We start from the raw sequence: 51,594 nt of genomic DNA on the forward strand, positions 1-51,594 counted from the left end.
CGACTGGTGCGCCCGCCACGGCGTGCGCCGGCTCGACTTCCAGGGCACCGAGCCCTTCCTCAGCAAGGGCACCTACCAGTGGAAGCGGCGCTTCGGCACCAGCGTGGTCCTGCCGCCGAACCACTTCGGCCACAAGCGGCTGTGGTTCCAGGTCCGCAGCGACACCCCCGAGGTGCGGGACTACCTGGTCGCCAACCCGCTGCTCGCCGAGGCCCCGGACGGCTCCCTGGAGGCGGTCTACTTCCACGACGCGCAGCGCGCCCCGCGGCTCGACTACTCCGCCAAGTCCCCCGGGGTGGCGGGGGTGCGCGAGGTGGACCTCGACCGTTTCCTCGCCCCGGTGGCGGGCCGGCGCACCGGAAGGGTCGGCTCGTGACCGCCCGGTGGTACGGCAGCGAGCCGCTGCCGCTCGGCAATCGGGCCGAACCGGCCGCCGTGCAAGCGGAGTTGGCCCGGCTGGCAGACGGCGAGTACGCCCACGTGGTGCCCTCCACGGCATCGCTGCGGCCGGTCCTGCTGCCGCGGTCCTCCTACGACGAACTGTTCACCGCCACCGCGGCGCTGCTGGGCCTGCTGCGGCGGACCCTGCTGGAACGCGCACCCACGGCGGCCGGGCGGATCGCCGCCCTCGGCGCCGACGAGCGGATGTACCCCCTGTTCACGGCCGGCCCGGTGGAGGAGGACTACGCCACCTGCATCGCCCGGCCCGACGTGATGGTGGGCGCGGACGGCCCCAAGTTCGTGGAGTTCAACATCGGGTCCGGCATCGGCGGGGTGGTGGACACCGCCCTGCACACCGCCGCCTGGGTGGCGGCGTTCGGCGGCCCCGGGCGGATGCCCTTCGACGCCGTCGACCCGCTCGCGGTGCGCGACGACCTCTTCGTCCGCGCCGTCCGGGACCTCGGCGTCCCGCCCGCGGTGGCGATCGTCGGCACGCTCCGCGACTTCGGGGGGAACGGCCGCTACTTCGAGGTCCAGGCGGAGTCGCTGCGCCGGCGCGGCCTGGCGGCCGAGGTGTTCGAGCCCGAGGACCTGCTGGAAGGGCTCGGTCTGCCCGGCGAACCCCGCTTCCGGCTCGGCCTGCGCCACTTCACCATCCTCGAATGGCGCGAGCACGGCATCGACCTGGCGCCCGTGCGGACCGCGCTGGACGCCGGCGTCCACCTGATCGCGAGCCAGACGGCCTACCTGATCGCCAACAAGAAGGTGCTCGGCTGGGTCTCCGAGGGGCGGCCGTGGATGACGGACCGGGACCGGGAGGTCGTCGCCCGCTACCTGCCGTGGACCCGGGTGGTCGGGGACCGTCCGGTCGAACGGCACGGCCGTACCGTGCCGCTGCCGGAGCTGCTGCTGGACCGGCAGGAGGACTTCGTGCTGAAGCCCGCCATCGGGATGAGCGGCGCCCAGGTCGTGGTGGGCCGCTCGTGCCCGCCGCGGACCTGGCGGGCCGTGGTCGCCGCGGCCGTCGCGGCGGAGGACCACATCGCGCAGGAGCTGGTGGAACCGGTGCCGTACCGCATGGAGTTCGCCGGGCCGGACGGATCCGGCGGCCACGAGGCCGACGTGGTCCCCGTGTTCAGCCCGTTCCTGTTCGACCGGCGGGACGCCGGCTGCATGGTGCGCTACCTGCCGCCGGACCGGGACGGCGTGGTCAGCATCCACGGTCACGGCGCCCTGTCGAACGTGGCGCTCGCCCTCCGGTGACCGGCACCCGAACCCTTCCCAGGAGGATGGCATGACGACCTACGCGCAGGCCCGGTACGGACCGCTCTCGGTGTCCTACACGGCCGAACTCGACGGTGGCGGCAACGCCTTCGGGCGGGCCTACGAGCCGTTCGTGCGGTCCCGGTTCGGCCGGGTCGGCTCGGTCTTCGAGTGGTGTGCCGGCCCCGGATTCATCGGCTTCTCCCTGCTGGCGGCCGGTCTCTGCGACCGCCTCGACCTGGGCGACGTGAACCCCGACGCCGGGGCGGCGGTCGCGCGGACCGTCGAGGCGAACGACCTCGACGGGAAGGTGCGGTTCCACCTGTCGGACGGCTTCGACGACGTGCCCGGCGACCTTCGCTGGGACCTGATGATCGGCAACCCGCCGCACGTCAACGCGGTCGCGGCCGGCTCGGAGTACCAGCACAGCCACTCCCCGCTGATCTGGAAGGACACCGACTGGGCCATCCACCGGGAGTTCTACGACGCGGCGGCGGAGCGGCTGCGGCCCGGCGGGTCCGTCGTCGTCCAGGAGAACCACCGGTTCTCCGCCCCGGAGGACTTCACCGGGATGGCCGAGAAGGCGGGCCTGGAGGTCGTCGGCGCCTTCGAGTGCGGCGACGGCTACGAGGACTACTACTTCGTCTGGTCCCGGCTGCCCGAACAGGCCTAGGGCCCGTGTTCAAACCCCCGTCGCCCCGCAGGCGGGGGCTTGAAGACGGGCCCTGGCAGTTCACCCCCAAGACACCACGCAAGGAGACCGCATCATGTTGCGTTCCATGATGAAGTCCAAGATCCACCGCGCGACCGTGACCCAGGCGGACCTCCACTACGTCGGCTCGGTCACCGTGAGCGCCGACCTCATGGAGGCCGCCGACCTGCTCCCGGGCGAACAGGTCGACATCGTGGACATCGACAACGGGGCCCGGCTCACCACGTACGTCATCGAGGGCCCCCGCGACTCCGGGGTCATCGGCATCAACGGTGCCGCCGCCCGCCTGATCAGCCCCGGGGACCTGGTCATCCTCATCGCGTACGGAACGGTCACCGACGACGAGGCCCGGGACCTCAAGCCCCGGGTGGTCTTCGTGGACGGCGACAACCGGATCGTGAGCCAGGACAGCGACCCGGCGCAGGTCCCGGCCGGCTTCGGCCTGACGCCCGGCAACCGGGTGTCCCGGTAGCGGTGGCCCACTCACCAGCGAGAGAAGGACTCACGCGTATGAACCCGGTGATCTCATGGATCTACCAGTCCGAGGACTCCGATCCGGCGGAGGTGGAGGCGTTCGAGGAGAGCATCACCCGGCGCTACTCGGTGCTGTCGCAGCCCCGCGGCTTCGACTTCCGGGTGATCAGGGCGACGGAGCTGGTGCCGTCCTGCGTGGGCCGACCCGTCCTGCGCCACGGTGGTGAGGACCTGCTGGAGCAGCGGCAGTGCTTCATCGTGGAGGACATGGCCACCGACCCGCAGGGCCTGCAGGCGCTGCGCGCCGTCTACCGCACCATCGAGGCCAGTGGATCGGTGCTGCTCAACCGCTCGTTCGACGGCCCCGACTACCTGGAGCGCGACAAGCTCGCCCAGCTCCAGCACGCCGCCGGCCTGGGCATACCGACCGCGCCGACCGTCACCGTGCCCCCCGGCAGGTACGCCCGCCGGGCGATCGAGGAGGTGCGGCGGGAGCTCGGCGACGGACCGTACGTCGTCAAGCCGCGTGAGATGACCGGTGGTTTCGGTGTCCTGCGGGTCGACTCCGACCAGCAGCTCGCGGCGACGATCGACATCGCCGCCCAGGCCGGTTCCGGGTACATCGTGCAGCCCCTGATCGAACACCTCGGCGACATGCGGGTCTTCGTGGCCGACGGCAAGGTCGTCTCCTCCCTGACCCGCCGTCCCCGGCCCGGCGGTTACCTGGCCAGCGTCAGCCAGGGCGGGAGCATCGAGGTGAACGAGGACCACTTCGAGGTCGCCGAGTTCTGCGGCCGGATGGCGCAGGACCTGCGGGCCGAATGGATGTGCATCGACTGGCTGATGACCGAATCCGGCCCGGTGCTCAACGAGTGGAGCACCGCGCACGGCGGCTTCACCATGATGCCCGAGCCGGAGCTCGGCAAGGTCGCGGACGCCTTCTTCGGCTGGATCCGCCGCCGGTTCGAGGCACAGCCCGGCCGGTGAGCCGGTTCCGGCCATGATGACGAGGCCGCGCCGCCCTCCTGGGCGGCGCGGCCTCCGTCTGCTTACTGCGCCGGGCTCAGCCGACGGCGCAGCTGCACCACCCACACGACCACGGCGGCGAGGGTGATCGAGACGACCGCGGTGGCCATCCCGGCCCGGATGCCGACGGACAGGGTGATGGTGCTCGCCACCAGCGCGCCGAGCGGGACGCCCAGGCCCGAGGACAGCATCCGGCGGGTGGTGTTGACCCGGCCCTGGAGCTCGGACGGCGTGACCTCCTGGGAGTAGGTCATGGTGTTCACCAGGACGACGAGGTAGGCCGTGCCCCACACCGCGAGCGCCACCAGGGCGATCCGCCAGTCGGTGGTGAGGACGACGACGAGGCCGAGCAGCGCCCCGACCGGCAGCACCCACAGCAGCAGCGGGAAGGCGTCGAAGCGGCGCCGCAGCCGGGGCAGCAGCATGGACCCGCCGATGCCGCCGGCGCTCCACGCCATGTAGAGCAGGCCGATGCGCCCGTCCGAGCCGTGGATGCCCAGCACCCGGTCGGCGAAGACCACCAGCTGGCCGACGATGGCACCGCCGGAGAACGACTGGAGGGTGCCGACCACCGTCATGACCCGCAGCGTGGGGTGGCCGGCGAGGAAGCGCAGGCCCTCGCTGATCGACTCCTTGAAGCCCGGCCGCGCGCCCGCGGGTGCGATCCGGGCCGCGACATTGGTGACGGCCCGGATGAAGAGCGCCGAGACGGCGAAGCTCAGGGCGTCCAGGGCGAGCGTGCCGGCCGGGCGGAACAGCGCGATGAGCCCGCCCGCCACCGCGTTGCCGGCGATGCGGACGACCGTCTCCGCGCCGTAGATCGCGCTGTTGGCCTGGGTCAGGCTCTCCTTCCCGACGATGTCGGGCACGAAGCCGTACACCCCCGCGTCGAAGAACAGGGCGAGGCTCGACGACAGGAAGGCCACCGCGACGACGTGGCCCGCCGTCAGCCAGCCCATCGCCCAGGCCAGCGGGACGGAGCCGATGCAGAGGGCGTTGAGGACGTCGGTGACGATCATCAGGGTGCGGCGGTCCACCCGGTCCGAGACCGCCCCGGCGATCAGGCCGAAGGCCAGGTAGGGCAGGGTCGCGGAGGCCGCGACCAGCGAGACCAGCAGGGGCGAGCCGCTTTCCTGGAAGACCAGGACGGGCAGCGCGACGGTGGTGATGGCGGATCCGAGGCCGGACACCGCGCGGGAGAGCCAGAAGTTCCGGAACCCCGCGACGTGGCGGAGCGGGACGGTCAGCGTGGTCGACATGTCGTTGGTGGATTCCTTATCCGGGCGGGCGTACGGGGGCAGGGGGACCGATGGCAGGGGGACGGATGGCAGGGGGACGGAGGGGGGCGGGGGAGGGTGCGGGCGCCGGCGGACCGGTCAGGAGGGCTGCCGGTCGCGGAGGTCCAGGACGGCCGGCAGCGGGCCGGGGTGCAGCACGTGCAGGCTCCGGCCGGCCCTGGTCAGCGCCACGTAGAGGTCGCTGAGTCCGCGCGGGGAGCCGTCCAGCATCCCCTGGGGATCGGCCACCACGACCGAGTCGAACTCCAGCCCCTTGGCCTGCCGGACGCTCAGGACGGCGACGTCCTTCTGCAGGTCGGGGTCCGTGCCCCAGGAGGCGCCGGGGACCGCCGCGGCGACGGCCGTGGCGAGCCGTTCCAGCTCGCCCGTGGGCACGATCACGGCGACCCGCGCACCCGCGCTGCCGCGGGCCGCCCCGGCCGCCACCTCGGCCAGCCGGGCCGGGAACTCCTCGGGGGTGGTGCGCTCGTACCGGGGCGGCTCGGCGCCGTCGCGGACCGCGTGCGCCGGGGTGAGGTCCGGGGCGATCGCCGCCAGCACCCGGTGCGAGGCCGCCATGATCTCGACGGGGGTGCGGTAGTTGACGGTCAGTTCGGTCATCCGCCAGCGGGTGCCGAAGACCGGTTCGAGGACTTGCTGCCAGGAGACCGAGTCGGCGGCCTCGCTGCGCTGCGCCACGTCCCCGACGATGGTGAACGAGCGGGTGGGGCAGCGGCGCACCAGCAGGCGCCAGGTCATCGGCGACACGTCCTGCGCCTCGTCGACGATGACGTGGCCGAAGACCCAGGAGCGGTCGGCCGCCGCCCGTTCCGCGATGGTGCGCGAATCGGCCTCCGTGTGCCAGGCGGCCAGCTGTTCGGCGCTGAGCAGGTCGGAGACGTGCAGCCGCTCGGAGTCCTCCGCCGAGCCGTCCCGGTCGCGGGAGCCGCGCGCGATGTCCAGGACGCCCTGGGCGTAGTCGTTCTGCTCCTCCCGCCGGGCGGCCTCCCGCGCGGTCTCGGCCCGGTCGTCGTGGCCGAGCAGTTCGGCCGCCTCGTCGAGGAGCGGGATGTCGGCGGGGGTCCAGGGGGCCGACGGAGCGCGCCGCAGCAGGGCCCGTTCGGCGTCGCCGAGCCGGGGCGCCGCCTCGGCGAGGAGGCCGGGGTCGGCGAACAGCTCGGTGAGCAGCTGCTCCGGGGTGAGCAGCGGCCAGAGCGAGTCCAGCAGCTTGCGGGCCACCGGGTCGCGGGGCAGCGCGTCCAGCCAGTGGGCCTTCCGCTCGGCGAACTCGACCGGCTCCTGCGCCTTGAGGTCGTACGCGGCGACGCCCTCGCCGAAGACGCTCGCGAGGTCCTCCTGGATGGACCGGTCGAGTTCCGAGACGTCGAGCTGACCGGCCAGGACGTCCTCGAAACCGGCCTCGATCTCGCCGATCACCCGGGCCAGCCGGTCGGCCAGTTCGTCGAACAGGGCCTCGCGGAACGCGGGCCTGGCGAGGTTGTGCTGGACGCCGTCCCCGATCGCACCGGCTGCGGCCTCGGCCAGGAACTCGGGGGTCAGCCGGATGAACTCGCCGCCGACCACCACCTCGACCGGCTCGGTGACGGCCGCCTGACGGGCCCGTACGGCCGCCGCCAGGACGTCGGCCATGGCCAGCCGCCCCTTGACCTCGGCGGCACCCGGCGGTTCCTCGCCGACGGCCGAGAGCCCCGGGTACAGCCCGCCGACGGAGGACAGCAGCACGCTGGTCTCGCCGAGGCCGGGCAGGACCTGGCCGACGTAGTCGAGGAAGACCGGGTTCGGACCGACCACCAGGACTCCGGTGCGCTCCAGGCGCTGGTGGGTGTAGAGCAGGTAGGCGGCGCGGTGCAGGGCGACGACGGTCTTCCCGGTGCCCGGGCTGCCCTGGACGACCAGGACGCCCGCGTGCGGCGCGCGGATGATGCGGTCCTGCTCGGCCTGGAGGGTCGCGACGGCGTCCTTCATCCGGCCCGTCTTGCTCTGCCGCAGGGCGGCCAGCAGTGCGGCCTCGCCGGAGAGTTGCAGGGTGTCGTCGGGAACGGTGGCGAGGTCGTCGAACGCCTCGTCGTCCACCCGCAGGACCCGGCGGTTGCGGGTCAGCAGGTGGCGGCGCAGCCGGACCCCCTGGGGGGCGGCGGCGGTGGCGGTGTAGAACGGCCGGGCGGCGGGGGCGCGCCAGTCGATGAGCAGCGGGTCGTCGTCCGGACCGGTGCCCGGGACGCCGATCCGGCCGATGTAGAGGCGGTCACCGGCAGCCCGGTCGAGCCGGCCGAAGCACAGGCCGTGCTCGGCGGCCTCCAGGGCGGCCAGCCGCCGGCCGAGCCGCGCCGCCGTGGCCCCGCGCTCCACCCGCGCCTGTGCGGTGCCGGTGGACTCGTGCAGTACGTCGCGCAGTTCCCGGCCGGTCTCCTCGCGCAGGACGTCCATCTGACGGTAGAGCAGGTCGAGCTGGTTCTGCTCACGGTGGAGCTCGACCGGCTCGGCCGGGTGCTCCGGTGGGGAAGACGTCATAGCGGCTCCATGGCGAAGGCCGGCGTGCCCGGTGGCGCGCCGGTGACGGGGGCGGAAAACGACGAACACCCTCCCGGCCGGTGGCCTGGAGGGTGTCGGGGTCGACGATCGTGGGTCCCGGAGGCCGGGAATCGAGTCGTCGGGCTGCTGTGCTGTGTCCTGCGGTCCGCCGCGTTGCACCCGTCGAGCCGGGGAGCGAGCGGGAGAGGCGGGGTGGCGGAGCCACCGTGCAGCGCCTCGGGAAACCGGTTCGGAGATCACGAACCTGCGGGCAGTATAGCAGACTTGTTCGGAGTGGCTTCCCCGGGCCGGACGCGGGAAGCCGGCCAGGCCGACCTCCCGCGCGCCGCCGACGGGCGTCAGTCGTGCAGGAAGCCCTCCAGCGACGCCGCCAGGGCCACCGGGGTCTCGTACATCGGGTAGTGGCCGCTGCCGCCGAGCTCCTCCAGCTCCGCGTTGGGGTAGTGGGTGAGCCAGGTCGCGCGCATGACGTCGGCGGTCAGGGCGAGGTCGTGCGCGCCGACGATCACCTTGACCGGCACCGGGTTGCCGCTGATCCGGCGCTCCAGGTCGGCGGTGGTCCAGTCGCGGACGTAGCCGCCGAAGGCCTCGGGCGTGGACAGGTGCAGGGACTGGTCGACCATCCGGTCCAGCCAGACCCGGCCGGCCCGCTGCCCGGTGACCAGGTCGAGGATCGCGAGGCGCTTCTCCCGGTCCCCGGCGGCGCCGTGGAACAGCGCCTCGCCGGCCTCGTCCAGCGGGTAGGCCCCGGCGGGCACCGGGGCCAGGCCGACCAGCTTGCGCACCCGCAGCGGCGCCTCGGCGAGCACCTGCTGCGCCGCCTTGCCGCCCATCGAGTGGCCGACCACCGAGAAGCGGTCCCAGCCGAGCTGGTCGGCCAGGGCGAGCGCGTCGGAGGCGATCTCGGCGAGGGTGTAGTCGCCGGTCACGTCCTTGCGCTCGCCGTAGCCGCGGTAGTCGAGGAAGGCGTAGCCGAAGGCGCCGCCGTCGAGGTAGTCGAGGAACGGGCCCCAGCCCGCGCTGGTGCCGAACCAGTCGTGCAGGACCAGGACGTGGTGGTCGCCGGTGCCGGTCGTGCGGTGAGGGATCGTCATGCCATGGGTCGTTCCCCTCGGCCCGCCCGCCCGAACGGCCGGTTCGCGGGGCGTCCGGTCCGTCCGCCCGCTACTCGGAGAGGTGGGCCTTGTACTGGGCGGCCGTGAGCAGCTCGGCCGGCGCTGCGGACCCGTCCAGGGTGAGTTCCATGATCCAACCGTCACCGTACGGGTCGGTGTTGATCAGCTCGGGCTCCTCGTTCAGCTCCTCGTTGGCCGTGGCGACCGTCCCGGGGAGCGGTGCGAACAGGTCGCTCACCGATTTGACCGACTCGACCGTGCCGAACGATTCGCCCGTCTCGAACTTCTGCCCTGCCTTGGGGAGTTCGACGAAGACGATGTCGCCGAGCTGCTTCTGCGCGTAGTCGGTGATGCCGATGCGGGCCTTGCCCTTCGTCGAGAGGTCCACCCACTCGTGATCCTCGGTGTACTTGAGGTTGTTCGGGATTGCGGACATCGCGGCCTCCGTGGGATCGGCGTTCTACTGACGAGGCGTCAGTTCCGGTGTTTCAGCCTGCTACAGCCCGACGCCCGCCGCCGTGACGGTCACCCGAAAGAGTGAGAATCGGGCGTTGCGCCGCGCCGACCCGGCCGGACATCCGTTCTGCCTGATCGGGCCTCCCCGTACGGTGAAGTGAGTCGGCGTCAGTCCAGGACCAGGCGGTCGCCGACCCGGAGCCGGCCCGGGGCGGCGACCTCGGCGAGGGCGTCGAGGCGGCCGTCGTGGGCGTGCACGACGGCCTTGAGGATCTCGGGCGCGTGCGGCAGCCCCGGCTGCGGGGCGCCGGTCATCGCGCAGCGCTCGCTGGAGGTGACGAAGGCGAGCCGGGCGCTGCCCGGGGCCTCGGCGCGGGCCCGGCGGCCGAACCAGGCGTCCTCGACGAACGGCGGGGTGCCGGGCGGGGTGCGCAGCACGATGTTGGGCCGGAAGCGGCGCTCGTCGACGACCGCGAAGGGGACGGCCTCGCGGACCCAGTCCAGGGTGGCGGTGGTGAGCAGGCTGACCGGCAGCCGGTCGAAGTGCGGGACGGCGTCCTCGCGGGCGAGTTCGACGTCCGCGCGCTGGAGGTAGGCCCGCAGGAAGGCGGTCGGCCGGTCGACCGGGCGGCCGAGCGGGTCGAAGAGCTCGGGGCCGTCGATCCGGTGGCCGAGGCGGGCGGAGAGGCGCAGCAGGCCGTCCATCCGGCGGAAGCGGCGGGTGTTCTTGCCGGAGCCGAGCTTCCCGGTCGCGTCGCGGACGGCGTAGAGGCGGTCGCCGGCCAGGCCGCGCCGGTCCACCTCGACGGAGTCGAGCCGCTCGCCGCCGGTGGATTTCACGGGGTAGCGCCAGAGTCGCTCGATCACTCCGATGATCTCAGCCATGGGCGGACAGCGTACTGCCGCCACCGGGGATGGTCTAGACCAAGTGGCGTACGGGCGGCGGCGATCGGCGCGGTTCAGCCCAGCCGGGCCACCGCCCGTACCGGGGCGCCGTCGGCCGCGACCAGCCGCAGCGGGAACAGCGAGACGGTCACCGGGCGGCCGGCCTCCTGCGCCTCCAGCAGCGCCCGCAGGTCGGTCAGGTTCTCGGCGATCACTCCGCCGCCGGGCGCCCCCAGCAGCACCCGGTGCGCGGCGAGCGACGGTTCGTCGGCGGCATCCGGGTCGTGCTCGTCGGTGAGGTCGGCCAGCAGCGCGGCCACCGCGGGGTCACCCGGCCCCGGGTCGGGCGTCGGGTCCACGCTGAGCGCGTCCACCCCGACCGTGCGCACCCCGGCGGCCACGATGGCCTCCGCGGCGGCCGGCGTCAGGCTCGGGTGGGCGAGGTAGGCGTCGGTGCCCCAGTGCCGGGCCCAGCCGGTGGCCAGCAGCAGGACGGTGCCCTCGCCGGAGTCCGCGGCCCGTTCCAGCGCGGGGGCGAGCAACTCGGGGGTGACGGCCGCCCGGGGCTCCAGCCCGCGCAGGTCGGCGAGCACGGCCGGGCCGGTGAACCGCTCCAGCGGCAGCCCGTCCAGGGTCGGCCAGGTGACGTCCACGTGGTACGGCGCGTCCACGTGCGTCCCGGACTGCGAGCCGAGGTGCAGGGCCAGCACGTTCACCCCGGCGGTGGCGGTGGTGAGCGCGGGCGTCAGCACGACGGCCGGGTCGCCGGGGTAGACCGGCATCGCGGTGGTCACCTGATGGGTGAGGTCGACGAGGGTCGCTGCCATGGCCCCCATCCTTCCAGGGGCGACCGCGGATGCGGCCGGACCGGGGGAAGCCGGATAGAAATGCCCCATGGGAAATGCGAAGCGTCAACCGTGGGTGGTAGGGGTCTCGGGCGCGTCGGGGACGCCGTACGCGGCCTCGGTGATCCGGGGGCTGCTGGCCGCGGGGGAGGCGGTGGACCTGATCGTCAGCCGGGCCGCCCGGCTGACCATCCTGGACGAGACCGGCATCTCCTTCCGGGACGCCCACTGGCGCGCCGACCTGGCCGCCTGGCTGGGCGTCGAGGGCCCCGAGGACGGCCTGGGCGACGTCCGCTACTGGCCCGCCGGGGACTTCGCGGCCGGCCCGTCCAGCGGCTCGTACCCCGCCAAGGGCATGCTGGTGGTGCCCGCGACCACCGGTGCGGTGGCCGGGATCGCGCTGGGGCTGAGCAAGGACCTGCTGCAGCGGGTCGCCAGCGTCACCCTCAAGGAGCGCCGGCCGCTCGTCGTGTGCGTCCGCGAGACGCCACTCAACGGGGTGACGTTGAAGCACTTGGTGGAACTCGACGCGCAGGGCGCGGTCGTCCTGCCCGCTTCGCCCGGTTTCTACGCCGGCGGCTCCACCGTGCGCGAACTCGTGGATTTTGTCGCCGGACGGGTGCTCGACGCCGTCGGCGTACCGCATTCCCTGTACCTGCGCTGGGAAGGGGAGTTGGGGGCGGCGGCCCGCCGGACCGGCGGCGGGGACGGCGCTCCGGCTGAGGGGGAGTAAGGAGACCGAGGGCGGGAGAGTATGTTCTCTGCGATATCCGGGTCGGTCGGCGCACAGTGCCTTTGAATCCGGATAATGATCTGTGGGTCTGGAGAGGTTCGGAAGGACGCGGACGGTATATGGACACGGTGGACAGACAGCTCATCCAGGCGCTCCGGGAGAACGGCCGTGCGTCCTACGCCGAGCTGGGCCGGCTGGTCGGACTCTCCGGCCCGAGCGTCACGGACCGCATCAACCGCTTGGAGCAGGCCGGGGTCATCACCGGCTACCGGGCGACGGTCAACCCGGCATCGCTCGGCTTCGGCGTCACGGCCCTGATCGGCCTGCAGCTCACGGACGCCGCGGACCACGAGGACGTGGCGTTCCGGCTGAAGGACCTCAACGAGGTCGAGGACTGCTGGTTCATCGCCGGTGACGACTCCTACATGCTCAAGGTCCGGGTGGCCGACGTGGCGGGCCTGGAGTCGGTGGTGAAGCGGATCTCGGGCACAAAAGGCGTGGCCCGGACCCGCACCACGGTCGTACTCTCCACGAAGTGGGAGAACCGGGTGAGTGAACTTCCTCCTGTAGGAGAGTGACGCATGGCACTGGTCGGACTGGAGGAGCTGCGCGCGGCTCGGCAGCGGATCGCGGGGGTCGCCGTGCGCACCCCGCTGGTTCCCGCCCCCTGGGCGGCCGAGGGGGAGCGGCAGCTCTGGCTGAAGCCCGAGAACCTCCAGCCGACCGGTGCGTTCAAGACCCGCGGCGCCTACAACCGGCTGGCCGCGCTCACCGCGGACGAGCGGGCCCGCGGCGTGGTCGCCCAGTCCAGCGGCAACCACGCGCAGGCGGTGGCGTACGCGGCCGGGCTGCTCGGCATCAAGGCCGTGATCGTGATGCCGGACACCTCGCCCGCGGTGAAGGTGGACGCCACCCGGGCCTTCGGCGCCGAGGTGGTCCTGGTGTCGCCCGAGGACCGGGACACCCTGCCCGGCGAGCTCGCCGAGAAGCACGGCTACGTCTGGGTGCCCCCGTACGACGACCCGTTCATCATCGCGGGCCAGGGCACCGTCGGCCTGGAGATCGCCGAGGACGCCCCGGCCGGGCTGGACACCGTCCTGGTGCCGGTCAGCGGCGGCGGCCTGATCGGCGGCACGGCGGCCGCGCTCAAGCTCACCCGCCCGGGCATCCGGGTGATCGGGGTGGAGCCCGAGCTGGCGGCGGACGCCCGGGCCAGCCTGCGGGCCGGCCGACGGCTCTCCTGGCCGGTCGCCGACACCTACCGCACCATCGCGGACGGCCTGCGCACGCCGTCCGTCGGCGTGCTGCCGTACGAGCACATCACCGCCTACGTGGACGACATCGTCACCGTCACCGAGGACGAGATCCGCGCCACCGTCGCCCTGCTGGCCCGGCGCGGCCGGCTGGTCGCCGAGCCCTCCGGGGCGGTCGCCCCGGCCGCGTACTTCCACTGCGCCGCCGAGACCGGCGGCCAGTCGGTGGCGGCCGTGGTCAGCGGCGGGAACATCGAACCCGCACTGCTCGCGGAGCTGCTCTCGGCATAGGCGTAACCTCGTTCCGGCAAGGAATCGAAGTCGGAGGAGGCGGGGCACCGCATGGACGCAGGGCTCAAGCGCGAGCTGGAGGCGAAGGTCTACGCGGGTGAGCGGCTGACCCGCGAGGACGGGATCGCGCTCTACGAGAGCGACGACCTGGCCTGGCTGGGTGGGCTGGCCCACCACGTGCGGACGCGGAAGAACGGCGACGTCGTCCACTTCAACGTCAACCGCCACCTCAACATGACCAACGTGTGCAGCGCGTCCTGCGCGTACTGCTCGTTCCAGCGCAAGCCGGGCGAGAAGGACGCCTACACGATGCGCATCGAGGAGGCCGTCCGCCTCGCCAAGGCGATGGAGGTCGACTCCCTCACCGAGCTGCACATCGTCAACGGCCTCCACCCGACCCTGCCGTGGCGCTACTACCCGCGCTCGCTGCGGGAGCTGAAGGCCGCCCTGCCGAACGTCTCGCTGAAGGCCTTCACCGCCACCGAGATCCACTGGTTCGAGAAGATCAGCGGCCTGTCCGCCGACGAGATCCTGGACGAGCTGATCGACGCCGGCCTGGAGTCGCTGACCGGCGGCGGCGCGGAGATCTTCGACTGGGAGGTCCGGCAGCACATCGTCGACCACGACACCCACTGGGAGGACTGGTCGCGGATCCACCGCCTCGCGCACGCCAAGGGCCTCAAGACGCCGGCCACCATGCTGTACGGCCACATCGAGGAGCCCCGCCACCGGGTCGACCACGTGCTGCGGCTACGCGAGCTGCAGGACGAGACCGGCGGCTTCCAGGTCTTCATCCCGCTGCGCTACCAGCACGACTTCCACGACTCCAAGGACGGCGTCGTGCGCAACAGGTTGATGGCCCGCACCGAGATGGCCACCGGCGCCGAGGCGCTGAAGACCTTCGCCGTCTCCCGGCTGCTCTTCGACAACGTCCCGCACGTCAAGGTCTTCTGGGTGATGCACGGCGTCACCACCGCACAGCTGGCGCTCAGCCACGGCGCGGACGACATGGACGGCTCGGTGGTCGAGTACAAGATCACCCACGACGCGGACAACTTCGGCACCCCGAACAAGCTCGGCCGTGACGACCTGCTGGGCCTGATCCGCGACGCCGGCTTCCGCCCGGTCGAGCGCAACACCCGCTACGAGATCATCCGCGAGTACGAGGGCCCGGACCCGATGCGCCGTGAGTCGCCGCAGGCGATGCGTCTCTGACGCACCCTCCGGCCTGCGCACTTCCCCGCCGCCCGGGCCGCACTCCGGCCCGGGCGGCGGTGCCTTCACGGCCTCCGCACGCGACCCGGGTTTACCAACCGGTATGCCGTTTGGCAGGATCGACGACATGTCCGGTTCTCATCGCGCCACCGAGTACCCGCCGTACGAGCCGATGCAGGAACCGGTGTACGGGGTGCCGCAGCAGTCGCAGGAGGCGCCGTACGGCACCTACGAGCCGTACCCGCAGCCGGTCGGGCAGGCGTACCCGGAGCCCGCCGGGCAGGACTACGGCCAGGGCGTGTACCAGCCGTACGAGACGTCCTACGAGCAGTCGTACGAGCAGCCTTACCAGCAGTCCTACGAGCCCGGGTACGAGCAGTCCGGCGAGCACGTCCACGAGCAGCCGTACGACTCGTCCTACGAGCAGGCCGCTGACGGGTACTCCGAGGCGTACGCGCAGCCGTTCGGGCCGTACGAGCCGGTGCGGGAGCCGGCCGTCCAGGAGTCGGCCGCCGTGCCCCTGGCGCCCCTGGCGCCCGTGGTGCCCGCTGCCACGCCCGTCGCGGGCGGTCGGGCGGCGGCCCGGGGCCGACGGCGCAAGGCGAAGCAGAAGAAACGTCACGGCAAGGCCGTGATGGCCGGCACCGCCCTGCTGGTGGCGGCCGCCGCCGGCTGGTACACCGTCGGCCAGGAGGGCGCCAAGCCCGGCCTCGCCGCGGCCGACGGCCCCGGCCCCGACGGCGTCAGCAAGCCCGACCAGCCCGCCCCGGCCCCCGCGGCCGTCCAGGCCGCCTCCGACCGGCAGGCAGCACCCCAGGCCGCCGCCCGCGGCGAGGCCCGCCCGGACGCCTCGGTGGCCGCGATACCCGGCCTCGGTGCCAGTTTCACCGCGAAGATCCCCGCCGAGACCAACCAGGTCGTGGTCGCCTCCGGCGCGGACAAGAACACCGACAAGAACACCGTCGTCCTGTGGACCCGCACCCCCGAGGGGCGCTGGCTGGCCGGCGAGACCTGGCAGGGCCACAACGGCAAGAACGGCTGGACCACCGACCACAACGAGGGCGACCTGCGCAGCCCGATCGGCGTCTTCGGCCTCAGCGACGCGGGCGGCCGCCTGGCCGACCCGGGCAGCAAGCTCCCGTACGACAAGGACCCGAGCTTCGTGGTCTCCGGCACGGGCTTCTTCGGCGACCAGCTGGCCGGATCCTTCGACTACGTGGTCGCGATCAACTACAACCGGGTCGCCGGAAACTCCCCGCTCGACGCGCGCCGCCCGATGGGCGCCAAGAAGGGCGGCGGCATCTGGCTCCACGTGGACCACGACGGCCCCACCCACGGCTGCGTGTCGATCCCCGAGGACAAGATGGCCCAGCTGATCCGTACCCTGGACCCGGCCGCCCACCCGGTCATCGTGATGGGCGACACCGCCACCCTGGCCACCTGACCCCCGCCGTCCGCGCCCGGACGCGGGGACCGGACCCGGTCCCCCCAACGGTCCTTGTCGATCCCCTACAGATCATGAGCGCGGATCCTGTCGCCGGTCGTGCCCCGCTGACCAGCGGGTAACCCGGTTCCATGGCAGCATGAGCGGTTCGCGCATTGTGGCACTCGGGCACTACCAGCCCCCCAAGGTCCTCACCAACGACGACCTGAGGGCGCTGGTCGACACCGACGACGAGTGGATCCGCAGCCGGGTGGGCATCCGCACCCGGCACATCGCCGAAGGCGAGAGCCTGGTCGACCTCGCCACCGAGGCCGCACAGAAGGCGCTCGCCAACAGCGGTCGGACGGCGGCGGAGATCGACCTCGTGGTGGTCGCCACCTGCACCGCGATCGAGCGCAGCCCCCACACCGCGGCCGCGGTGGCCGCCCGGCTCGGGGTGCGCTCGCCCGCCGCGTACGACATCAACACGGTCTGCTCCGGCTTCTCGTACGCCCTGGCCACCGCCGACCACGCGATCCGGGCCGGCGCGGCCCGCCGCGCGCTGGTGATCGGCGCCGAGCGGATGAGCGACACGCTCGACTGGACCGACCGCTCCACCTGCGTGATCTTCGGCGACGGCGCGGGCGCCGCGGTGGTCGAGGCCCAGGAGGAGGGCGCCGAGCCCGGTATCGGGCCGGTGGTCTGGGGCACCGAGCCGGAGAAGGGCGACGCCGTGGTGATCACCGGCTGGGACCCGGTGATCAGCCAGCAGGGCCAGTCGGTGTTCCGCTGGGCCACCACCCAGCTCGCCCCGCTCGCCCGGCAGGCCTGCGAGCGCGCCGGGATCGACCCGGCCGAGCTGAAGGGCTTCGTCCCGCACCAGGCCAACCTGCGGATCATCGACGCCATCGCCGGCAAGCTGGGCCTCGCCGACGCGGTGGTGGCCCGGGACGTGGTCGACTCCGGGAACACCTCGGCGGCCTCCATCCCGCTGGCCTTCTCCAAGCTGGTCGAGCGCGGCGAGCTCTCGCCCGGCGACCCGGTCCTGCTCTTCGGCTTCGGCGGCGGCCTGGCGTACGCCGGACAGGTCGTGCGCTGCCCCTGAGACCCCTCTCAAGCCTCCGCAGGCCCGGGCCCCGAAGACGGGCCCCGGCCGCGGCCGGAAGGCTCCGCGAACGACGAATGCCGGTGGGCGGGCACCCTCGTACGGGTGCCCGCCCACCGGCATGTCTGGCGCGCGGTGCGGTACGTCGGCGGACCTCCCCCGAGGACACGGCCGCCGTCCGTCGTTCCCCGGACAGGAGGCCGGGGCTGCGCGCGGAGCGGATGGTGGGTGTGGGGATCGGTCTACTTGGGCGGCTTCTTGCCGGTGACGCCCAGGTACACCAGGGGAGCGAGGTTGGGCTTGAGGTCCTTGACCTTGACGCCCCAGGAAGTGAAGGCCTTCTGGTGCTCGGCCGCCGAAGCGAGCAGCGAGACCAGGGCCCCGGCCACGGCGTTCGGGTCGAGCGACTTGTCGGCCTGACCCTTCGCCTGGAGTTCCTTGACGGCTTCCGCGAGCGGCTTGGCGACCGCGTTGAGGACCGTCATGCGGATCTTGAAGAACCGCTTGTCCCCTTCGGCGGCACCGAGCGTGACCACTCGGAGAATGGCGTCGTTCTTGCGCCAGAAGGCGAGGAATCCGTCGACCAGTTCTTCCGAAGTGGTCGGTCCGGACTTCCCTGCCCAGGACTTTCCGGCCACCAGCTCTTTGAGGGTGTCGGCGTCCTTGGCCATTTCCTCGGCGATTTCGAGGACTGCGCCCTCGACATCCGGGAAGTACTGGTAGAAGGTCGCGGGGGAGGTACCCGCCATACGGGCGACGTCGATGACCTTGACGTCCCGATAGGGCGACGTGCTGAGCATCTCGCGGAGGCAGTCGAGCAGCTTCTGCCGCGTCTCCTGTCCGCGTCGCCCGGCGACGCGACCGTCGACGGTGCGAACTTGTCCTGTCATGCCGTCAGCTTACCGTGGCACGATCTTGGCGCGATTCGGTGATGCGACTATTACTCCGCACGGGGGTTGCTATAGCGGCATGAACCACTTCGGACGGATATTCACCGGGCTCCGAAGCCCCTGTTGAAGCCCCCCCGTGTGCCTTTGATCTCACAGCGTGACGGCGAGTCCGCTGAGGGGTGGTCGGGTGACGGAGCGTGACGACTCGGGGTGGGTCCTGAATCGTTCCGAAGTGGACGGTCCGGGGCGCCGAGCGCAAGCCGCAGCCGGAGCGGGCGTCAGAATCCGGCCGTTCCGTTCCCGTCGGCCCGGGGGCGCTCGACGGTGCTCTCCGGGCGGGGGAGGTTGGAGATGCGCCGGGCGGCGTTGGAGAATCGGGTCCGGCACCACGCGGCGGGTGCGGAAACGGGGAGGTGGCAGCGGAGTGGACCAGCTGACGGCGCACGATCCGAGGCGGATCGGGCCCTTCGAGGTGCTGGGGCGGCTCGGCGCGGGTGGGATGGGGCTGGTCTACCTGGCGCGGTCCGCGTCCGGGCGACGGGTGGCCATCAAGACCGTCCGGGGGGAGCTGGCCGAGGACGAGCTGTTCCGGGTCCGCTTCGCGCGCGAGATCGCGGCCGCCAAGACGGTCGGCGGCTTCTACACGGCGGCCGTGGTGGACGCCGACGCGGACGCCCGGGTGCCCTGGCTGGCCACCGCGTACATCCCGGCGCCCTCGTTGGAGGACCTGGTCGAGGAGTGCGGCCCGCTGCCGGTGGAGGCCACCCGATGGCTGGTCGCCGGGATCGCGGAGGCCCTGCAGTCCATCCACGCGGCCGGGCTGATCCACCGCGACCTCAAGCCCTCCAACGTCCTGGTGGTCGAGGACGGCCCGAAGGTGATCGACTTCGGCATCGCGGCCGGGGTCTCCAGCACCCGGCTCACCATGACCAACGTCGCCGTCGGCACCCCCGCCTACATGTCCCCCGAGCAGGCCCGGGACAGCCGGACCGTCCGGGGTGCCAGCGACGTCTTCTCGCTTGGCTCGCTGATGGTCTTCTGCGCCACCGGGCACCCGCCGTACCGCGGCTCCAACCCGGTCGAGACGGTGTTCCAGCTGCTGCGCGAGGAGCCGGACCTGACCGGCATGCCGCCCGAGCTGATGGACCTGGTGCGCGCCTGCATGCAGCAGGCGGCCGAGCACCGGCCCACCCCGGCACAGATCCAGGCCGAGCTGGCCCCGCACCTCTTCTCCCGGGACGACGCCTCCGGAGAGGCCGGGGACTGGCTGCCGGCCAACGCGCTGGAGCTGATCGAGCGCAAGCGCGGCCGCCGCCCGGCCCCGCCGGCCCGCGCGCCCCAGGGCCCGGCGGAGGCGCCCCAGCCGCCCCCGCCCCCGCCGCACCCCCAGGTCCCGCCGCAGCCCCACGGGCCGGCCGACCCGCGCACCAACCCGGGCCGGCACGCCCAGCCGCCGGCCGGGCCGGTGCACGCCTCCCCGCGGCCGGGCCAGGCCTCCGACGCCGAGATCCCGACCGCGAAGATCGCCTCCCCGAACAGGCACCGCGCGCCGGCCGGCGGCGCCGTCGAGGTGCAGCTCTCCGGCGCCTCGGTGCGGATAGGCCCGGGGCCGCGGGCCGAGCACGAGCAGCCCGGCCCGAACACCGCCCCGGCCGCGACCGACTGGGTCCGCCGGGCGGCCCCCACCCCGCCGCCCCCGCCGGCTCCGGCCGCCCGCTGGCGCCCCTGGCGGTTCCGGATGTCCAACGACGTCTGGGGCACCCCGGTGGTCGCCGACGGCACGCTCTTCGTCTCCAGCTTCGAGGTGCACGCGCTGGACATCGGCTCCGGCGAGCGCCGCTACAAGACCCGGGACGTCGCCTGGGCGCTCGCCGTGGACGCCGGCCGGGTGCACGCCGCGGACGGCCCGCACCTGTACACCGTGGACGCCGCGGACGGCACCGAGCGCTGGCGCACCTCGCTGGACGGCTGGGTCTACTCGCTCTCGGCCGCCGACGGCGTGCTCTGCTGCGGCATCAGGGGCGGCGGCGTCCAGCTGCGCTCGGCGGCCAACGGCGCCGAGCTGTGGCGCGCCGACGACGCCCAGCAGGACTACGAGAACCCGCAGTCCGGCCCGGTCCTGGTGGGCGGCGCCGCCTACTACTACGGAGCCGGGCGGCTGCGCTGCATCGACCCGCGCGGTGCCGGCCTGCGCTGGTCCTTCCCGGTCGGCGAGGACGTGCCCTCGCACCCGGTCGAGCGCGGGGGCGTGCTGTACGTCACCGCCGGCACCCGGGTGTACGCGCTGGACGCGGCGAGCGGGGCCGAGCGCTGGCGCTTCGAGGCGCCGGTGGTGCTGTTCACCCCGCCCGCGCTGGACGCCGACGCCGTCTACGTCGCCGACTACCTGGGCACGGTCTACGCGCTGGACGCGGCCACCGGCCTGGACCGCTGGCGCGGGGTCACCGGCAGCCGTCAGGGCGGCGAGCCCGTGGTGGTCGGGGACGGCATGGTGCTGGTCGGCAGCGGCGAGGTGCTGTACGCCTTCGAGGCGGCGACCGGGCGGGAGCGCTGGCGCTACACCGCGCGCGGCGAGATCGTCGGCTCCCCGGCGGTGGCCGACGGCCTGGTGCACCTGGGCAGCCGGGACCACTCGCTGCACACCCTGGACCTGGCGAGCGGTCAGCTGCGCTGGGAGCTCGGCACCAAGGGCGAGCTCACCGGTTCGCCGGTGGCCGTCGGCGGGCGGGTCTTCGTCGGCTCCAAGGACCGCTGCGTGTACGCGCTGGACGCCTTCTACGGCACGGCGGTGCCCGCCCGCTGAGGCGGGGCACACGTGCCGGTGGCGGCGGAGCACCTGCCCCGCCGCCACCGGCACGCCTGTTCGGGGCAGCTCGGCCCCGGGCCCGTCAGGCCCTGCGGGCCTCCGGGTGGCGGCTGCACCAGCCGTCCCACGCGGAGGCGACCATCTCCTCCACGCCGTGGCGCGCGCTCCAGCCCAGCTCGCGGTGGATCAGGTCGGCGGAAGCCACCACCCGGGCGGGGTCGCCGGGGCGGCGCGGGGTCACCTCGGGGGTGGTGTCGTAGCCGGTGACCTTGCCGATCACCGCCAGCATCTCCTGGACGCTGACGCCCTCGCCGCGGCCGATGTTGAGCACCAGCGCGGTGGCCCCGGCCGGGTCCGCGGCCAGCCGCTTCGCGGCCGCCACGTGGGCCGAGGCGATGTCGGCGACGTGGATGAAGTCGCGCACGCAGGTGCCGTCCGGCGTCGGGTAGTCGGCGCCGAAGACCCGCGGGGCCTCGCCGGCGGTGAGCCGCTCGAAGACCATCGGGATCAGGTTGAACACCCCGGCGTCGGAGAGCTCGGGGGAGGCGGCGCCGGCCACGTTGAAGTAGCGCAGGGCCACGGTGGACATGCCGTGGGCCTTCCCGGCCGCGGCGACCAGCCACTCGCCGGCGAGCTTGGTCTCGCCGTACGGGCTCATCGGGGCGCAGGGGGTGGACTCGGTGACCAGGTCGACGTCGGGCATGCCGTAGACCGCGGCGGAGGAGGAGAACAGGAAGCGCTCGACCCCGCCCCCGGCGGCGGCCTCCAGGACGGTCTGCAGGCCGATCATGTTCTCGCGGTAGTACAGGAACGGCTGCTCGACCGACTCGCCGACCTGCTTCTTGGCGGCGAAGTGCAGGACGCCCCGGACGCCGTGCTCGCGGATCGCGGCGTCCAGGACGGTGCGGTCCAGGGTGGAGCCCTGGACCAGCGGGACACCGGCCGGGAGGCGGGACGCGTCGCCGGTGCTCAGGTCGTCCAGGACGACGACGTGCTCACCGGCATCGAGCAGCTGGCGGACGACGTGCCCGCCGATGTATCCGGCACCGCCGGTGATCAACCAAGTCATGCGGCGAATCCTAGGGCCCGCCTTCAAGCCCCCACCTGCGGGGCGACGCCGGGGCACGCACCTCGCCGCGTTGTCGTCAGTCGCCGATGGCCCCCAGCCTTCGGCCGGGAGGTGCCCCCACCGCATGGACTCTCCCCCAGCCTCCGGCCGGGAGGTGCCCCCATCCTCCGCCTTGCGATGCACGCACCCCAACGCCGCCCCGCCCGCCCTTCGGGCGGACGACGGGGGCTTGAAGGCGGGCCCTGGGCGCCCGGTTCGGGTGGGCCTTCCGGGCGAGTCCGGCCAGCGAACCGGACAAACCGGTGAAATGCTGACAACGATTTCCGTGCTCCCACACCCGCGCTCCCGGCGTGGTGACGAATCGGAGGCAGCCAGGTGAGCCGCAAGAAGGAACACACCCGACCCCTCCCCGCCGGGCCGCGGCCGACCGGCCCCAAGGCCGCGCACACCCGGCTGCCGGCGACGGGAGCGGTCGCGGTGGCCGCCGCGCTGGCCCTGACCGGGTGCAGCAGCGGCTCGTCCTCCTCCGCCCCGTCCTCGCCCGCGGCCGGCGCCTCCTCCGCCTCCAAGCAGGCCTCCCCGGCCCCCGCGCAGAGCGGGAACCAGCTGCAGGACGCGTACCAGAAGGTGATCGCCGACGTGCTGCCCTCGGTGGTGCAGATCGTCACCGGCGACAGCCTCGGCTCCGGGATCGTCTACGACGACAAGGGCGACATCGTCACCAACGCGCACGTGGTCGGCTCCGCGACCACCTTCACCGTCACCCTCGCCAACAGCACCAAGGCGCTGGACGCCGGCCTGGTCGGCAGCTACCCCGACTCCGACCTCGCGGTGATCCGGCTGAACAGCCCGCCGAGCGCCGTCAAGCCCGCGGTCTTCGGCGATTCGAGCAAGGTCCAACTCGGCCAGATCACCCTCGCCATGGGCAGCCCGCTCGGGCTCGCCGGCAGCGTCACCCAGGGCATCGTCTCGGCCACCGGGCGGACCGTCGCCGAGCCCCAGGGCGGCGGCTCGCCGGGCGCCACCATCGGCAACATGGTGCAGACCTCGGCCGCGATCAACCCGGGCAACAGCGGCGGCGCACTGGTCAACCTGGACAGCCAGGTGATCGGCATCAACACGCTCGCCGCCACCGAACCCGAGACCAACGGCGCGGCCGCCCCCGGCATCGGCTTCGCCATCCCGGCGTCCACCATCACCAACATCGCCGACCAGCTGATCAAGCAGGGCAAGGTCACCAACTCCGGCCGGGCCGCGCTCGGCATCACCGCCCGGACCACCTTCAACCAGCAGTTCCAGCCGGCCGGCGCGGTGATCGTGGCGGTCAGCCCGGGCGGCGCGGCCGCCTCGGCGGGACTGCAGCCCGGCGACGTCATCACCAAGATCGGCGACACCCCGGTCGACTCACTGAACGCGCTGACCACCGCGCTGGCCTCGCTCACCCCGGGCACCAAGACCACCGTCACCTACACCCGGGACGGCAACACCCAGACCGCCGACGTCACCCTCGGCACGCTGCAGTCCCCGTAGCCCCGGTACGGCGCGCCGGGCCGCACGCCGCGCAAGGGTTCCGCGGGCCGCCTCCGTACCGGACCGGCGCCGGGCCCCCGTCACTGCCTCGACGGGGGCCCGGCGCCTTGCCGTGTCCGCGGGTCGGCGGCGGGCCGGGCAGATCGGCGGCAGGGTGCGAGGTCAGCGGCGGGCGGTGCGGGTGTGCCAGGGCAGCTCGATGGTGACGGTGGTCGGGCCGCCGTCCGGGCTGTCCACCAGGAAGACCCCGTCCACCGCGCGGACCCGCTCGGCCAGCCCGGCCAGGCCGCTGCCCGGGTAGGGGGCCGCGCCGCCCTTGCCGTCGTCCTGGACCAGCACCATCAGCTGGTGGTCGGAGCGCCAGACGTCGACCGAGGCGGTACGGGCGCCGGCGTGCTTGGAGACATTGGTCAGCAACTCGCTGACGGTGAAGTAGGCGATGCCCTCGACCGCCGAGTCCGGACGCTCGGGCTCGCCGTCCCGGCCGGTCAGGTCGACGTTCACCTTGACCCCGCCGGGGACGGTGCAGCGGGCCGCGACCGCCGACAGCGCGGCGTCCAGGCCGCGGTCGGTGAGCACGGCCGGGTGGATGCCGCGGGCCAGGTCGCGCAGCTCCTGCAGGGCCAGCTTCACCTCGCCGTGGGCGTTGTCGACCATCTTCGCGGCGGCCGCCACGTCCTGCTCGGTCTCCACCTCGCGCAGCCGCTCCTTGGCCATGCCGAGGTCCATCGCCAGCGCGACCAGCCTGGCCTGGGCGCCGTCGTGCAGGTCGCGCTCGATCCGGCGCAGGTCGGCGGCGGCGGTGTCGACCACCGCGCCGCGGTCGTCCTCCAGCTCGCGCACCCGCTCGGCCAGCGCCCCGGGGAAGAGCAGCGACTCGATCAGGATCCGGTCGGTCGCGGCCATGCCGCGGATCACCCAGGGCAGTACCGGCCACAGCACCACGACCGAGACCAGGGTCAGGGTGAAGCTGAGGATGCCCCACGGCAGCATCAGCACGTTGTAGAGCGCGGTGCGCCAGTTCAGCAGGTCGGTCAGGTGCGCGATGGTGTAGCCGACCACACCCGGGCGGCGCGGGCGCACCGGCCCCGGCTCGTCGATCCCGGAGCCGTACGCCGCCCGCGCCCGGCGGCGGCCCAGCGCGCCCAGGGAACGCTGGGCGGCCAGCCCCACCGCCAGCAGCGGCAGGCCGACCACGGTGACGGACAGCCCCAGGCCGACCGAGAGCGTGGTGACGGCGAGGACGAACCCGGCGATGCCGAGCGGCAGGTTGAGCAGCAGGTGCCCGGCCCGGTGCCACATCCGCGCGCCGTACAGCGGCGGGCGCTCCATCCGAGCGTCCTGCTCCTTGACGGCGCCCACGGCGCGGCGGTGCAGCGGCTTCATCCGGATCTACCGTCCCTCTCGGTTCGTGTGACGGGAGCAAGCTTCCCGAACCGGGGGCGGTGGATGCCATGGGGGTGATACATCTTCCCGGTCGGGGGTTATCCCCACCCCCCGTACCGGGCGCCGGGTGTTCACCGGGGTGTCCACGGGACGTCTTGCGGAGCGGGCAGGGTTCGGGCGGAGCGGAGCCGTCCCCTTAGACTCACGCATTGGCCATGGTTGTGACCGTGGTTGTGACCGTGGTTATGACCGCGCGAGGAAACGTCGTAGAACTGCCTTGAGGGGCTGGTTCACGGCCGAGGTGGAGGCGAAGGGCATGGAGGGGCAGCAGGCGGCTGCCGTCGTGGCCGACCCGGCGGTCGGCAGCGGCTACTTCGACGCGTACGCCGCGATGGGCCTGCTGGCCGTCGTCGGGGTGCTCTTCGTGACCGTGGCGTTCACCGCCAACCGCCTGCTGCGGCCGGTGGTCCACTCACCGGAGAAGCTCCTCGCGTACGAGTGCGGCGTGGACCCGGTGGGCGAGGACTGGGCGCACACCCAGATCCGCTACTACGTGTACGCCTTCCTGTACGTGATCTTCGCGGTCGACGCGATCTACCTGTTCCCGTGGGCGACCGTCTTCGCCGCCGCCGGGTACGGCACCGGAACGCTGATCGAGATGTTCCTCTTCATCGGCTTCCTCGCGGTCGGGCTGCTCTACGCCTGGAAGAAGGGCGTTCTGGAATGGACGTGACGCACTCCCACTCGCACGGCGCCCAGGGCGGTCCCGTCCCGCTCGGGCTGCCGGACCCCGCACGCCCCGGCGCCGTCGAGCGCCGCGGCCTCGGACCGCTGGCCCGGCTCGCGCCGGACCCGGTCAAGGTGGTGCTCAACTGGGGCCGCCGCTACAGCCTCTGGTGCTTCAACTTCGGCCTGGCCTGCTGCGCGATCGAGTTCATCGCCGCGTCCATGGCCAAGCACGACTTCATCCGGATGGGCGTCATCCCGTTCGCGCCCGGCCCCCGTCAGGCGGACCTGATGATCGTCTCGGGGACGGTCACCGACAAGATGGCGCCGGCCGTCAAGCGGCTCTACGAGCAGATGCCCGAGCCGAAGTACGTCATCTCCTTCGGCGCCTGCTCCAACTCCGGCGGGCCCTACTGGGACTCGTACTCGGTCACCAAGGGCGTGGACCAGATCATCCCGGTCGACGTCTACGTGCCCGGCTGCCCGCCCCGGCCCGAGGCGCTGCTCCAGGGCATCCTCAAGCTGCAGGAGAAGATCGCCGAGGAGTCCCTGCCCGGCCGCTACGCCGCGCCCGCGGCGGCGCTGCGCCGTCCGCTGGTGGCGGGGCCGTCGGCGGATTCCGCGGCCGGGCCCGCGGCCGGGTCCGCGGCGGGGTCTTCGAGTGAGGGAGGGGTCTCGTGACCACGGCGGAGCAGTACGCGGCGTCGGTCGGGGAGTGGGCGACCGGCGCCGAGGCGTACGGGCTGATCACCGTCGACGTCCCGGCCGAGAACTGGATCGAGGCGCTCACCAACGCCAGGGACGTCCTGGGCCTGGGCTTCTTCGACTGGCTGAGCGCCGTCGACGAGCTCGGCGAGGGCTTCGCCGTGGTCGCGCACCTGGCCGCCGTCGAGACGCCGGGCGTCCGGCACCTCGCGCTGCGCACCAGGGTGCCCCGCGACAAGGCGGCGCTGCCGACCGCCGTCCCCGTCTACGCCGGTGCCGCCTGGCACGAGCGCGAGACGCACGAGATGTTCGGCATCGACTTCCCCGGGCACCCCTACCTGGCCACCCTGCTGCTGCCGGACGGCTTCGAGGGGCACCCGCTGCGCAAGGAGTTCGTGCTCGCGGCCCGGGTCGCCAAGGACTGGCCGGGCGCCAAGGAGCCGGGCGAGTCCGACCACGGGGGCGGGCCGGCCCGGCGCAAGATGCAGCCGGCCGGTGTGCCGGACCCGAACGAGTGGGGGCCGCTCAGGGGCACCCTGCCGCCGGTCGCCGAGCGGCCCGCGCGCGGTGCACGGGCGGCGGGCGCGGCGGCGCGCACGCCCCGGGCGGCCGCGGCCGCCGGTGCAGCCGCCGGGGCCCCCGCTGCCGGTGCCGCTGCTGCCGATGCCCCCGCCGAGGGCGCGCCCGCGGTACGGGCGGACCGGCCGCGGCGGACGCGTTCCGTGGCGGAGGGCTCGGCGAGCCAGGCGGCTCCCGCCGAGGCGCCCGCCGCCGCTGCCGGTGCCTCCGGCGCCGGTGCCTCTGCTGCGGGTGCTGGTGCTCCCGCGGAGGGTGCGCCGGCGGTGCGGGCGGACCGGCCGCGGCGGACCAGGTCGGTCTCCGACGGGTCGGTCAGCCAGACCGCCGACGAGCCGAAGCCGGAGCGTCCGGCTCCGGCGCGGCCCTCGTCCTCCGACGCGCCCTGGCACAACCCGGTGCCGGCCCACGACGAGGAGACGCCGGGCCGCGAGCCCGCGGCCCCGTCGGGTGACCGGCCCGCGGAGCAGCCGGCCGAACCGGAGCAGAAGGACGAGACGGCGGCCGCCCCGGCCGACCGGGACGGAGACGGCGCGTGAACCTGCTCGACACGGTGCTGCGCTGCGTCGCCACCCTCGTCGTCTTCCTGGTGTTCCCGCTGGTCATCGGCCAGACCGAGCACAAGGTCATGGCGCACATGCAGGGCCGGCTCGGCCCGATGTACGCCGGCGGCTTCCACGGCTGGGCGCAGCTCGTCGCGGACGGCGTGAAGTTCGCGCAGAAAGAGGACATCGTCCCCGCCGGGGCGGACCGCCGGATCTTCCAGCTGGCGCCGGCCGTCTCGCTGCTGCCGTACCTCTTCGTGCTGCTGGCGATCCCGGTCGGCCCGAACGGCTTCGTCGGTCAGGCGATCGACGCCGGGCTGTTCTTCGTGCTGGCCGTGATGGGCGTCGGCGTGATCGGCAAGCTGATGGCCGGCTGGGCCTCGGCGAACAAGTTCTCGCTGCTCGGCGGTCTGCGCACGGCCGCGCAGCTGATGTCGTACGAGCTGCCGATGGTGCTGGCGGCGGCCTCGGTGGCGATGGCCGCCGGCACGCTGTCGCTGCCCGGGATCGTGGACTCCTGGCAGTGGTACTGGCTGCCGTGGCAGATCATCGGCGCGTTCGTGTTCTTCACGGCCGGCCTGGCCGAGCTGCAGCGCCCGCCGTTCGACATGCCGGTCGCCGACTCGGAGATCATCTTCGGCGCGTACACCGAGTACACCGGTCTGCGGTTCGCGCTGTTCCTGCTGTCCGAGTACGTGGGCATCCTGGTGATCTCCGCGCTGACCGCGGTGCTCTTCCTGGGCGGCTGGCACGGGCCGATGTCGGACCAGCTCGGCTGGCTCTGGATGCTCCTCAAGACCTTCGCGCTGGCCTTCGTGGTCATCTGGCTGCGGGTCACCTACCCGCGTCTGCGCGAGGACCAGCTGATGCGCTTCGCGTGGGTGGGGCTGATCCCGCTCGCCCTGGTCCAGCTGGCCCTCACCGGCATCATCAAGGTGGCGATCTCATGAGCTTTCCCGGTGTCGGCCTGGCGAAGGGCCTGGCCGTGACGCTGCGGACGATGACGAAGAAGAGCGTCACCGCGCAGTACCCCGACGTGCAGCCGGTGCTGCCGCCGCGTTCGCGCGGCGTCATCGCGCTGCTGGAGGAGAACTGCACGGTGTGCATGCTCTGCGCGCGCGAGTGCCCCGACTGGTGCATCTACATCGACTCCCACAAGGAGACGCTGCCGGCGGCCGAGCCGAACGCCCGGGCCCGCACCCGCAACGTGCTGGACCGGTTCGCCATCGACTTCTCGCTCTGCATGTACTGCGGGATCTGCATCGAGGTCTGCCCCTTCGACGCGCTGTTCTGGTCGCCGGAGTTCGAGTACGCCGAGACGGACATCCACGAGCTGACCCACGAGCGGGAGAAGCTCCGCGAGTGGATGTGGACCGTCCCGGCGCCGCCGGCGCTGGACCCGGCGGCCGAGGAACCCAAGGAGATCACCACCGCGCGCAAGGCCGCGGACAAACTGGCCGCGGCCGCCGCCGCGGCGGCCGAGGCACCGCAGGCACCGGAATCGGAAGGGAAGGGTGACGACGCATGAGCACCGCCGCCACGCTTCTCGCGGCGACCGGCTCGTTGGAGCCGGCCGCCCGTTCCTTCCTGTCCCCGACCGGCCAGGAGATCGTCTTCCTGCTGGTCGGCATCGCCGTGCTCGGCTCGGCCGTGGTCGCCGTCACCACCAAGCAACTGGTGCACGCCGCGCTCTGGCTGGTCGTCGCGCTCGGCGGGCTGGCGGTGGAGTTCCTGCTGCTCACGGCCGAGTTCATCGCCTGGGTACAGGTGCTGATCTACCTCGGCTCGGTGGTCGTCCTGGTGCTGTTCGGGCTGATGCTCACCAAGGCGCCGATCGGGCGCTCGCCGGACGCCGACTCCAAGAACCGCTGGGTCGCCCTGGTCGTGGCGCTGGCCTCGGCCGGGACGCTGGTCACCCTGGTGGTCGACGCCTTCCGGACGTCGTGGATCGACCTCGGTACGGGCGGTGGCTCGGCCGCCGTCACCGGGGCCAGCCTGTTCCGGCACTGGGTGCTGCCCTTCGAGGCGCTGTCCGTGCTGCTGCTGGCGGCGCTGGTCGGCGCGATCGTGCTGTCGCGCGGGGACAAGCGGCGGGTCCCGGCGCCCCGGGCGGGCAGGCTGCGCGCCGGGCGGCCGGTCGGGTCGAACGGGACGGTCGCCGCGACCGCGCCCCGTACCGCGCCGGAGGCCGCCGTTCCGGGGACTGCCGCCGGGGCCGCCGCTCCGGGAGCCGCTGCGCCCGGGCCGTCCGCTGCGCCCGCGCCGTCCGCGCCGTCCGCGCCGTCCGCGCCGGAGGAGAGCTGATGCACCTCGCCTACCCCGTCGTCCTCGCCGCGCTGCTGTTCAGCGTCGGCGTGTACGGCGTGCTCGCCCGGCGCAACGCCGTCCTGGTGCTGATGTCGGTCGAGCTGATGCTCAACGCCGTCAACCTCAACCTGGTCGCCTTCGACGCCTGGCTGCGCGACTCGCTGCACGCCGGGCAGGCGCTCACCCTGTTCACCATCACCGTCGCCGCCGCCGAGATCGGCCTGGGGCTCGCCATCGTCCTGCTGCTGTTCCGGGCCCGGGGCACCGCGGACATCGACCGGGCCACCGCGCTCGGCGATCCGGCCGAGTCGCTCGCCGTCGAGGAGGCGCCGAACGGAGCCGAGGCGCTGAAGGGCCAGGCCGCCGCATGAACCTCGCCCTGCCCGCACTCGTCCCCGCGCTGCCCGCGCTCGGCGCGGCCGCGACCCTGGCCACCGGCAAGAAGGCGCCCGGGCTGGCCCGGCCGCTGGCGATCGTCCCGGTCGCCGTCTCGGCCGTGCTCGCGCTGGTGGTCGCCCTCCAGCTCGGCACCGGCCAGACCCTCGACGTGGCCACCCGGCTCACCCCGACCGGCGGCCCGGACATCTCCCTCGGTTTCTACCTGGACGGCTACAGCTCGCTGATCTCGGTGCTGGTCGGCCTGGTCGCCACCTGCGTCCAGGTCTACTCGACCGCGTACCTCAAGCAGGACCGGCGCTACCCCTCGTACGCCGCACTGGTCTCGCTGTTCACCGCGGCCATGCTGCTGGTGGTCTACTCGGGCGACCTGGTCGTGCTGCTGGTCGGCTGGGAGGTCATGGGCGTCTGCTCGTACTTCCTGATCGGCCACCACTGGGAGACCGAGGACGCCCGCTCGGCCTCGCTCAAGGCCTTCCTGGTCACCAAGCTCGGCGACGTGCCCTTCCTGTTCGGGATCTTCCTGCTGGGCGCGGACGCCGGCAGCTTCCGGATCACCGACGTGCTGGCCGCCGCGACCGAGGGCCGGCTCGGCCACCCGACCCTGATCGCACTGCTGCTGCTCGGCGGGGTCGCCGGCAAGAGCGCGCAGTTCCCGCTGCACACCTGGCTCCCGGACGCGATGGCCGGCCCGACGCCGGTCTCCGCGCTGATCCACGCCGCCACCATGGTCGCGGCCGGCATCTACCTGGTCTCCCGGCTGCTGCCGGTCTTCCTGCTGTCCGGCGCGGCGCTGGTCGTGCTCGCGGTGATGGCCGCCGTGACGATGATCGGCTCGGCGCTGTGCGCGCTCGCGCAGGACGACCTCAAGCGGGTGCTCGCCTACTCCACCGTCGGGCAGCTCGGCTACATGGCCGGCGCGCTGGCCAGCGGCGACCGCGAGGCCTCCGTCTTCCACCTGGTCAGCCACGGCGCGTTCAAGGCGCTGCTGTTCCTGGCCGCCGGTGTGGTGATCCACGCCGCCCACACCAACTCGATCTCCGCGATGTCCCGGATGCCGGGGCTGCGCAAGCGCGTCCCGGACGCCTACTGGACGATGGGCATCGCGCTGGTCGCCCTGATCGGGCTGCCGCCGTTCTCCGGCTTCTTCAGCAAGGAGGCGGTGCTGACCGCCGCCGAGCACGCCGCCAACGGCGAGGCGCTCACCAACGGCCTCGGCCCGGCCTCGGCGGTGCCGGAGGCGGCCGGGTGGATCGTGCTGATCTCCGCCGCGCTCACCGCACTGCTCACCGCCGCGTACGCGACCCGGCTCTTCCTGGTCGCCTTCCACAGCCCGGCCGGTGCCGCCGCTGCCGCACCGCAGGTGCTGCCCGCCGCGGACGGGGCCACCGTCGTGGCCGACCACGAGGCCGACGCGCCGTACTCGCCCGAGCTGGACGAGGCCGACCCGGCCACCGCCGAGCCGCCCGCGATGCGCTGGCCGCTCTGGGTGCTGGCCGTCCCGACCATGGCCTTCGGCGTCACCAGCCTGCGCACGGACTGGCTGCCCGGGCTGCTGGACGGCGGCTCGCTGCGGCCCTCCGGGGTCACCGCCGTCACCGGGACCACGCTCGCCGTGGTCGGCATGCTCGCCGCATACGGCGCCTGGCGCTCGGCGACCGCCCGGCTGGGCGCCGGCCGGCTCGCCCCGGCCGCAGCGGGCCGGGTGCCGGAGCAGGCCGGAGCCCCGGCCGTCGAGGTGATCGTCGCCGACCCCGGGCGCACCCTGCTCGGCCCGCTGTTCGGACCGGCCAGGCACGGTTTCGGCGTCGACCGGCTGTACCACGTGCTGTTCGTCCGACCGGTGGTCGCCGCCGCCCGACTGGTCTGCTTCCTCGACCGCGAGGTCATCGAGACCTACGTGCGCGGCAGCGGCGTGGGCGCCAACCTGCTCGGCCGGGCCGTCCGGCTCGCGCAGACCGGCAACGCGCAGACCTACCTCAGCGCCCTGCTGGCCGCCGTAGTCCTGCTGACCGTCCTGGTGGCGGTGTAGCCGGTGCTGTCCTTCACCCCCGTCCCCTCGACCGCCGCACGTAGGAGCCCCCGATGAACGCAGTCCTCATCGCCCTCCTGGTGCTGCCGCTGCTCGGCGCCGCGCTCACCCTGGCGCCGGTGTTCGGCCCGGAGCGAGCCGTCGCCGACCGTCGGGCGCTGCGGCTGAACACCGTCGTCACCGGCGTGGCGCTCCTGCTCGCCGTCGCCCTCGCGGCCGGCTTCGACCAGGACGAGCCCGCCCGGATGCAGGCCACCACCGACGTGTCCTGGATCCCGGCCCTGCACGTGCGCCTCCACCTCGGCGTGGACGGCGTCTCGCTGCCGCTGATCGTGCTGACCGCGCTGCTCACCTTCCTCTGCGCGCTGTACTCGGAGAAGCGGCTGCCGAACGGGGACGCCCGGGGCGGAGCCCCTGACGAGCCCCGTCCGTCCGCGCAGGCCTTCGTCGGGCTGTTCCTCCTCCTCGAAGTCGGCATGCTCGCCACCTTCGCGGTGCTGGACCTCCTGCTCTTCTTCCTGGCCTTCGAGATCGTGCTGATCCCGATGTACTTCCTGATCGCCCGCTGGGGGAGCGGCGCGAAGGCCCCGGCCGCCAACCGGTTCATCCTCTACACGCTGCTCGGCTCGGCGGTGATGCTGCTCGGCTTCCTGCTGATCGGTACCAGGACCGGCACCTTCGACATGCAGGCGCTGGCCGCCGCCCACGGCAGCGGGATGAGCCACACCACCCAGGTGATCGCCGGGCTCGCGATCCTGCTCGGCCTCGCGGTCAAGGCCCCCGCCTGGCCGCTGCACAGCTGGCTCCCCGACGCGCACACCGCCGCCCCGACGGTGGGCTCGGTGCTGCTCGCCGGCGTGCTGCTGAAGATGGGCACGTACGGTCTGGTCCGCGTCCTCCTCCCGATCGTGCCGGACGGCACCACGACGCTCGCCCCCTACCTGGGCGCGTTCGCGGCCGTCGGCATCGTCTACGGCTCACTGGCCTGTCTGGCGCTGGCCCGCCCCGGCGCCAAGGGCGACCTCAAGCGCCTGATCGCCTACTCCTCCGTCGGCCACATGGGCTTCGTGCTGCTCGGCATCGCCTCCCTCACTCCGGTGGGCGTCAACGGCGCGCTGTTCGCCAACATCGCCCACGGCCTGATCACCGGCCTGCTGTTCTTCGTCGTCGGCGCGCTCAAGGACCGCTACGGCACGGCCGACCTCGACACCCTCGCCGGCGCCACCGGCGGCGCGCTGTACGGCAGGGCGCCACGGCTCGGCGCACTGCTCGCCTTCGCCGCCGTGGCCAGCCTCGGCCTGCCCGGCCTGGCCGGCTTCTGGGGCGAGGTGCTCGCCATGTTCGGCGCGTTCGACCCGGCCGAGGGCCTGTCGCGCCCCGCCTTCGTCACCTACATGGTCCTGGCCGGTCTCGGCACCCTCCTCACCGCCGCCTACCTGCTGATCATGGTCAAGCGCGTCTGCATGGGCGACCCGGAGCAGCCCGCGCCGGTCGCCGAGGTGGCCGACGTGCGCCCGTACGAGGCCGTCAGCTGGACGCCGCTGGCCGCGCTCACCCTGCTCGCCGGCCTCTGGCCCGCGCTGCTGCTCGGCCTCTCGAACCCCGCCGTCAAGCACCTCCTCGGGGGTGGCTGACCGTGCTCGCAGCCCAGACCGCCGCACTCGGACCTCACTCCACGGGGCAGCACACTGTGACCTCCCTCGCCGTAGCCAACCCGGGCAGCCTGATCCAGTCCGTGGACTGGGTGGCGATCGCGCCCCCGCTGATCGCCGCCGTGGCCGCCCTCGCCGTGCTGGTCACGGACCTGTTCCTGCCCGAGCGGCACAAGAAGTGGCTCGGCCGCCTCACCGCGGCCGGACTCGCCCTCGCCCTCATCGCGCTCCTTCCCCTCACCGGTGGGTCACCCCGAGCGACCTTCTGCGTGCAGAACGTAACAGGAGTCACTGACACTCCGCCGATCGGCGCCGCCGCGGCCGGCTGCTCCTACGTCGCGGACCACTTCGCGCTGGTGTTCCAGCTGCTCGCCCTCGGCGGCGCACTGATCGCGGCGCTGCTGTCGATCCACACGGTGGACGACGAGAAGCTCCCCCGGGGCGAGTACTGGTTCCTGCTGCTCTCCAGCGCCACCGGCGCCGCCCTGCTGCCCGCCTCCCGCGACCTCGCCACCATGGTGATCGCCCTGGAGGTCGCCTCGCTGCCCGCCTTCGCCCTGGTCGCGCTGCGCCGGGACGGCCGGGGCGCGGAGGCCGCGCTCAAGTTCTTCGTCTCCTCCGTGACCGCGACCGCCGTGATGCTGCTCGGCATCGGCTTCGTCTACGCGGCGAGCGGCAGCCTGCACCTCGGCGCCGTCGCCCAGGGCCTGGAGCACGCCCCCGGACAGCTCAAGCCGCTGGCCGAGGCGGGCGCGGTGCTGACCCTGGTCGGCTTCGCGTTCAAGGTCGCCGCCGTCCCGTTCCACTTCTGGGTGCCCGACACCTACACCGGCGCCCCGCTGCCGGTGGCCGGCTACCTCTCGGTGGTCGGAAAGGCGGCCGGCCTCTCCGGGCTCGCCCTCGCCACCACCGTCGCCTTCCGGCCCTACGCGCACACCTGGGGCCTGGTGCTCGCGGTGCTGGCCGCCGTCACCATGACCGTCGGCAACGTCGGCGCGCTGCGCCAGCGCTTCGACACCCGGTACAGCGCGGTCCGGCTGCTCGCCTGGTCCTCGGTCGGCCAGGCCGGGTACCTGCTGGTGCCGCTCGCCGCGGCCGGCTACGCGCCGACCGGGGCCGACCAGCTCGGCGCCACCGCCGCGTACGCGCTGATCTACGGCGTGGTGAACCTCGGTGCCTTCGGGGTGGTCGCGGCGGTCGGCCGCCGGGCCGGGACCAGCGTGGACGACTTCCGCGGCCTCTTCGCCCGCCGTCGCTGGACGGCGCTCGCGCTCGCCTTCTTCCTGCTCTGCCTGGCCGGGCTGCCGCCGGGCGTGATCGGCCTGTTCGGCAAGGTCGTGGTGTTCCGCTCGGCCGTCGACGCCGGGCTGGGCTGGCTGGCCGTGCTGATGGCCGTCAACGTGGTCGTCGCCCTGTACTACTACCTGCTGTGGACGGCGCGGCTGTTCGCCCCGGCGGCCGAGGCGCCGGCGGGCGTCGCCGTCGAGACCGAGCGCCGGCTGCCGGTCAGCCTGTCCGCGACCCTGGGGCTCACCGCCTCGGCGGCGGTGGTCCTGTCGGTGGCACCGCAGCTCGTGCTGCAGGTCGCGGGCGGTTCGCTGTTCTGAGCCCGCACCCGGGCGGGCCGGCCGGTCCCCGCGGCGTGGTGCGGCGCCGGCACCGGCGGCGCGGTGCGGTGCGGTGCGCCGGGGCCGTGGGGCGGGGCTGTGCTGTGGTGCGGCTGCGGTGCCGCGTCGGTGCCGCGTCGGTGTCGCGTCGGTCACAAGGGAACAAGGTCCCCGGCCCCGCCCGTTGACGGGGCAAGAGGGACGAGGCAGAAAGGGCTTCCCCACCGCACCACTGGAGGGCCTGACGTGCACCGCCGGCACAACGGACTGAGGACCGCCGTCCTGCTCGGCGGCCTCTCGGCGCTGATCCTGGTGATCGGAAGCTTCTTCGGCCGCACCGGCTTCATCATCGCCCTGCTGATCGCCCTCGGGACCAACGCCTACGCGTACTGGAACAGCGACAAGCTCGCGCTGCGGGCCATGCGGGCCCGGCCGGTCAGCGAGTTCGAGGCTCCGCAGCTGTACCGGATCGTGCGCGAGCTCTCCACGGCCGCCCGTCAGCCGATGCCCCGCCTCTACATCTCCCCGACCCCGGCGCCCAACGCCTTCGCCACCGGCCGCAACCCGCGCAACGCGGCGGTCTGCTGCACGGAGGGCATCCTGCAGATCCTGGACGAACGGGAGCTGCGGGGCGTGCTCGGCCACGAGCTGAGCCACGTCTACAACCGGGACATCCTGATCTCCTCGGTCGCCGGGGCACTCGCCTCGGTGGTGATGTTCCTGGTGAACTTCGCCTGGCTGATCCCCTTCGGCCGCTCCGACGACGACGACGGGCCGGGGCTGTTCGGGATGCTCGCCATCATGATCCTCGGGCCGCTCGCGGCCGGACTGATCCAGATGGCGGTCAGCCGTTCCCGCGAGTACCAGGCCGACGCCGACGGCGCCCGGATCACCGGTGACCCGCTCGCCCTCGCCGGCGCCCTGCGCAAGCTCGACGCCGGCACCCGCCGGCTCCCCCTCCCGCCCGAGCCGCAGCTCCAGACGGCGAGCCACATGATGATCGCCAGCCCGTTCCGCCCGGGCGAGGCCGGCGCCAGGCTGTTCTCCACCCACCCCCCGATGGCGGAGCGCATCGCCCGCCTGGAGCGGATGGCGGGTCACGGGCGGTAGGCGGTCCGCTGCCCGGGACGCTCCGCTCGGGCCGTCAGCCGTCAGCCGTCAGCCGTCAGCCGTCACCCGTCCGCGGTCCGTCGCCCCGCTCTCAGTTCGTCGTCTCCTCGTAGGCCAGGCGCAGCCGGTGGATGCCCTCGGCCACCTGGGCGGGGCTCTCGGCGGCGGCGTAGCTGAGGCGCAGGTGGGGGGCCGGGGGTTCGGCGGCGTGGTACGGCCGGCCGGGGGTGATCTGGACGCCGGTGCGCAGGGCGGCCGTGACGAGGGCGCTGTCGTCGGTGCCGTCCGGCAGGCGCAGCCACAGGTGGTAGCCGCCCGGGCGGTGGATGGTGAGGAGTCCGGGCAGCTCGCGGTGCAGGGCGGCGACGGCGGCGGTGCGGCGGTCACGCAGCTCGGCGCCGAGGGTGCGCAGGTGGCGGGCCCAGGCGGGGTCGGCGACCAGTTCCAGCGTCGCCTCCTGGAGCGGGCGGGGCACGAAGAAGCTGTCCACCACCTGGGTGGCCCGCAGCCGGGCCAGGGCCGGGCCCCGGGCGGTGAGGGCGCCGATCCGCAGGTTGGGCGAGGCGGCCTTGGTCAGCGAGCGCAGGTGCACCACGACGCCGTCCCGGTCGTCGGCGGCGAGCGGGCGCGGCAGTGCCGGGGCGTCCGTGTGGGCCAGCAGCCGGGCGAAGTCGTCCTCGATCACGAACGCCCCGGCCGCGCGGGCGATCCGCAGGACCTCCTCCCGCCGCCGGGGGGAGAGCACCGCGCCGGTGGGGTTCTGGAACAGCGGCTGGCAGACGAAGACCCGTGCCCGGGTGGCGGCGAAGGCGTCCGCCAGCAGGTCGGTGCGGACGCCGTCGGCGTCGATCGGGACGGGTACGGGCCGCAGCCCGGCGGCCCGGACGACCGCCAGGATGCCCGGGTACGTCGGTGACTCCACCAGGACCGCCGAGCCGGGTGCGGCCAGCGAGCGCATGGCGACGGTGAGCCCGCTCTGGCCGCCGGCGGTGATCAGGACGTCCCCGGCGCCGATCGGTCCGCCGTGGCCGCCGATGTCGCGGGCGAACCAGCCGCGCAGTTCGGTGAGGCCGTCGACGGGCGGGCGGTCCCAGGCGCCGGGGCGCCGGCCGGCCCGGGCGAGGGCGGTGGCGAGCAGGCGTTCGGGCAGCAGTGAGGCGTGCGGGTAGCCGCTGTTGAGGTCGATGACGTCGGGCGGCGGCACCCGGAGGGTGGCGAACACCGGGGCGGCGAGCAGGTCGCGCGGGCCGGACTCGGCGCTGAGCGCGATCTCCTGCCAGGAGAGGTCGCCGGTGCGCCCGGGCGGTGCGGCGGGGGCGGTCGGGGCCGCGGCGAAGGCCGCCGCCCGGAAGACCCCGGCGCCGGGACGGGAGACCACCAGTCCTTCGGCGACGAGCACCGCGATGGCCCGGGAGACCGTCACCGGGCTGACCTGGTGGCGTTCCGTCAGCGCCCGACTGGCAGGCAGCTTCCGTCCCTCCGGATAGCGCTCGACCTCTCGCCGGAGGATATCGGCGAGTTCGGCCACACTGCTACGCTCATTCATGACTGTACAAGATAGCGCTACTCTTCCTCGGGCGATAGCACCGCAGCAGGCCGCGGCCTCCGGCACCGCCCTCGCCGCCCTCGGGGTGGCCTCCTTCTCGCTCAGCTTCCCGGCCACCGCGTGGTCCCTGACCGGCTTCGGCCCGTGGTCCGTGACCGGCCTGCGCGGTGTCCTGGCCGGGGTTCTGGCGGCGCTCTACCTGCTGGCCGCCGCGGCCCCGCTGCCGAAGCGGCGGCACTGGCCCGCCCTGCTGGTCGTCTCCGGCGGCTGCGTCCTCGGCTTCCCGTTGCTGACCACACTCGCCCTGCGTACCTCCTCGACCGCCCACTCGGCGGTGGTGATCGGGGTGCTGCCGCTGGCCACGGCGGTGGTCTCGGCCCTGCGGACCGGCCGGCGGCCGTCCCGGGCGTTCTGGGCGGCGGCGCTGGCGGGGGCGGCGGCCGTCCTGGTGTTCACCCTGCTGCAGAGCCATGGCCGGCCGACCCTCGCCGACCTCTACCTGTTCGTCGGCCTGGTGGTCTGCGCGGCCGGGTACGCGGAGGGCGGGCGGCTCTCCCGGGACCTCCCGGGCGCCCAGGTGATCGCCTGGGCGGTGCTGGCCGCGCTGCCCGTGATGCTGCTGACCTCGGCGTTCGGGCTGGCCACCGAGCCGGTGCGGTTCGGCGCGAAGGCGCTGGTCGGGCTGGCGTACGTCGCGGCGGTGTCGCAGTTCGGCGCGTTCGTGCTCTGGTACCGGGGGATGGCCGCCATCGGCGTGCCGAGGGCCAGTCAGCTGCAGCTCGGTCAGCCGCTGCTGACGCTGGTCTGGTCGGTGCTGCTGCTCGGCGAGGACCTGCCGGCCGCCGCACCGGTCACGGCGGCGGTGGTGCTGGTCTGCATCGCCGTGACCCAGCGGGCCCGGGCCTGATCCGGAGGGCGGACGGGACGGTGGACGGGAGGGCGGACGGGAGGCCCGGACGCGGCCGACCGTACGCCCCCGAACCCCCGCGCCGACCGCTTCGGAGCAGTCCTGCGCTCGTTAGGATGAAGCCGCGCCCGTCGGTCCGGGCGCGGCATCCGGAGGGAGTGGGCCGTCATGGCAGACGAGAGGCACGCCCCGGCGGCCGGGGACGCGCCGGCCCGACGACGCGGCCAGGGCGAACTGGAGGCGCAGGTGCTGGCGGTGCTCCAGCAGGCGCCCGGCCCGGCCACCGCGGGGTGGGTCCAGGAGCGCCTGGAGGGCGACCTGGCGTACACCACCGTGATGACCATCCTGTCCCGGCTGCACGCCAAGAACGCCGTCTCGCGCTCCCGCTCCGGCCGGTCCTACCTGTGGCAGGCCTCCTCCGACGCCGCCGGGCTGGCGGCGCTGCGGATGCGGCGGATGCTCGACGGGGAGGCGGACCGGGACGCCGTCCTGGCAAGCTTCGTCAGCGCGCTGCTGCCGCACGACGAGGACCTGCTGCGGGCGCTGCTCGACGCGGCCTCCGCCGATCCGACGGCGACCGACCGCGAGAGCTGACCCGTGGGCTTCTTCGTCTTCCTCCCGCTCGTCCTGCCGCTCACCGCGGTTCCGATCGCGCGCCTGACCGAGCAGCACCTGCACCCGCGCGGCGCGGCCCGGCTGATGACCGCGATCAGCGCGGTGATGGCGGTGTGCAGCGTGCTCTGCCTCGGACTGATCGGCGTGGTGGGCACCGCGCAGATCCCCGGCAACCCGCTGCCGGACAGCTGGTCCGACCCGGAGGTGCGGGCCGCGCTGCCGTACCACGAGAGCGTCGGGACGGCCGCGATGTGGCTGTTGGCACTGGTGGGCCTCGCCTGCGCCCGGACGGTCGTCCGGCACCTGCGGGTGCGCGCCCGGGCCCGGCGGGCGCTGTCCGGGCTGCCCGAAGGACCGGAGACGGTCGGTGACCTCGCGGTGCTGCCGGACCGCAGCCCGTACGCCTACGCGCTGCCGGGCTCGCCCGGGCGGGTGGTGGTCTCCACCGGGATGCTGGACGGTCTGGCGGCGGACGAGCGGGAGGCGCTGCTCGCGCACGAGCGGGCGCACCTGCGCCACCGTCACCACCGGTACCTGCTGACCACCCAGCTCGCCGCGTGCGTCAGCCCCTTCCTGCGGCCGCTGCAGTCGGCGGTCGCGTACAGCGCGGAGCGGTGGGCGGACGAGGACTCGGCGCAGGCCGTGGGGGACCGCCGGATCACCGCGCGGGCGGTGGCCCGGGCGGCGCTGGTCTCGCACGCGGCCCCGGCGCCAGGCTTCGCGGCCTTCGCCTCCCCAACCTCCCCGGCGGCGGCCGCGGCGGCGGCCGGCCCGGTGCCGCGCAGGGTCGCCGCACTGCTCGGCCCGGTGCCGACCTCCCGCAACTGGCCGCCGGCCAAGACCCCGGCGGGCCTGGCGGCGATGGTCGCCGCCGTCGGCACGGCGGCGTCGGCGCTGTGCGCGCTCAACGCCGCCGTGGCCCTGCTGCTGGTGCTGAAGGCCGTCACCCCGCTGTAGGGCCGGTGCGGGCCGGTGCGGCTCAGAGCGCCGCGGCCAGTTCGTCGACGGCGGCCTCGGCTGCCGCCAGGGACTCGACGGCGAGCGGCTCCAGGCCGTTCAGCGCGGGGACGTCCGCGGCCCGGGTGAGTTCGGCGGTGACGACGTGCAGGTGCTCCGCGGTGACCCCGAGGTTGCCGAAGTACGCCCGCAGGTACGGGACCTGGAAGTCGACGTGCTCGCGCGGGGTGCCGGGCCCGTAGCCGCCGCCGCGGACGGCGACGACCACCACGCGGGTGTCGCGCAGCAGCCGCTCGCCGGTGCCCGGATCGACGTAGGCGCCGGGGAAGGAGACCCGGTCGATCCACGCCTTGAGGCCGGACGAGACGGTGAGGTTGTACATCGGGCTGCCGAGCAGCAGGGTGTCGGCGGCCCGCAGCTCCTCGATCAGCGGGCGGCTGAGCGCCCACTCGCGCGCCTCGTCCGGGTTCTCGGCCAGCGCGGCGACGTCCTCCGGCGGGAGCGGGCCCTTGCGCTCGGTCCGGCGGCCGAGGGTCTCGTAGGCGGCGCCCACCGCGGGCACCGGGTCGGCGGCGAGGTCGCGGTACCGGAGCCGGGCGGTGTCGCCGTGCCGGGCGCGCCAGGCGGTGGCGAAGCGGTCGGTCAGGGCGCGGCTGACCGAGCCGGTTGGGCTGATGCCGGAGTCCAGGTGGAGCAGCGTGGCGGAGGTCATGGCGGTCTCCTTGTCACCTCGGGGGCGGACGGATCGTCATAGCGGTGACGGGCCGGGCCGAGGAAAGGTGACCGATGGACCGGGACGGGACGACGGGAGCGACCCCCGAGAGCGCAGCCGCGAACGGGCCGACCGCGGAGGGGCCGACCGCGGAGGGGACCGGCGCCGGCGGGGCGACGCCCGAGGGGACGGCGGCGCGGTTCGAGGCCGAGCGCGGGCGGCTGCTGGCGATCGCCCGGCGGATGCTCGGATCGACCGGTGAGGCCGAGGACGCCGTGCAGGAGGCCTGGCTGCGGCTGGTCCGGACCGACCCGGCGGAGATCGACAACCTGCCCGGCTGGCTGACCACCGTGGTCTCCCGGATCTGCCTGGACCTGCTGCGGGCCCGCGCCGCGCGCCGCGAGGAACCGACCGGTGAGGCGCTGCCGGACGCGGCGGGCGGCGGCGCGGACCCGGAACGGGAAGCCTTGCTGGTCGAGTCGGTGGGCCGGGCGCTGCTCGTGGTGCTGGACCGGCTCGGCCCGGCCGAGCGGGTCGCCTTCGTGCTGCACGACGGCTTCGCGGTGCCCTTCGACCGGATCGCGCCGATCGTCGGACGGACCCCGGTCGCCACCAAGAAGCTGGCCAGCCGCGCCCGGCAGCGGGTCCGCGGCACGGCCGCGCTGCCCCCGGAGCCGCTGGCCGGGCACCGGCGGGTGGTGGAGGCCTTCCTGGCCGCGGCCCGCGACGGGGACCTGGCCGGGCTGCTGGCCGTCCTGGCCCCGGACGTGGTGCGCCGGGCCGATCCGGCGGCGCTGCCGCCCGGGCGTTCCCCGGTGGCCCGGGGCGCGGCGACGGTCGCCCGGGAGACCACCGTCCTCGGCCGCCGGGCCCGGCACGGTGCGGTGGCCCTGGTGGACGGGGTGCCCGGCATCCTGATCGCGCCGGGCGGGCGGCTGTGGCTGGTGCTGCGGGTGGCGGTGGCGGACGGCCGGGTGGCCGGCTACGAGGTGGTCGCCGACCCGGCCCGGCTCGCCGCCCTCGACCTGGCCGTGCTGCCGGGGTGACCTCCGCCGACCGGGCGCGGTCCGGTCGTCGGACGCGCGCCCGCCACCGGATGCGTCCGGTCGTCGACGGGTCGGCCGTCGGACGGGCCGCTCGTCGTACGCGTCGGACGGCGAACGGGTCAGTCGGCGATCCGGACCAGCATCTTCCCGGTGTTGGCGCCGCGCAGCATGCCGAGGAAGGCGTCCACCACGTGCTCGAAGCCGTCCACCACCGTCTCGTCCGGGACGACGGCGCCCGACCGCAGGTGCGGGACGAGGAAGTCGTACAGCTCGGGCCGGGCGTCGAGGTGGTTGCGGACCAGGAAGCCCTCCAGCCGCAGGCTCTTGCCGACCACGTCGTAGAGGTTGCGCGGCGCCGCCGGCGGGGCCTGCGGGTGGTCGTACTGGGCGACGGCGCCGCACCAGGCGATCCGGCCGTGGTCGCGCAGCGCGCCGATGGCGGCCTCCAGGTGGTCGCCGCCGACGTTGTCGAGGTACACGTGCAGCCCCTCGGGGGCGGCCTCGCGCAGGCGCTCCGCGATCGGGGCGTCGTGGTAGTCGAAGGCGGCGTCGAAGCCGAGGTGTTCGGTGAGGTGGGCGGCCTTGGCGGCGGAGCCGGTGCTGCCGACGATCCGTCCGGCACCGAGCAGTCGGGCGAGCTGTCCGGCGGCGGTGCCCACGCCGCCGGCGGCCGCCGAGACGAACAGGGTCTCGCCGGGCTGGAGGCGGGCGATCCGGGTCAGGCCGACCCAGGCGGACAGGCCGGTGCCGCCGAGCACCGACAGGTGGGCGCTGAGCGGGACCTTGGCGAAGTCGGGCAGCAGGCTCGCCCGTTCGGCGGTGACCACCGAGTGGGTCCGCCAGGCCTGGCGGTGGTGGACGAGCGCCCCGACGGGCAGGGCGTCGGCCCGGGACTCCACCACCCGGCCGAGGGTGCGGCCCTCCAGCGGCGCGTGCAGCGCCCAGCCGCCCTCGTCCATCTCCTCGCGCATGTACGGGTCGACGGACTGGTAGAGGTTCTCGACGAGGGCCTCGCCCGCCGCGAGCGCCGGGACGGTCTCCTCGACGAAGGCGAAGTTCGCGGCGGTCGGCGCGCCGTCGGGGCGGGAGACCAGGTGGACGGCGTGCGCGGTGGGGCGGGACATCGGGTGCTCCGGACGGGTGAGGACGGGCGGGACGTGATCACCGTAGGAAGCGGGGGAGCGGCCGGGCAGGGGCCGTGGCCGATGGAACGGCGGCTTCCATGAGCCGGATCGATGGATCGACACGTCCGGGACTAGATTCGAGCGCATGACCGATCTCGCCCCGCACGAGCTGCGGATCCTGGTCGCCGTCGACGAGGAGCGGAGCTTCACGGCGGCTGCCACGCGCCTGGAGACCACCCAGTCCGCCGTCTCGCACGCCGTGCGCGCCTGCGAGCGGAAGCTCGGTGCGGTGCTCTTCGACCGCGGGCGCCACGGCGCACGCCCCACCGATGCCGGCGCCCGGGCCGTGGCGTACGCCCGTCGGATCCTGCGGCTGCTGGACGCGATGGGTCCCGAGGTGCGCGGCGCGGGCGCCGACGGCCCGCTGACCGGCACGCTGCGGATCGCCGCCTTCCGCAGCGCCGCCGCCCATCTGCTGCCGCCCGTCCTGGCCCGGCTCGCCGAGCGGCACCCGGGGCTCGCCACGCACGTCCGGATCGTCCGGGAGATCGGTCGCGGCAGCGCCGGTGAGGTCGCCGACGGCCGCGCCGACCTCGGGCTGGCCACCCTGGACGCCGGCGGTCCGCCGCCCGTCCCGGGCCTGGTCGCGGTCCGCCTGTACGAGGAGTCGTACGCGCTCGCGCACCCGCAGGGCCACCCGGCGCCGCGTGAGCTCCCGCTGGTCGACTGGGACGAGAACTGCGGCTCGTACACCCGCGACTGGTGGCAGCGGCAGGACTGGATCCCGCCCGCCACCGTGGACGTGGAGGACGACACGGTGGCCCTCTCGCTGGTCGCCCAGGGCCTCGGCATGGCGATCATGCCCCGGACGGCGCTGCTCGGCGCCCCGTCCGGCCTCGCCGTCGCGGACCTCGGGCCGTGCCCGCCGAGCCGCTCGGTCGGGTACGTCACCACGCCCGAGCTGGCCGGGACGGCCGCCGTCCGGGCGGTGATCCGCGAGCTGCGCGAGGTGCGGTTGCCGGCGGGACTGGCACCTGCCCGGCCTGCGGCGTCGGCTCGGCCCCCGGCCGCCGGCTCGCCCTCGACGCCGGCTCAGCCCCCGGCCGCGGGCCCGTCCTCGACGGCCTCCCGGAGCTTGCGGAACTCCCCGGCCAGCGCGTCCAGCGTGTAGTGCGCGTTGAGGCCGCTGGGGTTGGGCAGCACCCACACCTCGGTGCCCCCGATGCCCTCCGGCTGGCGCCCGATGGCGGCTTGCCGGTGCCCGAAGGCCGTCCGGTAGGCGCCGATGCCGAGGACGGCCAGCACCCGCGGGCGCAGCCGCAGCACCCGCTCGCGCAGCGCGGCCCCGCCCTCGCGCAGTTCCTCGGCGCTCAGCTCGTCCGCTTTGGCCGTGGTGCGCGGGGCGACGTTGGTGATGCCCAGGCCGAGTGCGAGCAGCTGCTCCTGCTCGTCCGGCCGGTACTGGCGCCCGGTGAAGCCGGAGCGGTGCAGCGCGGGCCAGAAGCGGTTGCCGGGCCGGGCGAAGTGGTGCCCGGTGGCGCCGGACCACAGGCCCGGGTTGATGCCGCAGAACAGCACCCGCAGCCCCGGCCCGGAGACGTCCGGGATGGTGGTGTCCTTGGCGGCCAGCAGCTGTTCGGCAGTGGGTTTCGTCGGCGGGTGCGGCTTCACCCGGCCAAGTCTGCCGTGCCCTCCGCCGGTGCCGTGCGGCGGCTGTGCAGCCACCGCAGGCCGAACACCACCACGGCCGCGTACGCCCAGCCGACGAAGACGTCGATGATGAAGTGTTCCGCGCCGTAGACCAGGGTGAACGTCATCGCGAGCGGGTAGGCGACCAGGACCGCCCGCAGCCAGGGACGGGCGGTGGGCCAGAAGAAGAACAGCAGCATCGCCGGGTAGGCGGAGTGCAGCGAGGGCATCGCGGCGACGTCGTTGGCGAACTGGCTGCCGTTCTCCAGCAGCGAGTCGGCCTGCGGCAGCCCGCTCACCGAGATCACCTCCCAGACCACCCGGGACACCTGCGGCAGGTTGCCCTGCTGGGCGACCAGCCACGGCGGGTCGGCCGGGTAGAGCAGGTAGGTGGCGAAGCCCGCGAAGGTGAGCGTCAGGTAGCAGGCGAGCAGCTGTCGGAACCGGTGGTGCGCGCGTCGCCAGAGCACCGCGAGCAGCAGGAAGACGACGAAGAAGTGCGACAGGTAGACGCCCACCGCCGCGTAGTCGTACCAGTGCGGTGAGCCGGGGGTGTAGAGGGCGTGCTGGAGCCGGACCGTCCAGGTCTCGCCGAAGCCGAGCACCTCGTCGAAGCGCAACTGCGGCAGCCAGTGCGGGGCCCACGGGGTGTGCGCGCCGTAGCCGCGCAGCAGGGAGTACGTCCAGACCACGGCCATCACCGGCACCCAGTCGCGCAGGACCAGGACGAAGCCGCGGGGGCCGTGCCCGCTGTGCACGGCGCCGGTGAGCAGGGCGCCGATCAGCCAGAGGAACAGCACGTCGTTGGCGGCCGGGATGCCCTCGTCGCTCAGGAACCAGAGGAGGCCGGTGAGGTAGAGCGGCCAGGCCAGGAAGCGGAGTCTCGACCAGCCCGTCACGCGGGGGCGGGGTCGAGGCACCGGGCGCGGTCGCCCGGCCCGCGCGCGGGGCGGGGCCGGGGGGAGGGTCTTGGTCATGCGCACCGAAACTAGCAATCGAAACTTGGAGGACTCTGGATGAAATATGACCAGATCGTAAGAACGTCAGATCCGGTCGGCGCCGTTGTCGGCGTCGTCCTGGGCATCGCGTTCACGCCACGATGCCCAGCTCGTGCGGGGTGTTGTTGAAACGGCGGCCGCCGGCCGCGGTGACGGTGACGATGTCCTCGATCCGCACCCCGAACCGGCCGGGAAGGTAGATCCCGGGCTCGATCGAGAAGCACATCCCGGGCACCAGCGGCCGTTCCTCACCCTCGACCAGGTACGGCGGTTCGTGCGTGGTGGTGCCGATGCCGTGGCCGGTGCGGTGGATGAAGTGCCCACCGTAGCCGCCCTCGGTGATCACCCGCCGGGCGATCCGGTCGATCTCCTGGCAGCCGACACCGGGACGGACCGCGTCGAAGGCGGTCTGCTGGGCGAGCCGGACCAGCTCGTGCACCTTCCGCACCTCGGCCGGGACGTCCGTACCGACGTGCACCGTGCGCGTGGTGTCGGAGCCGTAGCCGTCCTTGAGACCGCCGAAGTCCAGCACCACGGTGTCACCCGTTCGGATGACCCGGTCACCGGCCTCGTGGTGCGGATCGGCGCCGTTGGGGCCGGAACCGACCACCGTGAAGTCCACCTGGCTGTGGCCGTACTGGATGAGCAGCGCGCCGAGGTCGGCGGCCACGTCGGTCTCCCGGCGGCCCGCGAAGCCGACTTCCAGGATCCCGCGGTAGGCGGCGTCCGCGGCGCCGCCGGCCGCGGCCAGGCGGTCCAGCTCCTCGTCGTCCTTGACCGCGCGCAGCATCGGCAGGGTCTCGGTGAGCGAGGTGAACGAGGCGCCGGGCAGCGCCGCCTGGAAACCGAGCAGGTGCATCGCCCAGGCGTTGTCGGAGACGCCGTAGCGCCCGGCCGGATCGAGCAGCGGGCCGGCGGTGGCGAACGGGTCCTCGCCGTCGGACCAGTCGAGCAGCCGGACGGCCCGGGCGCCGACCGCCTTCTCGGCGTCCGGGCGCTCCAACCTCGGGACGACCAGGACGGGTTCGCGCCCGGCGGTGAGGACGAGGGCGGTCAGCCGCTCGGTGATCGCGGTGGGCGTGTAGCCGCACAGGTAGGAGAGGTCGGGCCCGGGGGCGACGACCAGGCCGGCCAGTCCGGCGGCCGCCGCCTCGGCGGCGGCCCGGGTCATCCGGGCGGTGTGGTCCTCGACGGTGAAGGGTCGGGGCACGGCGGTTCCTCCTCGGGGGCGGACGGGCGCTGCTGGGACTCCATCGTCCTCGAATTCCCTCAGCGCCTCCCGGAGTCGGCGAAGTGCCGGAGGAACAGCGCCCCGACGTGGGCCATGTGCGCGATCTCGTCCGGGTCGACGCTCTCGTTCGGCGCGTGGATCAGGCAGCGCGGCTCCTCGACGCCCATCAGGATGATCTCCGCGTCGGGGTAGGTGGTGGCGAGGACGTCGCAGAGCGGGATCGAGCCGCCCTGGCCCAGGAAGGAGACCGGTACGCCGTAGACCTCCCGCATCGCCCGGTCGAGCGCGGCGTACGCGGGCCCGCCGGTGGCGGCCCGGAACGGCGAGCCGGCGCCCTCCCGTTCGACGTTCACCAGCACGCCCCACGGCGCGGCGGCCTCCAGGTGCGCGACCAGCGCGTCCTGGGCGGCGCGGGCCCCGGTGCCGGGCGGCACCCGCAGGCTCACCCGGGCCCGGGCGGTGGCCGGGACGGCGGCGGCCGAGCCGACCACGGGCGGGCAGTCGATGCCGAGCACGGTGACGGAGGGGCGGGCCCAGAGCCGGTCGGCGACCGTGCCGGAGCCGGTCAGCCGGACGCCGTCCAGGACACCGGCGTCGGTGCGGAAGGCGCTCTCGTCGTAGCCGACGCCGCTCCACGTCCCGCCGTGGTCCAGCCCGTCGATCCGGGTGCCGCCGTCGGCGTCGCGCAGCGAGTCGAGCATCCGGATCAGCGCCGCGAGGGCGTCCGGGGCCGGGCCGCCGAACATGCCGGAGTGCAGGTCGCCCGCGAGCGCCCGGACGGCGACCACCACATCGGTGACCCCGCGCAGCGAGGTGGTGGCGGTCGGGACGCCGACGGCCGCGTTGCCGGTGTCGCAGATCAGCAGGGCGTCCGCGTGCAACTCCCCGGCGTGCGGCGGCAGGTACCGCTCCAGACCGCCGGTGCCCTGCTCCTCGGAGCCCTCGACCACCAGCTTGAGGCCGACCGGCACGTCCCCGTCGAGCGCGCGCAGCGCGGTGAGCTGCATGACGATGTTGCCCTTGCAGTCGGCGGCGCCGCGCCCGTACCAGCGGCCGTCGCGCTCGGTCAGCTCGAACGGCGGTGAGTCCCAGGCGGCTTCGTCCAGCGGGGGCTGGACGTCGTAGTGGCTGTAGAGCAGCACGGTCGGGGCGCCGGGCGGCGGCGGGCGGTGGCCGATCACGGCGTGACTGCCGTCCGGGGTCTCCTCCAGGTGGACGTCGCGCAGGCCGGCCTCGGTGAAGGCGGCGGCGACCCACTCGGCGGCCTGGCGGCACTTCTCCGGCGGGTACTGCCGGGGGTCGGCGACCGACGGGATGGCCACCAGCTCGGCCAGGTCTTCCCGCGCGCGGGGCATCAACCCGGCGATCCGGCGCGCGAGTTCGTCGCTGTCGTCGCTGCTCGGGCCGGTGTGCGCGGTGTCGCTCATGCGGAGGCTCCCTGGGGTCGGGCTGCGGGCGGTGTCGCCTGTCGGGTCCGGTCCCGCACCGGGTCGCCGCGGGGCCGCGCGGTCCGTACGCCCGCTGCGCCGTCGCGCTGGTGGCCGTGGCCGTGCCCGTGGTCCTGCCGGTGTCCGTCGCCGTGCCCCTGGTCGTGTCCGGAGAGCGCCGGCCCGGCTTGCGCGGCGGGCGGAAGAGGTGCGCGAGCGGGCGGGGCGCCGGCGGGCCGCCGCCCGCGATCCCCGCGGTCGTCGAACCCGACCGGCGGGACGGGGCGGAGGAGGGCGCGGGCCAGGCCGGGGACCGCCGCGGCGGGGGCGGAGCGCAGACCGGCCACCGAAGCGGCCACTGAAGCGGTCGCCGCGAGCGCGAGCAGCACCCAGGACGTCGCGTCCGTGGAACTCATCCGGTCCTCCTCGGGTACGGCCCCGCTCGACTGGCTCGACTGCGGGTGGAAGCGGCCGCCCACGCCGGGGCCGCGGCAGACTGCGGTCGGCCTCGGCCTCGGCCTCGGCCTCGGCCTCGGTCGTCGGTCGTCGGCGGCCGGTGGCGGTCGGCGTCGGCCGATGGCGCGGGAGCCGGGGGAAGGGCCCCGTGGCGGGCCGTGCCCGGCCAGTCCATCCGGATGCCGGGGTCGCCGCATGCGGCACGCGCCCGAGTGGGTGACCGGCCGCGGGTGTCGGCGCGTTCGGCGCCGCTGCCCGGTGCTTGACGGTGCTCAGTCTGCTCTACGGTCTCCGACCGGGCACGGAATCATAAATTCCGGGCCGACTGTCGGTGCGGTGGGACACCATGACCGGCATGTCCTACGAACTCCAGGCGCTGATAGGAACATTGGAGCTGCTCAGGGTGGCAGCGGCGGAGGTTCCGGCGGCCCGGGTGGTGGCGTTGGCGCAGGGGATGGCGCTGATACCGGTCACCTCCGGGGTCCTCGCCGCGCTCCAGGGCGACGGCAGCGTGCTGAAGCCCGTCGGCGGATCCGGGTTCGGCTGGCACTCCGACGGCTTCGAACTCCGGCTGGCCGCCTGGTCGAAGGCCGGCCCGATCGCCTGCGTCGAGGCCGAGTACTACGGCGGCAGCGGCACCCAGCGCGCCGTGGTCTGGGAGAACGGCCGGATCGTCCTCGGCCCGCTCGCCATCGGCGAGTTCGAGCCCGCACCGGCCGACACACCGATCTCCCAAGCCCTTCGGCGGCTCGGCGTGCGCACCGAGGAGGGCCGGGTGGACGAGTTCGACTCGGTCGGCCTGGGGGCGTACCGCAGCACCGGAGGGTGGGCCGGGATCGACTGAGCCGTCACGCACCGTTCGGCGTAGGCGCGGTGGCCGCGTCCCGAGGACTGCCCGACCGTGTGATCAGGCGATCTCGCCTGATCCACAGCGAGAGGAAGCAGTACCCATGCGTGCCACCCGGATGGCCGTCGTGCTGACCGCAGCGTTCGCGCTGACCACTGTCGCCACGTCGTCCGCCACCGCCGCCGGCAACGGAGCCGCGGCCACCCGTACCACCGTTCCCGGCGCGGCCGCACCCGCCGTGCCCGGTCTGTCCGCCGTGCCGGGCCTGTTCGGCCTGTCCGCGCTGTCCGTCGCCCCCGTGGCGGTCCCGGCCCTGCCGAGCACCCTCCCGGCCTCCGAACCGGCGGCCCCGGCCACGTCGGCCCTCCCCGACACGTCGAGCCTCCCGGTCCTCCCCGCGACACCGGACCCGAGCGCGGCGCTCGGGGCGGTGGACGACATCGTCAAGCTGGTCACCGACCTGCTCTCGACGGCGACCTCCGCCGTTCCCGACCTCGGAGCCCTCCAGCAGCTCATCGCTGCTCTCCAGGCCGCCCTGCAGGGCCTGATCGGGCAGCTCCCGGCCCTCCCGTCGCTGCCCGCCCCGGCGCCGTCCAGGCTCCCCGACACCGCCACCCCGCCCTCCGCGGCCACCGTGCAGCAGCAGCTCGACGCCCTCCGGGCCCGGGCCCAGGCGCTGACCGCGGCGGCCCGCACCCACCCCGCCGCCGGCTGACCCCGGCGACGCGAACGGCCCCGCTCCCGAACCCGGGAGCGGGGCCGTACCGTTCGTCCCGCCGGCCGGAGGCCGACGGCGGACCACGATAGGGCGTGGTCCGTGGTCAGGCGTGGTCCGCGATCAGCGGTAGTTCACGTACTGGATCGCGAAGTCCAGGTCCTTGCCCTTGAGCAGGGCCTGCACGGCCTGGAGGTCGTCGCGGCTCTTCGAGCTGACGCGCAGCTCGTCGCCCTGGACCTGAGCCTTGACGCCCTTCGGGCCCTCGTCACGGATGATCTTCGCGACCTTCTTCGCGTCCTCCGTGGTGATGCCCTCCTTGACGTTGGCGAAGATCTTGTACTCCTTGCCGGAGAGCTGCGGCTCGGCGGCGTCCAGAGCCTTCAGCGACAGGCCGCGCTTGACGAACTTCGTCTGCAGCACGTCGAGGATGGCGCGCACGCGCTCCTCGCCGTTGGCCTTCATCTCGATCTTTTCGCCGGAGCGGCTGATCTCGCCGCCCACGCCCTTGAAGTCGAAGCGCGTCGCGATCTCACGGGAGGTCTGGTTGATCGCGTTGTCGACCTCCTGCCACTCGACCTTCGAGACGATGTCGAAACTGGAGTCGGCCATGGGTGTTGGTCTCCTTGATGCTCTGGCTTCACTGACACGGCCCGCCCCACCGGACGCCCGCCGCCCCAGCCTATCCAGCGCCGCCCCGCCCTCGCCCGCGACGACCGCCCGGTGTTCCTTGATCGTCGGGTGATCCACCGAGTGGCGAAGCACCCCCCGGCATCGGGTATGGTTTACCAAGTCGAACGGGGCGAACACCCCGGGCGGCGAAGATCCTGGCTGGTTGCCCGAGCGGCCAAAGGGAGCAGACTGTAAATCTGTCGCGCAAGCTACGCAGGTTCGAACCCTGCACCAGCCACAGGATAGAA

49 protein-coding genes and 1 tRNA gene (1 of these 50 running past the window's edge) are annotated in these 51,594 nt (G+C 73.9%); 32 read left to right on the top strand and 18 right to left on the bottom strand.

Going from position 1 to position 51,594, the window contains the following annotated elements; translation table 11 throughout:
- The 5 genes from ACIGG8_RS17990 to ACIGG8_RS18010 form a co-directional block, all read left to right on the top strand.
- Positions 1 to 376 carry the 3' end of a hypothetical protein gene (locus tag ACIGG8_RS17990; RefSeq protein WP_396549038.1) on the top strand. 806 nt of this gene lie to the left of the window's left edge, so the window shows 376 of its 1,182 coding nt (coding positions 807-1,182); its start codon lies off the left edge, out of view; its stop codon occupies positions 374 to 376.
- The gene (locus tag ACIGG8_RS17995) at positions 373 to 1,704 is read left to right on the top strand and encodes a hypothetical protein (protein ID WP_396549039.1); all 1,332 of its coding nucleotides are present in this window, start codon (positions 373 to 375) and stop codon (positions 1,702 to 1,704) included. The genes ACIGG8_RS17990 and ACIGG8_RS17995 overlap by 4 nt, the downstream gene beginning before the upstream one ends.
- A 31-nt stretch (positions 1,705 to 1,735) precedes the next feature.
- Positions 1,736 to 2,377, top strand: coding sequence for a methyltransferase (locus tag ACIGG8_RS18000; protein WP_396549041.1), 642 nt, complete (start codon positions 1,736 to 1,738; stop codon positions 2,375 to 2,377).
- A 94-nt stretch (positions 2,378 to 2,471) separates the two neighbouring features.
- Positions 2,472 to 2,888 (top strand): aspartate 1-decarboxylase, encoded by a 417-nt coding sequence (gene panD / locus ACIGG8_RS18005; protein ID WP_350521564.1) that lies wholly within the window; start codon positions 2,472 to 2,474, stop codon positions 2,886 to 2,888.
- 38 nt (positions 2,889 to 2,926) lie between these two features.
- Positions 2,927 to 3,877 carry a RimK family alpha-L-glutamate ligase gene (locus ACIGG8_RS18010; protein WP_396549043.1) on the top strand — a complete coding sequence of 317 codons (951 nt, stop codon included), beginning with the start codon at positions 2,927 to 2,929 and terminating at the stop codon, positions 3,875 to 3,877.
- A gap of 62 nt (positions 3,878 to 3,939) precedes the next feature.
- Here the strand turns inward: ACIGG8_RS18010 and ACIGG8_RS18015 are convergent, their stop codons facing one another.
- From ACIGG8_RS18015 to ACIGG8_RS18040, 6 genes are all read right to left on the bottom strand, one after another.
- Entirely contained in the window at positions 3,940 to 5,175 is a 1,236-nt protein-coding gene (locus ACIGG8_RS18015) for an MFS transporter (protein ID WP_396549045.1), read from the bottom strand.
- A 117-nt stretch (positions 5,176 to 5,292) separates the two neighbouring features.
- Entirely contained in the window at positions 5,293 to 7,725 is a 2,433-nt protein-coding gene (locus tag ACIGG8_RS18020; protein ID WP_396549046.1) for a HelD family protein, read from the bottom strand.
- A 359-nt stretch (positions 7,726 to 8,084) separates the two neighbouring features.
- Positions 8,085 to 8,840 carry an alpha/beta hydrolase gene (locus tag ACIGG8_RS18025; protein WP_350521560.1) on the bottom strand — a complete coding sequence of 252 codons (756 nt, stop codon included), beginning with the start codon at positions 8,838 to 8,840 and terminating at the stop codon, positions 8,085 to 8,087.
- Positions 8,841 to 8,910: 70 nt separating this feature from the next.
- Positions 8,911 to 9,297: a glycine cleavage system protein GcvH gene (gcvH, locus tag ACIGG8_RS18030; protein WP_396549049.1), complete on the bottom strand. Its 387-nt coding sequence runs from the start codon at positions 9,295 to 9,297 to the stop codon at positions 8,911 to 8,913.
- Positions 9,298 to 9,485: 188 nt separating this feature from the next.
- On the bottom strand, positions 9,486 to 10,202 hold the full coding sequence (locus ACIGG8_RS18035) for an MOSC domain-containing protein (protein WP_396549051.1): 717 nt from the start codon (positions 10,200 to 10,202) through the stop codon (positions 9,486 to 9,488).
- Between the two features lie 74 nt (positions 10,203 to 10,276).
- A complete protein-coding gene (locus tag ACIGG8_RS18040) occupies positions 10,277 to 11,029 on the bottom strand; it encodes a cyclase family protein (protein WP_350521557.1) in 753 nt (250 codons plus the stop codon).
- A gap of 67 nt (positions 11,030 to 11,096) precedes the next feature.
- Here ACIGG8_RS18040 and ACIGG8_RS18045 point away from each other — a divergent pair, with 67 nt between their 5' ends.
- The 6 genes from ACIGG8_RS18045 to ACIGG8_RS18070 all read left to right on the top strand — a co-directional run bounded on the left by ACIGG8_RS18045 (position 11,097) and on the right by ACIGG8_RS18070 (position 17,067).
- The gene (locus tag ACIGG8_RS18045) at positions 11,097 to 11,780 is read left to right on the top strand and encodes a UbiX family flavin prenyltransferase (protein WP_350521556.1); all 684 of its coding nucleotides are present in this window, start codon (positions 11,097 to 11,099) and stop codon (positions 11,778 to 11,780) included.
- A gap of 119 nt (positions 11,781 to 11,899) precedes the next feature.
- On the top strand, positions 11,900 to 12,358 hold the full coding sequence (locus tag ACIGG8_RS18050; protein WP_030055719.1) for an Lrp/AsnC family transcriptional regulator: 459 nt from the start codon (positions 11,900 to 11,902) through the stop codon (positions 12,356 to 12,358).
- A gap of 3 nt (positions 12,359 to 12,361) precedes the next feature.
- Positions 12,362 to 13,324 carry a threonine/serine dehydratase gene (locus ACIGG8_RS18055; protein WP_396549053.1) on the top strand — a complete coding sequence of 321 codons (963 nt, stop codon included), beginning with the start codon at positions 12,362 to 12,364 and terminating at the stop codon, positions 13,322 to 13,324.
- A gap of 51 nt (positions 13,325 to 13,375) precedes the next feature.
- On the top strand, positions 13,376 to 14,539 hold the full coding sequence (mqnE, locus tag ACIGG8_RS18060; RefSeq protein WP_396549055.1) for an aminofutalosine synthase MqnE: 1,164 nt from the start codon (positions 13,376 to 13,378) through the stop codon (positions 14,537 to 14,539).
- 127 nt (positions 14,540 to 14,666) lie between these two features.
- A complete protein-coding gene (locus ACIGG8_RS18065; protein WP_396549057.1) occupies positions 14,667 to 15,983 on the top strand; it encodes a L,D-transpeptidase family protein in 1,317 nt (438 codons plus the stop codon).
- Between the two features lie 139 nt (positions 15,984 to 16,122).
- Positions 16,123 to 17,067, top strand: coding sequence for a beta-ketoacyl-ACP synthase III (locus ACIGG8_RS18070; RefSeq protein WP_396549058.1), 945 nt, complete (start codon positions 16,123 to 16,125; stop codon positions 17,065 to 17,067).
- A 242-nt stretch (positions 17,068 to 17,309) separates the two neighbouring features.
- On the opposite strand, the gene ACIGG8_RS18075 is transcribed toward ACIGG8_RS18070, so the two are convergent.
- Positions 17,310 to 17,957 (bottom strand): TetR family transcriptional regulator, encoded by a 648-nt coding sequence (locus ACIGG8_RS18075; protein WP_030055725.1) that lies wholly within the window; start codon positions 17,955 to 17,957, stop codon positions 17,310 to 17,312.
- 424 nt (positions 17,958 to 18,381) lie between these two features.
- Between ACIGG8_RS18075 and ACIGG8_RS18080 the strand changes: the two genes are divergently transcribed.
- Positions 18,382 to 20,760 (top strand): PQQ-binding-like beta-propeller repeat protein, encoded by a 2,379-nt coding sequence (locus ACIGG8_RS18080; protein WP_396549061.1) that lies wholly within the window; start codon positions 18,382 to 18,384, stop codon positions 20,758 to 20,760.
- 85 nt (positions 20,761 to 20,845) lie between these two features.
- Here ACIGG8_RS18080 and galE read toward each other — a convergent pair whose 3' ends face one another.
- Positions 20,846 to 21,832: a UDP-glucose 4-epimerase GalE gene (gene galE / locus ACIGG8_RS18085; RefSeq protein WP_396549063.1), complete on the bottom strand. Its 987-nt coding sequence runs from the start codon at positions 21,830 to 21,832 to the stop codon at positions 20,846 to 20,848.
- A gap of 453 nt (positions 21,833 to 22,285) precedes the next feature.
- Here galE and ACIGG8_RS18090 point away from each other — a divergent pair, with 453 nt between their 5' ends.
- Entirely contained in the window at positions 22,286 to 23,362 is a 1,077-nt protein-coding gene (locus ACIGG8_RS18090) for a S1C family serine protease (RefSeq protein ID WP_396549115.1), read from the top strand.
- Between the two features lie 162 nt (positions 23,363 to 23,524).
- Here ACIGG8_RS18090 and ACIGG8_RS18095 read toward each other — a convergent pair whose 3' ends face one another.
- A complete protein-coding gene (locus tag ACIGG8_RS18095; RefSeq protein ID WP_396549064.1) occupies positions 23,525 to 24,748 on the bottom strand; it encodes a sensor histidine kinase in 1,224 nt (407 codons plus the stop codon).
- Between the two features lie 316 nt (positions 24,749 to 25,064).
- Between ACIGG8_RS18095 and ACIGG8_RS18100 the strand changes: the two genes are divergently transcribed.
- The 11 genes from ACIGG8_RS18100 to htpX all read left to right on the top strand — a co-directional run bounded on the left by ACIGG8_RS18100 (position 25,065) and on the right by htpX (position 36,404).
- Positions 25,065 to 25,481: an NADH-quinone oxidoreductase subunit A gene (locus ACIGG8_RS18100; RefSeq protein ID WP_350521727.1), complete on the top strand. Its 417-nt coding sequence runs from the start codon at positions 25,065 to 25,067 to the stop codon at positions 25,479 to 25,481.
- Positions 25,472 to 26,155: an NADH-quinone oxidoreductase subunit B gene (locus ACIGG8_RS18105; RefSeq protein ID WP_396549066.1), complete on the top strand. Its 684-nt coding sequence runs from the start codon at positions 25,472 to 25,474 to the stop codon at positions 26,153 to 26,155. Before ACIGG8_RS18100 ends, ACIGG8_RS18105 begins: the two co-directional genes overlap by 10 nt.
- Positions 26,152 to 27,294 carry an NADH-quinone oxidoreductase subunit C gene (locus ACIGG8_RS18110; protein ID WP_396549068.1) on the top strand — a complete coding sequence of 381 codons (1,143 nt, stop codon included), beginning with the start codon at positions 26,152 to 26,154 and terminating at the stop codon, positions 27,292 to 27,294. The genes ACIGG8_RS18105 and ACIGG8_RS18110 overlap by 4 nt, the downstream gene beginning before the upstream one ends.
- Positions 27,291 to 28,250: an NADH-quinone oxidoreductase subunit NuoH gene (gene nuoH / locus ACIGG8_RS18115; protein WP_396549069.1), complete on the top strand. Its 960-nt coding sequence runs from the start codon at positions 27,291 to 27,293 to the stop codon at positions 28,248 to 28,250. The genes ACIGG8_RS18110 and nuoH overlap by 4 nt, the downstream gene beginning before the upstream one ends.
- Positions 28,247 to 28,828, top strand: coding sequence for a NuoI/complex I 23 kDa subunit family protein (locus tag ACIGG8_RS18120; RefSeq protein WP_396549071.1), 582 nt, complete (start codon positions 28,247 to 28,249; stop codon positions 28,826 to 28,828). Before nuoH ends, ACIGG8_RS18120 begins: the two co-directional genes overlap by 4 nt.
- Positions 28,825 to 29,604: an NADH-quinone oxidoreductase subunit J gene (locus ACIGG8_RS18125; protein ID WP_396549072.1), complete on the top strand. Its 780-nt coding sequence runs from the start codon at positions 28,825 to 28,827 to the stop codon at positions 29,602 to 29,604. Before ACIGG8_RS18120 ends, ACIGG8_RS18125 begins: the two co-directional genes overlap by 4 nt.
- Positions 29,604 to 29,978: an NADH-quinone oxidoreductase subunit NuoK gene (gene nuoK / locus ACIGG8_RS18130; protein WP_396549074.1), complete on the top strand. Its 375-nt coding sequence runs from the start codon at positions 29,604 to 29,606 to the stop codon at positions 29,976 to 29,978. Before ACIGG8_RS18125 ends, nuoK begins: the two co-directional genes overlap by 1 nt.
- The gene (locus ACIGG8_RS18135; RefSeq protein WP_396549075.1) at positions 29,975 to 32,035 is read left to right on the top strand and encodes an NADH-quinone oxidoreductase subunit L; all 2,061 of its coding nucleotides are present in this window, start codon (positions 29,975 to 29,977) and stop codon (positions 32,033 to 32,035) included. Before nuoK ends, ACIGG8_RS18135 begins: the two co-directional genes overlap by 4 nt.
- A 53-nt stretch (positions 32,036 to 32,088) precedes the next feature.
- Positions 32,089 to 33,669 (top strand): NuoM family protein, encoded by a 1,581-nt coding sequence (locus ACIGG8_RS18140; RefSeq protein ID WP_396549076.1) that lies wholly within the window; start codon positions 32,089 to 32,091, stop codon positions 33,667 to 33,669.
- Between the two features lie 56 nt (positions 33,670 to 33,725).
- Entirely contained in the window at positions 33,726 to 35,294 is a 1,569-nt protein-coding gene (locus ACIGG8_RS18145) for an NADH-quinone oxidoreductase subunit N (protein ID WP_396549078.1), read from the top strand.
- A gap of 246 nt (positions 35,295 to 35,540) precedes the next feature.
- Positions 35,541 to 36,404, top strand: coding sequence for a zinc metalloprotease HtpX (htpX, locus tag ACIGG8_RS18150; RefSeq protein WP_350521541.1), 864 nt, complete (start codon positions 35,541 to 35,543; stop codon positions 36,402 to 36,404).
- Positions 36,405 to 36,495: 91 nt separating this feature from the next.
- On the opposite strand, the gene ACIGG8_RS18155 is transcribed toward htpX, so the two are convergent.
- Positions 36,496 to 37,950, bottom strand: coding sequence for a PLP-dependent aminotransferase family protein (locus tag ACIGG8_RS18155; RefSeq protein ID WP_396549080.1), 1,455 nt, complete (start codon positions 37,948 to 37,950; stop codon positions 36,496 to 36,498).
- Here ACIGG8_RS18155 and ACIGG8_RS18160 point away from each other — a divergent pair.
- The 3 genes from ACIGG8_RS18160 to ACIGG8_RS18170 all read left to right on the top strand — a co-directional run bounded on the left by ACIGG8_RS18160 (position 37,949) and on the right by ACIGG8_RS18170 (position 40,429).
- A complete protein-coding gene (locus ACIGG8_RS18160; RefSeq protein WP_396549082.1) occupies positions 37,949 to 38,857 on the top strand; it encodes a DMT family transporter in 909 nt (302 codons plus the stop codon). The genes ACIGG8_RS18155 and ACIGG8_RS18160 overlap by 2 nt on opposite strands.
- Before the next feature lie 168 nt (positions 38,858 to 39,025).
- Entirely contained in the window at positions 39,026 to 39,451 is a 426-nt protein-coding gene (locus ACIGG8_RS18165; RefSeq protein WP_350521538.1) for a BlaI/MecI/CopY family transcriptional regulator, read from the top strand.
- 3 nt (positions 39,452 to 39,454) lie between these two features.
- On the top strand, positions 39,455 to 40,429 hold the full coding sequence (locus ACIGG8_RS18170) for a M48 family metalloprotease (RefSeq protein ID WP_396549084.1): 975 nt from the start codon (positions 39,455 to 39,457) through the stop codon (positions 40,427 to 40,429).
- Between the two features lie 22 nt (positions 40,430 to 40,451).
- On the opposite strand, the gene ACIGG8_RS18175 is transcribed toward ACIGG8_RS18170, so the two are convergent.
- Positions 40,452 to 41,141: an FMN-dependent NADH-azoreductase gene (locus tag ACIGG8_RS18175; protein WP_396549086.1), complete on the bottom strand. Its 690-nt coding sequence runs from the start codon at positions 41,139 to 41,141 to the stop codon at positions 40,452 to 40,454.
- Between the two features lie 74 nt (positions 41,142 to 41,215).
- Here ACIGG8_RS18175 and ACIGG8_RS18180 point away from each other — a divergent pair, with 74 nt between their 5' ends.
- Positions 41,216 to 42,187 (top strand): sigma-70 family RNA polymerase sigma factor, encoded by a 972-nt coding sequence (locus tag ACIGG8_RS18180; RefSeq protein ID WP_396549088.1) that lies wholly within the window; start codon positions 41,216 to 41,218, stop codon positions 42,185 to 42,187.
- A gap of 119 nt (positions 42,188 to 42,306) precedes the next feature.
- Here ACIGG8_RS18180 and ACIGG8_RS18185 read toward each other — a convergent pair whose 3' ends face one another.
- A complete protein-coding gene (locus ACIGG8_RS18185) occupies positions 42,307 to 43,311 on the bottom strand; it encodes an NADP-dependent oxidoreductase (RefSeq protein ID WP_396549090.1) in 1,005 nt (334 codons plus the stop codon).
- A 145-nt stretch (positions 43,312 to 43,456) separates the two neighbouring features.
- On the opposite strand from ACIGG8_RS18185, the gene ACIGG8_RS18190 reads away from it, so the two are divergent.
- Positions 43,457 to 44,482, top strand: a complete 1,026-nt coding sequence (locus ACIGG8_RS18190) for a LysR family transcriptional regulator (RefSeq protein WP_396549092.1) — start codon at positions 43,457 to 43,459, stop codon at positions 44,480 to 44,482.
- On the opposite strand, the gene mug is transcribed toward ACIGG8_RS18190, so the two are convergent.
- From mug to ACIGG8_RS18215, 5 genes are all read right to left on the bottom strand, one after another.
- Positions 44,404 to 44,982 carry a G/U mismatch-specific DNA glycosylase gene (gene mug / locus ACIGG8_RS18195; RefSeq protein ID WP_396549094.1) on the bottom strand — a complete coding sequence of 193 codons (579 nt, stop codon included), beginning with the start codon at positions 44,980 to 44,982 and terminating at the stop codon, positions 44,404 to 44,406. The two genes, ACIGG8_RS18190 and mug, sit on opposite strands and share 79 nt — an antisense overlap.
- Positions 44,979 to 45,899 (bottom strand): phosphatase PAP2 family protein, encoded by a 921-nt coding sequence (locus ACIGG8_RS18200; RefSeq protein WP_396549096.1) that lies wholly within the window; start codon positions 45,897 to 45,899, stop codon positions 44,979 to 44,981. Before ACIGG8_RS18200 ends, mug begins: the two co-directional genes overlap by 4 nt.
- 190 nt (positions 45,900 to 46,089) lie before the next feature.
- Entirely contained in the window at positions 46,090 to 47,169 is a 1,080-nt protein-coding gene (locus tag ACIGG8_RS18205; protein ID WP_396549117.1) for an aminopeptidase P family protein, read from the bottom strand.
- Between the two features lie 98 nt (positions 47,170 to 47,267).
- Entirely contained in the window at positions 47,268 to 48,656 is a 1,389-nt protein-coding gene (locus ACIGG8_RS18210; protein ID WP_396549098.1) for a dipeptidase, read from the bottom strand.
- Positions 48,653 to 49,072, bottom strand: a complete 420-nt coding sequence (locus tag ACIGG8_RS18215; RefSeq protein ID WP_396549100.1) for a hypothetical protein — start codon at positions 49,070 to 49,072, stop codon at positions 48,653 to 48,655. Before ACIGG8_RS18215 ends, ACIGG8_RS18210 begins: the two co-directional genes overlap by 4 nt.
- 395 nt (positions 49,073 to 49,467) lie before the next feature.
- Here ACIGG8_RS18215 and ACIGG8_RS18220 point away from each other — a divergent pair, with 395 nt between their 5' ends.
- Together ACIGG8_RS18220 and ACIGG8_RS18225 are read left to right on the top strand one after the other, a co-directional pair.
- Positions 49,468 to 49,956: a hypothetical protein gene (locus ACIGG8_RS18220; RefSeq protein WP_396549101.1), complete on the top strand. Its 489-nt coding sequence runs from the start codon at positions 49,468 to 49,470 to the stop codon at positions 49,954 to 49,956.
- Between the two features lie 106 nt (positions 49,957 to 50,062).
- Positions 50,063 to 50,674 carry a hypothetical protein gene (locus ACIGG8_RS18225; protein ID WP_396549103.1) on the top strand — a complete coding sequence of 204 codons (612 nt, stop codon included), beginning with the start codon at positions 50,063 to 50,065 and terminating at the stop codon, positions 50,672 to 50,674.
- A gap of 123 nt (positions 50,675 to 50,797) precedes the next feature.
- On the opposite strand, the gene ACIGG8_RS18230 is transcribed toward ACIGG8_RS18225, so the two are convergent.
- Positions 50,798 to 51,286, bottom strand: a complete 489-nt coding sequence (locus tag ACIGG8_RS18230) for a YajQ family cyclic di-GMP-binding protein (RefSeq protein WP_350521529.1) — start codon at positions 51,284 to 51,286, stop codon at positions 50,798 to 50,800.
- A gap of 217 nt (positions 51,287 to 51,503) precedes the next feature.
- Between ACIGG8_RS18230 and ACIGG8_RS18235 the strand changes: the two genes are divergently transcribed.
- A tRNA-Tyr gene (locus ACIGG8_RS18235) sits at positions 51,504 to 51,584 on the top strand.
- Positions 51,585 to 51,594: the final 10 nt, after the last annotated feature.

The sequence above is a fragment of the Kitasatospora sp. NPDC085464 genome, assembly GCF_044541955.1.
GTDB lineage: Bacteria > Actinomycetota > Actinomycetes > Streptomycetales > Streptomycetaceae > Kitasatospora.

Coding starts and splice junctions, on each gene's coding strand:
- ACIGG8_RS18075 (WP_030055725.1), bottom strand. CDS start 17,957: ATGACAGGACAAGTTCGCACCGTCGACGGTCGCGTCGCCGGGCGACGC.
- ACIGG8_RS18155 (WP_396549080.1), bottom strand. CDS start 37,950: ATGAATGAGCGTAGCAGTGTGGCCGAACTCGCCGATATCCTCCGGCGA.
- ACIGG8_RS18105 (WP_396549066.1), top strand. CDS start 25,472: ATGGACGTGACGCACTCCCACTCGCACGGCGCCCAGGGCGGTCCCGTC.
- ACIGG8_RS18160 (WP_396549082.1), top strand. CDS start 37,949: ATGACTGTACAAGATAGCGCTACTCTTCCTCGGGCGATAGCACCGCAG.
- ACIGG8_RS18175 (WP_396549086.1), bottom strand. CDS start 41,141: ATGACCTCCGCCACGCTGCTCCACCTGGACTCCGGCATCAGCCCAACC.
- ACIGG8_RS18000 (WP_396549041.1), top strand. CDS start 1,736: ATGACGACCTACGCGCAGGCCCGGTACGGACCGCTCTCGGTGTCCTAC.
- ACIGG8_RS18185 (WP_396549090.1), bottom strand. CDS start 43,311: ATGTCCCGCCCCACCGCGCACGCCGTCCACCTGGTCTCCCGCCCCGAC.
- ACIGG8_RS18230 (WP_350521529.1), bottom strand. CDS start 51,286: ATGGCCGACTCCAGTTTCGACATCGTCTCGAAGGTCGAGTGGCAGGAG.
- ACIGG8_RS18045 (WP_350521556.1), top strand. CDS start 11,097: ATGGGAAATGCGAAGCGTCAACCGTGGGTGGTAGGGGTCTCGGGCGCG.
- panD (WP_350521564.1), top strand. CDS start 2,472: ATGTTGCGTTCCATGATGAAGTCCAAGATCCACCGCGCGACCGTGACC.
- nuoK (WP_396549074.1), top strand. CDS start 29,604: ATGCACCTCGCCTACCCCGTCGTCCTCGCCGCGCTGCTGTTCAGCGTC.
- ACIGG8_RS18125 (WP_396549072.1), top strand. CDS start 28,825: ATGAGCACCGCCGCCACGCTTCTCGCGGCGACCGGCTCGTTGGAGCCG.
- ACIGG8_RS18020 (WP_396549046.1), bottom strand. CDS start 7,725: ATGACGTCTTCCCCACCGGAGCACCCGGCCGAGCCGGTCGAGCTCCAC.
- ACIGG8_RS18070 (WP_396549058.1), top strand. CDS start 16,123: ATGAGCGGTTCGCGCATTGTGGCACTCGGGCACTACCAGCCCCCCAAG.
- ACIGG8_RS18225 (WP_396549103.1), top strand. CDS start 50,063: ATGCGTGCCACCCGGATGGCCGTCGTGCTGACCGCAGCGTTCGCGCTG.
- ACIGG8_RS18205 (WP_396549117.1), bottom strand. CDS start 47,169: ATGACCCGGGCCGCCGCCGAGGCGGCGGCCGCCGGACTGGCCGGCCTG.
- ACIGG8_RS18180 (WP_396549088.1), top strand. CDS start 41,216: ATGGACCGGGACGGGACGACGGGAGCGACCCCCGAGAGCGCAGCCGCG.
- ACIGG8_RS18190 (WP_396549092.1), top strand. CDS start 43,457: ATGACCGATCTCGCCCCGCACGAGCTGCGGATCCTGGTCGCCGTCGAC.
- ACIGG8_RS18210 (WP_396549098.1), bottom strand. CDS start 48,656: ATGAGCGACACCGCGCACACCGGCCCGAGCAGCGACGACAGCGACGAA.
- ACIGG8_RS18120 (WP_396549071.1), top strand. CDS start 28,247: ATGAGCTTTCCCGGTGTCGGCCTGGCGAAGGGCCTGGCCGTGACGCTG.
- ACIGG8_RS18015 (WP_396549045.1), bottom strand. CDS start 5,175: ATGTCGACCACGCTGACCGTCCCGCTCCGCCACGTCGCGGGGTTCCGG.
- ACIGG8_RS18025 (WP_350521560.1), bottom strand. CDS start 8,840: ATGACGATCCCTCACCGCACGACCGGCACCGGCGACCACCACGTCCTG.
- ACIGG8_RS18215 (WP_396549100.1), bottom strand. CDS start 49,072: ATGAGTTCCACGGACGCGACGTCCTGGGTGCTGCTCGCGCTCGCGGCG.
- ACIGG8_RS18165 (WP_350521538.1), top strand. CDS start 39,026: ATGGCAGACGAGAGGCACGCCCCGGCGGCCGGGGACGCGCCGGCCCGA.
- gcvH (WP_396549049.1), bottom strand. CDS start 9,297: ATGTCCGCAATCCCGAACAACCTCAAGTACACCGAGGATCACGAGTGG.
- ACIGG8_RS18035 (WP_396549051.1), bottom strand. CDS start 10,202: ATGGCTGAGATCATCGGAGTGATCGAGCGACTCTGGCGCTACCCCGTG.
- ACIGG8_RS18100 (WP_350521727.1), top strand. CDS start 25,065: ATGGAGGGGCAGCAGGCGGCTGCCGTCGTGGCCGACCCGGCGGTCGGC.
- ACIGG8_RS18140 (WP_396549076.1), top strand. CDS start 32,089: ATGAACGCAGTCCTCATCGCCCTCCTGGTGCTGCCGCTGCTCGGCGCC.
- ACIGG8_RS18010 (WP_396549043.1), top strand. CDS start 2,927: ATGAACCCGGTGATCTCATGGATCTACCAGTCCGAGGACTCCGATCCG.
- mqnE (WP_396549055.1), top strand. CDS start 13,376: ATGGACGCAGGGCTCAAGCGCGAGCTGGAGGCGAAGGTCTACGCGGGT.
- ACIGG8_RS18040 (WP_350521557.1), bottom strand. CDS start 11,029: ATGGCAGCGACCCTCGTCGACCTCACCCATCAGGTGACCACCGCGATG.
- galE (WP_396549063.1), bottom strand. CDS start 21,832: ATGACTTGGTTGATCACCGGCGGTGCCGGATACATCGGCGGGCACGTC.
- ACIGG8_RS18135 (WP_396549075.1), top strand. CDS start 29,975: ATGAACCTCGCCCTGCCCGCACTCGTCCCCGCGCTGCCCGCGCTCGGC.
- ACIGG8_RS18050 (WP_030055719.1), top strand. CDS start 11,900: ATGGACACGGTGGACAGACAGCTCATCCAGGCGCTCCGGGAGAACGGC.
- ACIGG8_RS18065 (WP_396549057.1), top strand. CDS start 14,667: ATGTCCGGTTCTCATCGCGCCACCGAGTACCCGCCGTACGAGCCGATG.
- ACIGG8_RS18220 (WP_396549101.1), top strand. CDS start 49,468: ATGTCCTACGAACTCCAGGCGCTGATAGGAACATTGGAGCTGCTCAGG.
- ACIGG8_RS18095 (WP_396549064.1), bottom strand. CDS start 24,748: ATGAAGCCGCTGCACCGCCGCGCCGTGGGCGCCGTCAAGGAGCAGGAC.
- ACIGG8_RS18055 (WP_396549053.1), top strand. CDS start 12,362: ATGGCACTGGTCGGACTGGAGGAGCTGCGCGCGGCTCGGCAGCGGATC.